We start from the raw sequence: 57,671 nt of genomic DNA on the forward strand, positions 1-57,671 counted from the left end.
CTATCTCAAAGATACGGACGGAGCGTACAAATGGTACATCTACTTCGCAGCCGACAACGGAACCAACGCCAACCACCGTATGTACGTGCTGGAGAACGCCAGTGCAGATCCGCTTAGCGGAACCTGGGAGTTCAAAGGTAAAATCACCGATTCCACCGACCGCTGGGCGATCGACGGCACGGTGCTGACGGTGGGTGACCAACACTATTTCATCTGGTCCGGCTGGGAAGATACGGACGGAAGCTTCCAGAATCTATACATCGCCCGGATGAGCGATCCGCGGACCATAAGCTCGCCGCGGGTATTGATCTCTACGCCTGAGCATGATTGGGAGACATCCCCGGGCAGAATCAATGAAGGACCGCAGATCACTATAAAGGGAGACACCATTAATCTGATCTATTCGGCCAACGGAAGCTGGACTGACAGCTACTGCCTCGGGCTGATTACCGCCAAGCTCACTGATGATCTGCTGAATCCGGACTCCTGGATCAAGCGCGATCAGCCGGTCTTCTCCAGCGCGAATGGCGTGTACGGCCCTGGACACCACAGTATCGTCACCTCTCCAGACGGTACAGAGGATTGGATTATCTACCATACCGCCCGCTGGCCGGGCTCAGGCTGGACCCGCAATGTCCGTGCGCAGAAGTTCACCTGGAAGGCAGACCATACGCCGAATCTGGGCGAACCCGCCAATCCGAATAGTCCAATTGCAGTGCCTTCGGGTGAGCCGTTGCGGACGCGTTATGAAGCGGAAGCAGCTCTACTGGTACAAGATCCGGCTGGTGAATCTTCCCCGGCTGTCCGGCGGGAAGTCTCCGCATCCGGCGGGATGAAGGTCGCGAGCATCAGCAACACCAATGATTATGCCCAGTTTGCAGTTAACGTGCCGGAGGCAGGCTTTTATATGCTGTCTGTACGTAATGCCAATGGCTCACCGGATGCGGGAGAGGCTTCCCATATCTTGTCGGTCAACGGCGGCTCCGGTGCCAATCTGAACATCGTCTATTCAGGCTTGAACCGCTGGGGGGCTTCCACGGCGAAGGTCTATCTTCAGCAAGGCAGCAACACGATCAGCTTCTACAAGGGAAAAAATGTTGCCGAAATCGACAGTATGGATGTGTTCCGGCTGAATACGTCAGAGCTGCTATTTGAAGCTCCAGGGTTCACGCTGGGCTTGGGGGAAACCCGTAGTTTGCCCCTGTATTCGGTAACAGGCGCTACTTATGCCCCTGTTAATACGGGAGCGGTCTTAAGTTCTTCAGATACGAATGTAGCCGTTATTACAGGCAATCAGATTAAGGCTCTTAAGGCAGGCAGTGCGACCATTACCTCTGTCTACAACGGGAAAACAACTACGGCCGCGATTACCGTAACTGCAGAGCCTAAATCGGTGCAGTCTGTTGTAATGAAGGGGTTGTCCCCTATCCTGACCAGCGGGCAGACCAGCTTACCCCTTCAGCTAACAGCACATTATAACAATTATGAAGTTCAGAAGGTGACAGGCAGTGCCCAGTATACCAGTAGTGATCCCGGGGTAGCCAGGTTGGAGTCCGGTTCGGTTGGCCATGCGGTGTATGCGGTGAAACCGGGCACAGCTCGTATAACAGCCGTGTATAGCGGTAAGCAGGCGGAATACGACCTGACTGTCATCGCAGCATCTGAGGCGGTTCAAGTGGTAACTGCGGTGAAGACTCCTTCCGGAATCCCTCCCAAACTGCCAGGCGTTGTAGATGTCGTCTACAACCATGAGCCGAAGCAGGCCGCTGTCGTCAGCCGGGACCTGGCAGGACTTAATTTCAGTTCGCTTGGCACGGTTCAGGTGCCTGTTACCCTGAGTCTGGATGGCCGGGAGTTCTTCTCCACCGTTGCCGTAGAAGTGGTTCCGGGTTATGGCCTGGACGAGATTGTGAAGCAGCTCCGCGATAAGCTGGCCAATTTCTCCTATCCTCTGGGTAACGGGGCGGGCAACTACAGCCAAGCCAAGTATGATGCCTTCACAACCGCGGTGGATCATGCGGAGGAGCTGGCCGGGAACGCCGAGCTGACCAAGCAGCAGTATGACGGAGAGCTGACTAAGCTTGCTGAAGCAGAAGCCGCCTTGTTAGGTTCGCTTAATACCACGCAGGGTGGCGTGTTCTATAACGCTTACCGGGATTTCTCCGGCGACACGGCAGGAAAATACCCTTACGGCATTGTCAGCGAAGCGCTCACCGGCGGCGCTGCCGCCACTGTGCAGGAAGAGAACGGGAATAGATTCCTGCGGCTGACGACTGCTGCAACAGCGGGCAAGGCCAACCTTTTCCTGCCGTATACAGGTGATGTTAAGGCTGCCGCGAATCAGCGTATCGTTATCGAATATCGCGTCAGATTGAACAGCAGCTTCCCTTACGCCAATGGAGCCATGGTGAGAAACGATAGCGGCACCGGTAATTATTCCATGGTCACGGCTTTTGATACGGGTAAAATCGTCGTGCAGAATGGAGGCTCCAATAAGGTTAAGGTAAAAGACTTCAGTCTGAACACATGGTACAAAGTCAAAATGGTCGCTAACTGGGACGCCAAGACTTATACCGTCTATATTAACGATGCTCCTGCTCCGGTAGCGACGAACTTCAGCTTCCGCCATACCGGCGGAAGCAAGCTGACCGGCCAGTTGTTCGGCATTGACGGTTACGCAAATGCCTCCATTGACTTCGACGATTTCAAGGTTAATATCACTAACACTAACAGTACTACTACTAATTACTAATACTGCCCAGCCTGAATCGAAGGATCAATCTGTTGATGCAGAGGGGGCTATGGAGGAATAGATATGTCAACTCAGACATACGAGAAATTTGAACCTTTGCACAATGCGCAGCTTGTTCTGGGGTACCTGACATCCATGGTGGATGAAAAGGAGGATAATCTGCCGTACTGGCTGGTGCTGCCTCACAAGAAGCCTGCCGAAGCTGCTCATTGCCGGGTAGACGATGCCGAACTGGTCGGCTCCTGGTACGAAGCCATTGACGCCGTCCGCAAAATGCTGAAGACGGAAGAGGGAGCGGAGGTTCAGCTCTCCTTTTACCGTCATCTCATGAAATCCTGGGGAGAGCATGGACTGCGCTTTCATGAGCCATACCCTTGGACGCATACGAATCATAGCTCCTTTCATGAAATGGGCTATATTCTTCCGGCGCTGAACCGGGTGGTGGAGAATCATCCAGAGGATCTGGAGGCGGAGAAGAGAGCTTCGGGGCTGGTCAGAGGCATGCGCTCCCTTGTCATAGAGAGGAAGGTCCGAACCTTCTGGTCGGGAGATTATGAGGAGAAAGAACCGATCTATGAGTTCCCAAATGATGTGTATTTGAGAGAAGGCGGATTCGATCTGTCCAGGCATACCGGAAGGGGCGAGCAGGCCATCCGAAATGCTATTGTGCTTCACTCCCTGGTGCGCAGATATGAGCTCGCCGGAGACGAGGTAGCGCTGGATCTGGCAGTCGGCATTGCCAACCACCTGCTCGGGCCTTCGCGTTATTTCAATTACAAGCTGGAGTTCTTCGGCCATGTTCATTCCGCAGGCTGGGTAGCCTCGGGGCTGGTCCGTCTTGGACGGATTACAGGCACCAGGCGCTATATTACCGCAGGCAAAGGAATCTATGATTATATCCGTTCCCTGTCGTCCTCCTTCGGCTGGGTGCCCGAATATGCCCAGTGGCATCCGCAGCATGAGGAGCACTGTGAAACCTGCTGCATCAAGGATATGATCGAATGTGCCAATGAATTGATTCTGGCCGGGTACGAGGAATACTGGGAGGATATGACCCTGTTTGCACGGAACCAGCTGGTGGAGAATCAGATCAAGGTATCTTCCTATGTAGTCACAGACAATACCTTGCCTGACGGGGAGGGAGTCACCTACAGGGAGATTGACCAGAGAATGATTGGCGGCTTCACCGGCGGTTCCCTTGTCAACTCCATCTCATTGTCCAAATTCCGCTCCATTGCAGGCTGCTGCGTCGGCATGGCTCCCGTGGCCCTGGAGATCGTATGGAACCGGGCGGTGGAATTCTCGGGCGGGAGAGTACTCGTCAATATCCCCGTGGACAAGGAGACGGAGGAAGCCACGGTGAGCATGAATTACCCTGACACCGGCTATATTTCCGTCACGCCTAAGCAACAAGGTGACGTAGCGGTACGGGTGTACGATTGGATGGGCCAGAACCTTAGCATGAAGATTAATGGAGTAGCCTGCACATCCTCAAAAGAGGGCAACCTGCTGGTGTTCCACAATGTAGCGGCAGGGGATATGGTGGAGCTGGAGCATCCGCTGGAGACAGCGGTGGTGAAAGAAACGGTACGGGGCGAGGAATATACGGTATCGTGGAGAGGCTGTGATGTCGTCGATATCGCTCCTCGCGGAGAGCACTTAAGACTGTACCAGCGGGATTTGCGCATCCCCAAATACTATCCGTCAGCGGACGATGTCCATTTCACCGGGGCCGCCAATTTTGGTCCTACCCAGCAGGCGCAGACGAAACAGTAACAGCAGACACAATCAGAGGCCACAACCCGGGATTAGCGGGTTGTGGCTTTTGATTATGCAAATATAAGAAGTTGAGAGAAGCGGAATTAGCAGATGGATTTTGTCCACTTGCTGATGAATGACTGGTCACTTCTATAACAGCAGATGGATAAACAGCACTTAAATTCTCCCAATTCACCCCAAGTTGCCAAAACGCATATTAGTAGATGCTGTTTATCCACTTGCTTCCCCATATTCCTCGCAAACGGGCAAATTAAGATGGATTTTTCCACTTGCTTGTTTTGCATCACAATTTAGACACATTTTCCCACAGGGATAGCTATATTGGGCTATAGTCAGCCCGCTTCCTTTTATTTACACTGAAAACGTTATTATAGAGTGGCGGTCATCTATCATCGTCAGGTTATACCAGTTTGCTCAGTTGGTAAAGATAGAATGGAGAACAGGCATACACCGAGGGGAGTGAATCATGCCACTACACCAAATCTTCCATCCGTCCGGCTTATCCAAAGCTAGTGTTGTGCTCTTAGCAGGCTTGTTAGCCACATGCTTGTTCTATTGCAGTGGAGCCAAGGCGGAGAGAAGTACAGAAGCAGCGATTCCGCTCCAGCCCATTGTTGATTCGGCCAGGACTGGAGAGAGGATTAGTCTGGAACCCCGAACCTATTCGGGCCCTGTCCGCATTGATAAGAAATTAACCATTGACGGGAACGGCGCGGCAACTCTGCTCAATACCGGCAAGGACGAACCGGCCGCGGTGCTGATCCTGGCCGATGGTGTACAGCTGGAGAATCTGAATATTCAGCAAAATAACGACGGAGAAGCTGCGGCGGTTCGGGTGGAAGCCGACAGGGTGACGTTGCAGGGACTTGTGATTCATTCAGCGGGGTATGGAATTGTACTGCGTGAAGCGGATGGCGGAGTGCTGTCGGGGAACAAGATCCGCTGGTTTATTCCCCCTGGAGAGGCGCCAGGCCTGAGAGGCAACGGGATAGATCTCTATAACTCTCATGGGGCTGAGATCAGAGACAACGACATATCCTATCTGCGGGATGGCATCTATCTGGAGAACAGCCGCAATACGGTGGTCGATCAGAATAAGCTGTCTTATCTGCGGTACGGGGTCCACTGCATGTACATCAACGGCTCTAAGGTCACTAACAACATTGGCGAATATAACATTACCGGCGCCATGGTGATGGGAGTAACCGATGTTGTGGTCTCCGGGAACTCCTTCCGCAAGCAGAGCCGGAATGTCCATTCCCAGGGAATCCTGCTCTACGATGTGCGTAATTCTACCCTTACGAACAATCTGGTAGAAGGCAACCGGGTGGGGATTTATATGCAGCAATCCTCCGATAATGTCCTGCAGCATAATCTGGTCCTCCGGAATTATACCGGCATTCAATTCGAGAATGCAGAGGGCAACCGCTTCCAGCGCAACGGTTTTGTGGCGAATGTCATTGAAGCCCAGGCCACGGGCAGCAGGGACAATGAGATGAACGGGAATTATTGGGATGCGTTCGAAGGACTGGATCTTACCGGCGATGGCATCAGCGATCTGAAGTATGCGATCAATCCCTTTTATCAGCAGCTGGTCACCCGTAATGCAGCTTATCAGCTTTTTTTCCAGTCACCGGGCATGACGTTTCTAAGTGATATGTATACCAGCGGTACAGCGCAGTGGTCAACGGATTCAGCGCCGCTCATGCAGCTTGATGCAGGGGCAGTCACCACGGATCAGGCATCAGGGGGCCAAGGCACAGTAATGGTAGCGGGCTGGCTGTTAATGTTTCTATCCGTAATTACAATAATATATTTGGGGGTACTGAGATTATGAGAAAATGGAGTCTGGTCTTGACGGTAGTCATGAGCCTGCTAATCCTCGCCGCTTGCGGGCAGAAGAAATATGAGCCGGTGGCCATCAACGAAGAAGTGGATATCTGTGTCGTCTGCAATATGCAGGTGAAGGATGATGCATTCGCCACGCAGCTGACCACCAAGGACGGCAAGAATTATAAATTTGATGATATCGGCTGTATGAATGAATGGAAGACAACCAACGGGACCGATCAGATCGGTATGGATTATGTCCGCGACTATAACGACAAGTCCTGGGTTGAATTCAGCAAAGCCAGTTATGTTTATGACGAGACTCTGCGTACGCCCATGGCCTATGGGGTTGTCAGCTTCAAGGATCAAGCGGCAGCCGAAGCCTTCGTGAAGGAGCAAGGGCTTGGAACCGTGCTGAGCGCCGAAGAGCTGGCTTCCCATGAATGGAAGCAGAATAAGGATATGATGAACATGGACATGCCTGGCGGAGAAGATCATATGAAGGAGCATAGCTCGGAGGAAGGTACTTCGTCAGAAGAGATGGATATGTAAGCATGGCAGACATTCTGCAAATCGCCCGCAGAGAGCTGAAAATGGGCTTCCGCAACCCGTGGGCGTATTCCTTCCTGGCCTTATTCTGCACCTTCAGTCTCAGTCTGCTGCTGATTAATGCCAATAATGTGGTGGAAGGTTATACTGCCGTCACGGGTTCCATGCTGAGCCTGATTCTGTATCTTTTGCCGTTGATGACGTTATTCCTGGGTTCCTTCTCGCTGACCTCGGAACAGGAGGACGGCAGCTGGCAGCTCTTATCCACGTATCCCATTGGAACATTATCGTTTGTGCTGGGCAAATATACGGGGCTGGCCGCCGTATTGTTAGTTATTGTAGCGTTTGGTTATGGACTCATGGGTCTGGTCAGCGGATTTCTTGGCACGGCGTTTGATTCCGGCACTTATTTTCTCTTCTTGGCCTTCTCGGCGGGACTGGTTTTGCTGTTCTTGACGATCGCCCTGCTCATCGGCTCCCTCTCCCAGAGCCGCTGGCAAGCCCTGACCGTCTCCGTTGCGGTATGGTTCTTCGCCGTAATCGGCTGGCCGACCTTTCTGATTGCAGGCTTGGGGCTGCTGCCCTATCTCTGGATCAAGCCGCTGCTGATTGCGCTCACGATTCTTAACCCGGCAGAGCTTGTGCGCCTGTTCGTTGTCGTTAAGCTGGGCGGGGGTTCTGTCCTGGGGCCGGAATATTATCAGTGGGTGGAGTGGATTAGCCGTCCGGGCGGCAGTCTGTTATTTATCGCGGTCTGTCTAGTCTGGATACTGCTGTCAATCCTGTCGGTGTATTGGATCTGGGAGAGGGGGCGTTCCCGTGGATAACCCGCTGGTTCAGGTACGAGAGATCTCCAAGCGGATCAAAAAACAAACGTTGGTCGAAGAGATCAGCTTCCAAATTCCCGGAGGCAGCATTCTTGCCCTCTGCGGAGGGAATGGCGCAGGCAAAAGCACCGTTCTGCGGATGGTGGCCGGAATCCTGCAGCCGACTTCAGGCGAAATATCCGTGAGCGGACTGCACTGGAACACATCACGCAAGCTCTACTCGCAGCAAATTGGCTATATGCCGGATGACTATCAATTCAGCCATGGATTGTCTGCCGAAGAGATGCTGACCTTCTGGGCAGCGCTGCGCAAAATTCCCGGGCGCAAAAACAGGGTAGAGGAAGTCCTTACCCTGGTTGGCCTTGCAGATAAACGCAACAGCCTGGTGAACACCTTCTCCAAAGGGATGCGCCAGCGGGTCCTGTTCGCTCAAGCGCTGCTCGGCAAACCGCCGCTGCTGATTATGGACGAGCCGACCAACGGGCTGGACCCGTTCTGGATGAATGAATTTGTGAAGCTGCTTCAAGGCATTAAGGAGGAGGGGCATACGGTTATTTTCTCAACCCATCAACTGGAGATTGCGGACCGGGTCGCGGATCAGATTGTATTTCTTAACCAGGGCAAACATGTGGGATCAGGCCCAACCGAAGAGATCCGTGCAGAGTTCGGTTCTCTGTATGCTGCCTTCAACCACAGTCTGGGGCTGGGATGAAGCTCCGCCGGATCGTTGCCCTGCTGGTAATTGCCATAGCGACTATAGCTGTAATATGGGTATACATGGATCATTCCAGCCGCACTCCGTCCGGAAGATTGGCGGCGGGGGCTCCGGCTCCTGATTTTGAAGCGGTCACCTGGAAGGGGGAGAAGGTGCGTCTGAGTGATTACAAGGGCAGAGTCGTGCTGCTTAACTTCTGGGCTACCTGGTGCAAGCCCTGTATGCAGGAAATGCCGCTGTTAAATGAAATTCATGAGTCCTTAGAGACTCAAACTGCGACCTTGTTCATTAATGCAGGAGAATCCAAAGGCACGGTATCCGAGTATATGGAGCAGCAGCACTTCTCATTCCCTGTAATCATTGATGTCACCGGCAAAATATCGGCTTCGTACGGGGTTGCTGCACTGCCGTCCACCTATATCATCAATACAGAAGGTGATATCCAGAAGATCGTGCTCGGTGAGATCGCAGACTTCAAGGAGCTGCAGCAATGGCTTGTAGAGGCCGGTGCAGCTAAGTAACTTATGTTATTCCCCCAACCTCCGCAGCGGCCGCCCGGGGGTTGGCTTAGCGTTTGGGTTGGGGCTGCGGCTGCGGGTGCTGCCGGGAAGAAGCCGCCACGTAGGCGGATCACACCAACGAAGCGGCTTCCGGGGCTGGCTGGTTCGGCTATGGCCGGGTTTAAGTGGATTAACTACACTTGCTCATGATCAGAAGCGTCTTCGACAGGAAACAGTTGGAAAAATAGCACTTAATAGGCGGAAAATGGAGCAGAGTAGAGGGAATGCACGGAATTAAATGACGTTTATCCAACTAATACCCTCAGACTCTCCAAAACACCCAAATTAAGATACGTTTTTCCAACTACTTCTGCTGTGTGGATGCCCTGGATGCTCCTCCTTGACCGTTACTCTTTACACCCTTCAGCCTGAGATAGTCTTGAATTTTAGGACTCCGCTAGATTCATTGCCTCGGCTATGAATAACGTAGCTATATAATGTCTATGGAGGATTCCGCCGTTCCGATCTATGATCTCATGCAGCTTGGAGCTTAGTTCATTCTTCTCTGCTTCGGGAAGCCCGATGAATCCGTTGCTGGTCCGGAGGAAATTAATGAAGCTCTCCGCATTATCCCGGCTCTCCCAGGGATAGCTGTATACCTCCGTTTTTCCGAACTCATCCCTGGCTGACAGCTCTGACTTTGTTCTATCTACTCTCCGTTTGATTTCTTCCAGCTTATTGAACCAGGAGACCTCATATTGTGCGCAGACCTCAGCAATCTGCTGCTCCATATTACTCTCCCCTTGCAAATAGAAATTCCAGAAGAGCGCCAGTCTTCCTCCGGGCTTAAGCAGCCGCCCGCATTTCGCATAGCCTTCCGGCTGCGGCACCCAATGAAAGGCCTGGGCAGAGAAGATCAGGTCGAAATCCTTCTCCGGCCCGGACCAGTGCTCAAATCTTGAGGTTACAAATCGTACGTTCTTCTCCTTATGCTTCTGTCTTCCCAATTCCGCCAATTGCGGGCCCGGTTCAATACATAGCAGCTCATACCCCCGGTTCAGGAACAGCTCCGAGGCCTTGCCGCTGCCCGCCCCAATCTCAAGGATTCTGGATTCCGCAGTCAGCGAAGCCTCTTGCACGACCTGCTCAATGAGGGTGGATGGATAACTGGGCCTATACTTGTCATAGTATTCAGCCACTTCATTGAAACGTTCGCTTTCCTTGAGCCAGTCTTTGTTCACCATTCGATTCACTCCCTATCCTTGGATAATGCTATTTACGCCCTCGCTTGTGCATGGTTTCACATTGTAGGAAGAATGATTCACTCCCCGGGTGATTTCGTCCGAAAAAAGAAAAAATATTTCTTTTTTAAATTAATTTTAGAAAAAACGATCCATTATAATCCAAAATCTGCTATACTCATGGAAAGAGGGAGCATAAGTCAGGAAACCTGACACGGGATTAAGCGCTCATCTTACACTAATACTGAGGGGGAATGTTGTGTGGGAACCAACAGAAAGGGCTTCACGGTATCATTACTGCTGACCATGTCATTATTGCTTGCGGCTTGCGGAGGGAATGGCAATACGAAGGGCACCCCTGCAGGAAGCACCGGAGAGGCTGGCACTGGAGCCGGGGCAACACCTGCTGCGGAGCCGGTTAAGCTGGAGTTCTGGACGATTGCACTTCAACCGACGTTCAACGACTATTTCAATGAACTGATCACCAAGTATGAGGGCAGCCATCCCGGGGTAACCGTGGAGTGGAAGGACTATCCTTATGATGCGATCTCGCAGCGTCTGCTCACCAGCACGGCCAGCGGCAAGAGCCCCGATGTAGTGAATCTTAACACCGAATTCGCCAGTCAATTAGGCAGTAAGGGTGCGCTGCTGAATCTGAACGAATATCTGACGGACGATCAAGCGAAGAGTTACTTTGACGGCATTTATAATTCTACTGTGTTGGACAGCAAAGCTTATGCGCTTCCCTGGTATACAGGCACTGAAGTGCTGTTCATGAATAAAAAGCTGGTGGAGAAGGCCGGACTCGATCCTGCCAGCCCGCCGCAGACCCGCGACGAGCTGGTGGAATGGGCCCGTCAGGTTCACGAGAAGACCGGTGCCGCGGGTTATGCGCAGCAGCTCGTCTCCAAGCTGTTCCCGATCGACGGCATCCCGATTCTGAATGAGGAAAAGACGGCAGCGGCCTTCAACACGCCGGAAGCCGAGGCCATGATCGCCCAGATGCGCGATCTGATGAAGGAAGGCGTGGTGCTGAAGGAGGATGCGGATTTCAGCAAGCAGATCCAGTATTTCTCCGGGGAGCAGGTAGCCTTCCAGCTGTCGGGTCCAACCTTCATCAACTTCATCAAGACCTCCGCGCCGGATGTCTACAAGAATACGATTGCCGTACCGCTGCCAACCGGCAAAGCTAACCTGCGCCTCTCCAATTCAATGAATCTGGTGGTGCCGCAGAAGTCGAAGAACCCGGAGCAGGCGGTGGAATTCGCCGCCTTCATTACGAATAGCGAGAACCAGACGGCCTTCTCCAAGGTCGCCAACACACTGCCTTCAAGCCGGGCTTCGATTGAAGATCCGTTCTTCACAGACTCCGACGGCTCACTCGAAGCCGAAGCCAAAGTCGCTTCCTCACAGAGTCTGGACAAAGCTACGGATTACATGGTTGGCGTACCGAGTGCCGGGGATATCAACTCTGCGCTGGCACGGGGGCTACAGGAAATTCTGATGAACGATGCGGATATCAAGGAAACGCTGAACAAGGTGGAGAAGGAAGTCAATAATATCATCAGTCAGGGTTCCTAGACTGTTGAGGTACAGCTTGATGATGGGGAATCCCCCCAATTTACATGTTTGTGCCCCCGCAAAGCACCTGAGTAAACCTCTAAGCTAAAGCCTTACTTTGCGGGGTTATTTGAAGGAGAAGGAGGCGTGGCGGGTGTACAAGAGGATTCGATCCGAATCTTTTACCGCGTGGGCGTTTATGGCACCAGGTCTGCTGTTCTTGGCGGTGTTTACCTTTTGGCCGATTATTTACGGGATTCCGCTATCATTAACCGATTATTCTGTCATTGCAGAGACGCGTTACGTGGGTCTGGATAACTTCACCCGGGCCTTCCAGGATCACAATTTCCTGATTTCGCTGTGGAATTCACTGGTGTATGTGCTGATTGTGCCGGTGATCCAGATTCTGGCGATTCTAATGGCGATTCTGGTCAACAGCCGGATTCCGGGCATCAAAATGTTCCGGGCCGCCTACTATATACCGGTCGTAACCTCGATGGTTGCGGTAGCGCTGATCTGGAGCTGGCTCCTGGGCAATAACGGCGTTGTCAATTATCTGCTGCTGAAGGCGGGGATTCTCAGCGAGCAGGTCTCCTGGCTCTCCACGAGCAGCACAGCGCTGTATGTTCTGATGTTCATTACGATGTGGAAGGGTCTCGGCTATTACATGATGCTCTATCTGGCAGGGCTGCAGGGTATTCCGGCGGATCTGTATGAGGCTGCGCGCGTGGACGGGGCGGGTCCGCTACGGCTGATTGTACATGTGACGCTTCCGCTGCTGCGTCCGCATATTCTTTTCTGCACCCTGATTTCGGTCATGGGGGCGATCCGCGTGTTCGACGAGGTCTACATTCTGACCAAGGGCGGGCCGGGGACCTCTACACTGACCTCAAGCGTTTATATTTTTCAAAAAGGGCTGGAGCAGTTCAATTTCGGCTATGCCTCGGCGCTCGGGCTGATCGTCAGTGTCCTGGTAGGAGCGCTTAGTGTACTGGTATTCCGGCTCAACCGGAAAGGCGGGGTGAATAGCTATTGATGCCGCGTAGCTTGCGTTATCTGATTACCTATATTCTGCTGATTCTGCTTGCTCTGTTCATGATGGGGCCCTTCCTGTGGCTGCTGAGCGTGTCGCTGATGCCGGGGCGCAATGTGTTTGCGAACCCGCCGGCCATTCTGCCCACCTTCATCGCTTTCGATAATTATGTGCAGGTGTGGAACTTCATGAATTTCCCGCGTTATATTATGAACACGGTGGTCATTACGCTGCTTGGGGTAGCCTTCAATATCCTGCTGTCCTGCCTGACAGCGTATCCGCTCGCGGCTTTCCGCTTCAAGGGGCGGAACCTGATCTTCACGCTGCTGATCTCGACCATGATTATTCCGTCGGCGACCGCAATGATCGTACATTATCTGACCATTCAGTCCTTTCATCTGGGCAATACGTTCCTTGGCGTTGTCCTTCCGGCTGCGGTGTCGGTGTTCAATATTTTTCTGATGCGGCAGACGTTCCTGGGCATCCCTGCAGACATCCGCGATTCGGGCAAAATGGACGGGGCCTCCGAGCTGCGCATCTTCATTCAGCTCGTTATGCCGCTCGTCAAACCGGGGATTGCCGTCATCGGCCTGCTTGAGGTGATGGCGTTCTGGAACAATTTCCTGTGGCCGATTGTAGTGCTGGATGATCCGCAGAAGTATCCGCTGGCGGCGGCACTTACGTATCTGAACGGGCAATTCTCTTACAACTTCGGCTGGATAGCCGCTGGTACCATGATCTCGGTGCTGCCGATTATCACCGTGTTCCTGTTCACGCAGAAGTATTATATGGAAGGTATTGCGGGTGCAATTAAAGGGTAACTAAGGAGGCATTATTCAATGGGAATTTCGTTACGGGACTGCCAGTATTTGTTCCGCGATTATTATGCCGGTGGAGAAGAGCTTGTACTGGAAGGTCCGCAGCTGCGCTGTGAGCTGGCCTCACGGTATGCCATGAATCAGGATGTACAGGGTCTGCTGGACGATGGCGGAGGAATACAGATTCTGAAGCCGGCCGGTCCGGGCGTAGCCACTGCCGACAAGGGCAATGCTGAGCTGATGCTGGAGTACGATGGCTCGCTGGCTGCGGATGGCTACCGGCTGGTGATCGGCAAGGACGCGAAGCTTGTGGTGGCTGCTTCAAGCCGCCGGGGGCTGAAATATGGGCTGGATGCGCTGAAGCAGCTGCTCACCATCGAGGGGGACTGCTGCCGGCTGCCGGTGGTTACGGTGGAGGATGAGCCCTCTTTTCCGGTGCGGGGAATTATAGAAGGGTTCTATGGAACACCGTGGAGCTTCGCGGACCGCATGGATGCGGTCAGGTATATGGGCGGGCACCGCATGAACGCCTTCATGTACGCGCCGAAGGATGATCCTTATCACCGGGAGCTGTGGCGTGAGCCTTATCCGGACGACATCTTCGCCGGGATTCATGAGCTGAAGCAAGAATGCGACAAGCATCTGGTGGATTTCTACTATTGTATCAGTCCCGGTAACGATCTGGAATTCCGCAGCAAGGAGGACTTCTCCAGGCTGGAAGAGAAGCTGGCTGCGATGATCGCGGTCGGAGTACGGCATTTCGCGCTGCTGATGGATGACATTGATTATGTGCTTACGGGCGACAACAGGCAGTTTCTGGAACGCTCCGGGGCCGCCCATGCTTATGTGACGAACCGGGTCTACGATTATCTGGCCGCATGTCTGCCACACTTCACCCTGGCGATGTGTCCCTCGGAATACTGGTCGTATTGGAACACGGAGTATAAGAAGGATATCAGGGAGCAGCTTCATTCGAATGTAAAAGTATTCTGGACCGGCTACTTCGTATTCGCCCCGGAGATCGGCCGGAAGCATGCGGAGGATAACCGCAGCTATTACGGGCATGAGCTATGGCTATGGGACAATGTTCCGGTGAATGACTGCGACAAGGACCGGCTGTTCCTCGATCCGGTGCGCGGCCGCAGCTCCCGGCTCGGGCAGTACGGGCATACGGCGGTCGTCGCCAATCCGATGAACCAATGGGAATGCTCCAAGATCACACTCACAACAATGTCCCATTATATGTGGAACAGTGAGCGGTACATGCCTGAGCTGTCCTGGGAGCTGTCCGTCCGTGAATTCGCTGGAGAGCTGGCGGACGAGATGATGTTCTTCTGCCAGCAGAATCTGAACAGCCGCCTGTATTCCGGCGGGTACCCGGAGCTGGACGATGCGCTTGCCCGCCGGGACTTCGCGTGGCTGGATAGCTATTTCAGCCGGCTGGAGCAGGCTGCTGAACGGCTTGGCGGGCTAAGTAACGCCAAGTTCGCCGAAGAAGCGGGGCCCTGGCTGCGCCGGGCAACGGCGGATGCCGCGCTGTGGCAGGCTATCCGCAGACAACTGGCGAAGCCGCGGCAGCCGAAGGCCCGGGAAGAAGTACTTCAATGCCTAGCAACCTGCCGGAGCTATGGCGTCCGTCTGGGCAGTGATCCGGCCATACGTGCGGCTGAAGCACTGGGCGTGAAGCTCCCGGAGGAGCTGAAGAAGGAGGATGCGCATGACGAAGCACAGTAAGCTGATCTTCATCCCGCTGGACGAGCGGCCCTGCAATTATGAGTTCCCTTATTTGCTGGCCAAGGAGACGGAATACATTATGGAGCGTCCCCCGGGGGAGTTGATGGGGCTGAAGAAGCGACCGGGTGATGTGGAGCAGCTGTGGTCCTGGTTCGAGGCTGCCTGCGCAGGTGCAGACGGAGCAGTGGTCGCTCTTGATACGCTGCTCTATGGAGGCATTATTCCCTCGCGGCTGCACGGGCTGGAGCCCGCAGAGCTGACCGGACGCCTGGAGCGGCTGCGGGGGATCAAGCAGCGTCACCCGCAGCTGAAGCTGTATGCGTTCCAGCTGATTATGCGCTGTCCGCAGTATTCCCTGTCGGACGAGGAGCCGGACTATTATGCGGACTGGGGCCGGGAGATCTTCCGCAAGGGCTTCATCCAGCACCGGCTGGAGCTGGGGATTGCTACCGACGAGGAGATCCGCGAGCTGGCTGAGATTGATCTTCGTCTGCCGTCCGGGGTGCTGGAGGATTATCTCGGCCGCAGAGCGGTCAATATTGAGGCGAACAAGCTGGCGCTGGAGCTGGTCCATGACGGGATCATTGACTTCATGATTGTTCCGCAGGATGATTCGGCACCGTACGGGCATACGGCCAAGGATCAGGAGAAGGTACGGGCCCGAATCACTGCGCTTGATCTGGAGCTTAAGGTCTATATGTATCCCGGCGCCGACGAGGTAGGCTGCACTCTTCTCGCCCGGATGATGAATAAAGCCGCCGGACGGATGCCGCTGGTGTATCCGCGCTTGTCATCCATCCAAGGAGCGTTTGTTACCCCGCTGTTCGAGGACCGGTTCTTCTACGAGACGCTGAAATATCAGATTCTGGCCGCAGGCGGACTGATCGCGTCGAGCGCTGCGGAAGCGGATCTGGTGCTGCTGGTCAGCACACCGGGGGAGACGATGGAGGAGGCGGTGTCGCAGAAGCACGCTTTTCACAGCTATGATGTATACCGGAACCTGATGGAGCTGGTAGAATATGGGGACTACATGCTGCGGAGCAAGAAGATCCCGGTCGCTGTTGCGGACGTCGGATATGCCAATGGCGGTGATCAGAAGCTGGTCAAAATGCTGCGGCAGACCAACCTGCTGTTCGACCTCGCCGGATACGCCGGCTGGAACACCAGCTCCAACTCGCTCGGCACCGTCATCTCACAAGCGATGATCTATCTGCTCTACGGGCGTACACAGGCGCATCTGGATTTCCTGGCTCTGCGGTATGCCGAAGATGTGTGCTATTGTTCGGTCGTGCGGGGAGAACTGAGCGAAGGCCCGGTGCAGGAGATGGGCTACGGCAAATATAAGCTGGATGGGCCGCGCGGCCGCGTGGCCGCCCGTGTGCAGGAACGGCTGGGCGAAGAGCTGGCTGTCCGGATTGACAGTCCGGCCGGAAGTGTGCAGATTACCGATTGCTATATGCCCTGGAACCGCATGTTCGAGGTGGGCTTGTCTGTGCGGTTTCTGCGCTCTTAAGGCGGGCTTGTCTATTAGAATATAAGAGAGTGGGTGGGGACCCTGAGCAAAAATATACTGGAAAGCTTGCATCTGGGGCTGATTGTCTCCTGCCAGGCGCTGCCTGACGAACCGCTGCACGGGCCTGAGATTATGGCCCGCATGGCGCTGGCGGCAGAGGAAGGCGGGGCTGTCGGCATCCGGGCGAACGGGGCGGCGGATGTCCGGGCGATCAAGCAGGCGGTCGCGCTGCCGGTTATTGGCATCGTGAAGCGCAATTACCCGGATTCTGCCGTCTATATCACCCCGACGCTGCGGGAGATTGAGGAGCTGCTGGAGGCGGGGGCGGATATGATCGCCTTTGATGCGACCCGCCTGAGCAGGCCCGGGAATTGTACGCTGGAGCAAATCATAGATTTGCTGAACGCAAGCCCGGCTGCTTCCATGGCAGATATCTCGACTCTGGAGGAGGCGCTATACGCAGAGTCGCTGGGGGTCAGCTGCGTCTCGACTACACTGTCGGGATATACGCCCTATTCCCGGCAGCAGGAAGGGCCGAACCTGGAGCTGCTGGGGCAGGCTGCACAGCGCCTGAAGATTCCAGTCATAGCTGAAGGACGGATCAGCCAGCCTGCACAGGTGGAAGCGGCGCTGAACCTGGGGGCTTATGCAGTTGTAGTAGGCTCGGCAATCACCAGGCCGCAGCTCATTACCCGGCAGTTCGCAGCAGCCGCGAGAAAAGTGAGGATGAATGACAATGGAAATGAATGACCGAATTAACACGTATTATCCTTCCATGACCAAATCGGAACAGAAGGTAGCCAGATGTGTGCTGGAGCATCCGGACAATCTGATCTATCTGTCTGTGACGGAGCTGGCCGACTTTGCCGGAACGGGCGAGACTACGGTGATGCGCTTCTGCCGCAAAATCGGCTTCAAGGGCTACCAGGATTTCAAGCTGGTGCTTGCCCAAGGCCTGCCGAAGCGGCAGGTCGCGCAGGATGGCGAGCAGGGGGCAGAAGAGGGGGATTATGCAGATCATCTGTATGCCTCGATGGTAGGAGTCCTGCACTCCAGCCTGGGGATGCTGGACCGGGAGCAATTGCAGCAGGCGGTAGACGCTCTGGATCAGGCCCGGTATGTCCAGTTCTTTGGCGTGGGTTCTTCGGGCATCACGGCACTGGACGCCAAGAACCGCTTCCTGCGCATCGGGCGGCGGGTGGAAGCCAATTCCGACAGCCATATCCAGTCGATGATGGCTGTGACGATGGGGGCGGGCGATGTCGCTTTTGGCATCAGCGTCTCCGGCAGCACGCTGGATACGAATGACATGCTGATGAAGGCCAAGCAGAACGGGGCCAAGGTAATTGCCATGACCAACTACGCCAAGTCCCCGATTGCTTCCATTGCCGACATCGTGCTGCTGACGGCCGGGAAGGAATCGCCGCTGGAGGGCGGCTCCGTAGGGGCCAAGATCTCCCAGTTATTCATTATTGACCTGCTCTGCCAGGGGCTGGAGCACCTGAATGGCGAGGAGTCCAAGAAGATGAAGGAATTGACAGCCAGAGCGGTCATTGACCGGATCTACTAAAATTAAAGACTCGTTAGGTTCCACAGGATAAAGCAAGCTTCTATTACTATACGATACTGTGGCGGAAGTGGAGGCGTTTCGAATGCGGCAAGTGATAGGCGTGGACATCGGGGGAACAGGCATCAAGGGGCTTGTAGTCGATGAAAGCGGCACGGTACTGGCCGAGGCCGTTCGCGATACGGAGGCCCGGCTGGGCCGGGAGGCCATTCTCGGCCAGCTTCAAGGACTGGTGGAGGAATTGTTAACAGGCCATCCGGCAGTAGAAGCGCTGGGCATTGCCTCAGCGGGCAGGATCAATATGAATTCCGGCGAGGTGGTCTACGCCACCGATAACCTGCCCGGCTGGCAGGGGATGCAGCTCACGCACTGGGCTATGGCCGAGTTCGGACTGCCTGCGGCGGCCGATAACGATGCCAACGCCGCACTGCTTGGCGAGGCGTGGCTGGGGGCCGGACGCGGCAAGCCAAGTCTGGTCATGCTGACTCTGGGGACCGGGGTCGGCGGGGCCAACCTGGCGGATGGACAGCTGCTGCGCGGAGCGAGCTGGAGCGGCGGGGACTGGGGGCACAGCGTGCTTGTGCCCGGCGGCCGCCCCTGCAATTGCGGGAAGCAGGGCTGCGCGGAGCAATATGTGTCCGGCAATGCGCTGCTGCGGCTGGCCTTCGAGCAGACCGGCCGGCCCTATAGGCACGGCCGGGAGATTATGGCGGCTGCGGGTATAGGCGATACAGCGGCGCTGGCTGTTCTGGAGCGCTTTACAGCCGATCTGGCGCTGGTGATTGGCAATATCGCTGCCTCGGTCGATCCCGAATGGATCATTATCGGCGGCGGCGTCATTCAGACCCGCGCCGTATGGTGGCCGATGCTGGCCGGGAAGCTGGGCAGCGGGTTAGCCGGAAGGGTTGCGGCAGCTGAACTGGGTAACCGGGCAGGCTGCTTCGGCGCGGCCCGGCTGGCACTGGAACGGCTAGGCCGGGACAGCAGCGGATCATCTTACGTCAGCGACAAGGAGGAGATAGAGTATGGCTAGCCAACAGGAGAAACGTTCGGATGTAGTAATTATCGGCGGTGGCCTTGGCGGGGTGGCGGCAGCACTGGCCGCAGCCAAGGCCGGGCAGCGGGTTATTGTGACAGAAGAGACGGATTGGCTGGGAGGGCAATTGACCTCGCAGGCAGTTCCGCCGGATGAACACCGCTGGATTGAGCAATCGGGCAGCACTGCATCTTACCGTGAATTTCGCAGCAGGGTCAGGGACTATTACAGACGGAATTACCCGCTTACGGAAGCCGCCAACAGCAATCCGATCCTGAATCCCGGCAACGGCTGGGTCAGCCGGCTCGCGCATGAACCGAAGGTGGCGCTGGCCGTCTTGCAGGAGATGCTGGCTCCGTATGTGAACACCGGGCGGATCGAGGTGCTCTACCATATGGTGCCCGTCGCTGCCGATACCGAAGGGGACCTGGTGACCGGGGTCACCGTCCAGGGTCCGGGCGGAGCGCGGATCAAGCTGCGCGGCACCTATTATCTGGATGCTACGGAATGCGGCGATCTGCTGCCGCTGGCCGGGGTAGAGCATGTCAGCGGCGCCGAGTCCCGCAGCGAGACGGGAGAGCCGCATGCGCTGGAGGAAGCAGACCCGCTCGATATGCAGTCGATTACCCATGTGGCAGCAGTAGACTATATTCCCGGAGGGGATTATACCATCCCCCGTCCAAGGGATTATGATTACTGGCGCGGGTATGTCCCTTCGTTCTCGAAGTATCCAATCTTAAGCTGGTTCGCTTCCGATGCTGACGATACGACTAAGCTGAAGCAGTTCACGATGTTCCCGAATGAGCAGGGCATTGTCTCCCTGTGGGATTACCGGAGGATCGTAGACCCGGCCATCTGGACCGAGCCGCTGAATGACGGCGAAGTTACGCTGCTGAACTGGGCGCTGAACGATTATTATGCCGGTCCGCTCATCGGCGTGCCGCCGGAGGAGCGGGAACGGCACTTGGAGGGGGCCAGACAGCTGACCCTCTCGCTCGTGTATTGGCTTCAGACAGAGGCTCCCCGCCTGGACGGCGGGCAGGGTTATCCGGGGGTACGGCTGCGCGGAGATGTGCTCGGTACAGAGGACGGCCTGGCCAAAGCCCCGTATATCCGGGAATCGCGGCGCATCAGGGGACTGTATACCGTTGCCGAGCAGGATGTGAGCAAGGAGCTGCGCGGGGCGGCGGGACCGCGCCGTTATGAGGACAGCGTAGGGGTAGGCAGCTATCATCTGGATCTTCACCCTACAACGGTGAGCCAGCGAACCTTCTATATCCCGAATCATCCTTATGAGATCCCGCTCGGCGCCTTGATCCCGGTGCGGGTCAAGAACCTGCTCCCGGCCTGCAAAAATATCTCCATGACCCAAATCGCCAACGGCTGCTACCGGCTGCATCCCACGGAATGGAATATTGGCGAAGCAGCCGGTACTCTAGCGGCTTATGCCATCAGGCAGCAAGTGGAACCGGCAGCGGTAAGAGAATCGGCGGCGCATCTTCAGGCTTATCAGGAGCAGCTGATGGCACTCGGGGTCCAGCTGCACTGGACCGAGGAGGAGCTGGAGGCTTGATCGGATCATCCCCGGCAAGCCAGCCCGGCTCAACCGGCTATAATCTCAAATCCAAGGTAGGGTGCCCCGTCAGCGGGGTGCCTTATTTGCTATTGTTATCTTGGTTGAAGGGTTCTGGCGGTAAGCAAGTGGATAAACGTATCTTGTTTTGTTGATCTAATAGGAAAAGGAGGAAGCAGGTGGATATAATACATCTAATTTGATTAGTTTCGCTACTTTTAGAGAAAATACGCAAATTAAGTGTCATTTTTCCAACTGCTATCGTACTATGGATTTTTCGTCCATCAGCAAGTGTAGAAAATCCAACTGCTTCCTTTTGACCAAAGAATAGTCTGGTACGGTTATCACTTTTTCGATAAAGGTAATGGTATACAAATGTCGAATCTAGTCATTACGACAATTCAAGGAGTGAATCTATTTTGTGTAAGCCGATCAAAATTCTATCAACCACTGTACTTGCTTTCTTGCTATGCTTCGTTTCTATTCCATCCGTATTTGCAGAAGCCGCTCTCATCTCAGACAAGAATCTGGAACAGGCGATTCGTGTCGAGCTGAAGAAGCCGGCCGCTCCCCTTACCAAAGAAGATCTGCAGACCCTAACATCACTATATCCAAGTGATTCTGCACAGAAAATCATCAGTTTAAGCGGACTAGAGTATGCTGTTAATTTAGAAAGCTTAATGCTCCCGGGGCTTGGAATTACTAATATTGAGCCACTTAAAAATCTGTACAAAGTCACCTTCCTGGCTCTAAATGACAATCAGCTCAGTGAACTGGAGCCATTGCAAGCGTTGTCCCAACTGGAGCAGCTGAATCTTGATGCAAACAACATAGAGAAGCTCGATGCACTGGCGGGATTAACCCATTTAACAGACTTGTTAATCGGCAATAACCAGCTTAAGGATCTATCGCCAATTCAATCCTTAGACAAACTGAATTGGTTAATCATAAGCGATAATCAAATCCAGTCTCTGGAACCGTTAAGAGATCACCCGGAACTAGAACATCTATACTTTGATAATAATCGGGTCCAAGATATTAGCGTCTTAACAAGCCTTCCGAAGCTTAAGGAGGTTTCACTCAGCAATAATCCTCTGAATGCGAGTGCTAAGAAAATCCTGACCGAACTCGCTGCCAAAGGCGTCAAAGTGCTTGATGAAGATAGTAAAGAACCTACACCACCTTCAGATCCTGATGAAATCATGGTGCAGCTGAATGGCGAGAGCATCAAATTCCAAGTTCCGCCCATTCGGCAAAATGGATCTGTAATGGTTCCGTTCCGCACTATTTTCGAAGCGCTGGGACTCAAGGTTGACTGGGATCCAAAAACGCAAACGATCAAGGGAAGCAAAACAGGTACGCTTATCAAGCTTAAAGTAGGATCAACTACTGCTGAGATTAACGGCAATCAGCAAAAACTGACCGTAGCCGCTTCTAACATCAAGGGCAGCACCTACGTTCCATTACGTTTTATAGGTGAAGCAGTGGATGCGAAGGTGAACTGGCTGGCGGAGATTCAAACCGCCACAATATCTACGAAGCAGCTATTTGCAACCAAAGATAAAAAAGTCCAAGTCACAGGCTACAGTGATTGGAGAGACGTAACATCTTCTATTGAGAATGCAGGAGATCATCAGCTTATCTTAATCTCATCCGAGATGAGCACGCTGCTAATTCGTCATTACAGTAAGAGCGATTTAGATATGAACCTCCAACAATATGTCAGCTTCGTCAAAAAAGATATAACGGAGAAGAATGTGGCCAAGATCACTGAGCAGTCCGTGAAGGTAGGGAATATTGATGCGAAGCAGTTGGCCTACAGCGTAAGCAATAAAAATGAACAGATCAAATTTCGAATGATTCTATTCGAGAAAAATAATGAAATCTATACCCTTGTATTAACTTCTCCATCGCAGGTCCACAGGCAAGCTAACGCCGAATTCAATGAAATGTTAAAAAGCGTTAAATTGAAATAGCAAAATTTATATATTAAATCTCATGCGTATTATATACTCTATTTAGCCATTTCAGATGAAGTGGAATAACCTACGAAACGGGTACCATCCTTATAAGGACGGCGTAGCGTTTCTGCCTGTATGCATTAGAAGATTACATCTTGAGATGAGGAGAAACGAACCTACATGCCGATTCTAAACAAATTCAAAGGAAGTTCAGCAAAGGCAGCTACACCCCAATCAGAGGGTCAGCTTATTAATTCATTAAGGCAGTATGTGGAGCGGGCTGAACGTAGAGAAGAAGGGCAATCCGATACCTATTCCAATGCAGATCCTGATGAACTGCAATCTTTGTTAACGCGACTAACGTCCGTGATACATAAGCGTGAGGATCACTACAGGGTTAGATTAAACATGATTACAGAGGCTATAGAGGTAGCGTTGTGGGAGATGGATGTGTATGAAGGGGACCCGGTGAATCCGCACAATGAGTTCAGATGGTCCAATGAGCTGCGCCGGATGATCGGCTATACCGATGAGCATGATTTCCCGGATGTGCTGGAGAGCTGGTCCAATTGTCTTCATCCTGAAGATAAGGCTGGCGTACTGCAATTATTTGCCGATCATATGCTGGATAGAACCGGCACGATTAAATACGATATCGAATATCGTCTGCTAACAAAAGCGGGTCAGTATAAATGGTTCCAGGCCACAGGGACAACCGTACGTGCTGCTGACGGATCACCCATTATGGTAGCAGGAGCCTTGTTAGATATTCATGACACCAAAACAAAGCAGGATGAGCTGAATGCCCTAGTCGTCCGCTATGATCTGGTTAATCGTGCGCTGGTTGAAGCCCCTTGGGACATGACTGTACTGGCTGGAGATCCGGTCAATCCGAATAATGAGTTCTGGTGGTCGGAGCAATTCAGAAGAACGATTGGTTTTGAAGGCGAGCATGATTTCCCTAACCTGTTAAGCAGCTGGAGCAACCAGTTACATCCCGAGGATCTTCAGCCCACGCTGGATGCCTTCGCCAATCATCTGAATGATTACACAGGGCAGACGGACTATAAAGTGACCTACCGGTTACGCTCCAAGAATGGCGAGTATCGCTGGTACCACGCAGGCGGCGAAACGATTCGTGATGAGCAGGGCGTCCCCCTGAGGGTAGCAGGAACGATCCGAGATGTTACGCATGAAATCAACAAAGAGGAAATCATCAGACGGGTGAATCTGCAGATGGAGGGCTTATTGTCTGCTATCAGCGAGATCGTCCAGGGGATCGTATCGGTAACCGAGCAGGCTCAAGATATGTTAGAAGTCCAAGAGCAATCCCACAAGGCTGCAACAGAAGTGAAGGTAAAAGCGAATGAGACCAAAGAAATCACCCAATTTATCAGCGAGGTTTCTAATCAGACCAGCTTGCTGGGACTTAATGCATCTATTGAAGCGGCACATGCCGGGGAATATGGCAGAGGGTTCTCTATTGTGGCGACTGAGGTCAGAAAGCTCGCGGACCATAGTAAGACGGCATCGAACAGTATTGAAAAAACAATGCAGGAAATGAATGAGCGGATTGACCATATCCTTACCAAAATTAACAGCATGTCGAGCTTGACCGAGGCCCAGGCCGCTTTGACGGAAGAGGTTAATGCTTCTGTGGAAGAGGTAAGCACCATGTCTGAGGAGCTTTTAAGCATTCTTCGTACGTTGTAACGGTTAACAAACAGGAAAGGCTGCCATGAATGTGGCAGTCTTTTTGTCATGAAGTTTGACAAAATTACTAAATACAGATATATTTAGTTTCTGTAAATTATATTTTGCACAATTAAATATTTTCGATAATACATAACCAAAAAGGAGCTTACAAATGTCAGAATCGAATCATGCTTTTGCTCAAGCGCTGGTGAAATCTCTGGTGGGGGAACGCGGGCATATTCCGATGGCCAGAGCCTTGCCGGATCTTACCCTGGAGCTTGCCGGACACACTGTAGAAGGAATCCCCTATACGATCTACCAACTGGTGATGCATATGGGCTACTGGCAGGATTTCATGCTGGCCCATCTGGAGGGCAACAAGCCGCACAGTCCCGCAAGCGTTCAGGAAAGCTGGCCTGCGGAGAGTGCTCCGGCAGACGAGTCGCAGCTTCAGGAGGCTATTGCGCATCTGCTGCAAGGCGTCGAGAAAGCCGTTGCTATTGCTCAGACTGCCCGGCTTGACGAAACGCTTGCACATTTTCCCGGTGAGACGAAGGGCGGGCTCTTACGCAATATTGCCTCACATAACTCCTACCATCTGGGAGAGATTGTGCTGCTCCGCCGTCTACAGGGAGCGTGGCCACCGCCCGGAGGCGGTTATCCAGCTTAAACCCCATCGGGAAAGGACATGACCTATACGGATTTAACTTGGAAAAGTCTGCAATGTACAGTTGCAGGCTTTTTACAGTGTAAACATTCATTGACAGTTCAAGAACAGGTAGATGATAATTTAGGAGATTCATAGTATAAATTATGGAAATAGGGCACATCAAATCTTCATGGAGGCGGGTATGGAAGAAACGTACGATCTGTTTACCCTCAAAACGCAGTGCATGAACTTTTTGAATTATGCTTATCTCGGCATTGACAAGACTTCCCGCAAAGCCTTTGTGGTTGATCCGTCCTGGGATGTATCGCAGATGATTCGTATTCTGGAGTCGCACGGGGCTACCTTGGAGGCTGTGCTGCTGACCCATTCTCATTTTGATCATACCAATATGGTGAAGAAGCTTGAAATGCTCTACCATCCGGCCGTCTATCTCTCCAGAACAGAGGCGGATTACTACAAATACCAATGCAAGCGGCTCAGAACCGTCGAGGACATGGACCGCATTCAAATCGGCGATTCCGAGATCACCTGCCTTGTGACTCCCGGCCATACCCAGGGAAGCGTCTGTTACTGGGGCGAAGACCATCTGTTCTCCGGGGATACGATATTTATTGAAGGCTGCGGCTTGTGCGACAGCGCCGGGGGTTCAGCCGAGGATATGTTCTACAGTATTCACCGGCTGATCCGGCTGATCCCGCCCAGCGCGCGGGTATTCCCGGGTCATTCCTTCGGCGATCCGCCGGGCAAGACGATGAGCTATCTCTATGAGAAGAATCTGTATTTTCAGATCGACGATCTCAATCATTTCGTGAACTACAGGAACCGGAAGAATAATGGCAGAGTGTTTGATTTCAAGTAAGCCGCTCCACATTCGGGAGGTACGGAAATGCATAGCGACATCGTATTTATGTTCTCCGGGCAAGGCTCGCAATACTACAAGATGGGGCTTGAGCTGTTTGATAAGCATCCGGTCTTCCGGCAATCTATGGAGCGTCTGGACCGGATTGTTCATGATCTGACCGGCACAAGCGTGATCGAGGAGCTGTATCTGAGCACGAAGCCCAAAGGAGCCAGTTTTGAAAATATTGTCTATTCTCATCCTGCAATCTTCATGGTTCAATATGCGCTGGCGGAGACGCTGGAAGCTGAGGGAATCACTCCCCGCTATACGCTGGGGGTAAGTCTGGGCGAGTATGTGGCGCTGGCGGTGGCTAAGGTGCTGACGCCTGAACAAGCGCTGGAGCTTATCGTGAAGCAAGTCGAGCTGCTCCATAAAACCTGCAGGACCGGTGCAATGATTGCCGTACTGGACAATGAACAGTTCTATCACAGGAATGCGGAGCTGAATACCCGCTCGGAGCTGATTGCAGTGAATTTCGAGAGGCACTTCACCATCGCCTGTAGAAGCGGACATATCAGCGAGATCCAGCAGTTCATCAGAGAGCAGGGCGTGGCCAGCCTGAAGCTGCCGGTGAATTACGCCTTCCATTCCGCGTTCATCGCTGAACTGGAGAAGCCTTACCGTACATATATGCAGAAGATCGAATTCAAGACTCCAGCCCCGGGAGTGACTCTGGTATCGGCTAAGGCCGGGGGAAGTGTGCAGACCGTGGATGAATCCTTCCTGTGGAATGTAGTGAGGCGGCCGATGAATTTCCGCGGGGCTTTGGTGAGCCTGACTTCCGGCGGGCAGCGGTTGCTGCTCGATCTGAGTCCATCGGGTACGCTGGAGAACTTCAGTAAATATATTCTGGGTAAACCGCTGGCTCAGCAGGTCCGGTCGGTGATTACACCGATGGGCAGCGAGCTGAAGAAGCTGAATGAGATCGTGGCGGAGATTAAATAAGCCGATACCATGAGTAAGAATAGGGGCGTAGCAGATGCAATATACAACCTTTGCAAGACAATACGGACATTTCCTCACAGACACGGTGAGAAGAGTACGGCTGGAGCTGGAAGGGCCAGAGGGAAGCTACGGGCTGGGGCTAAGCGTGGTCTCTTTGCCGCCGGAGGACGGTCCGCTGGATTACCTGAGCGCGGCGGAGAAGGAGCAGTATTTCGGCTTCCGCTATCCCAAGCGACGCAACAGCTATTTGCTTGGCAAGCTGGCTGCCAAAATGGCCGTAGCCGGGGAACAGGACGACCTGACTGCGATTCAGATACAGCACGGAATTCTGTGCCAGCCGATTGTGGCCGGTAGCACCCGGCGGATTACCATTACCCATTGCGACACGCTGGGAGCGGCGGTAGATTATGATCCCCGTCTTCTCGCAGGCGTTGATATGGAGCTGGTGGATGAGAAGGCGGTGGAGGGGATCAGAAGAATTACCAGTAAGAGGGAGGAGGCGCTGAACGGGGAGCTTGGACCTGAGCTTGCGCCGCCGGTCTTTCTGACCCTGCTCTGGACGGCCAAGGAAGCGATGTCCAAAGTGATTCAGACCGGCTTCACGGTCCCCACGGAGCTGTTTGAAATCAGGCAGTGTACCCGCGACGGGCAGAGAGTTATCAGCCTGTTCAAGAATTTCCCGCAATTCAAGGCCCTGTCCATTCTGCGCCGGGAATATGTCTACACCCTGGTGCTGCCAGCCAAAGCCATGACCGATTCCTCCGAAGCCCGGCTGCTGCAAGCTTTACAGGAACTGCTGCCGGATTGACCTGCTAACAGGCGGGCAAGAAGCCAGGTTAGCTCCCAGGATGAGTAGCGGGAGTAGTAGTAGTAGTATCAGTAGTAGTAGGGGTGCTGGAGTAGGGAAACTGAAGTAGTAGGAATAGCAAGAGCAGGGGAGTAGGAGCAGTGGGAGTAACTGGAGTAGCTCGAGTTGGAGCAGGAGGAGTAACTGGAGTAGTTAGAGTAGTTAGAGTAGTTGGATTAGTTAGAGTAGTTGGATTAGTTGGAGTAGTTAGAGTAGTTTGAGTAACTGGAGTAGCTGGAGTAACTGGAGTAGCTGGAGTAGCTCGAGTTGGAGCTGTAGCAGCAAGCAAGTGGACAAATGTATCTTAATTTATCCATTTCTGGAGATTACTCGCAAGCAAGTGGATAAACAGCATCTATTGTTATCAACTTTGAGAGTTTACATGAATTGCGATCAATTAAGTGTCGTTTATCCAACTACTGTCGCAGCAGGACCCATTTGTCCATCAGCAAGTGGAGGAAATCCATCTATTTGCCTACCCGGACTAATTCTACACCATCGGCGTCCAGCCCCGTCATTCCCGCACCATAGGAGTCTACTCCATCATTCCCGCACCATTCGATCCTACACCATCGTTCCCGCGCCATTCGTTCCTGTCACATCGTTCCCTTGCCATCGTTCCCGCGCTATTCGTTCCTGCCACATCGTTCCCTCGTCATTCCTCCCACACCTTCCCGCCCCCTCCAAAAAGCAGCGATCCTCCCATCACGGGAGAGTCGCTGCTTTGTTTGTGGTATGAGGCTCTTGTGCCACAGAGGAGATTCCGGAATTACATAGCATGTCAATCAGCTGTAATAACTCCTCCGGGGGCAAATCCTTGTGCCTGCGCTGCCATAGCCGAAGCAGTGAGAATGAGGTGGAGAGCTGAAACTCGATGAGATAGGGGCTCAGTGAATGATCATCAGGGAGACAAGGCTGTGGTCCCTCCGCGAAAAACTCGCTTTTAAGCCTTTCAGCAAAGCGCATATTGCCGTAATCCCCCAATAACGCCTGCAAGGCCGTTTCATTCTCCTCAAAAAACTGCAGCAGCTCCTGCGGCTGCGGAGAGTTATGCTCAGCACGGCTCAATTTCTCGCGGATAGCCTTGAAGATATCGTTCTCGATGAAACGAAGCAAATCGTAAACATCGGTAAAATACTGATAAAAGGTACTCCGGTTATACCCGGATCTGTTCGCAATCTCCTGTATGGTGATTTTCTCTATCGGCTTCGCGGAATAAAGCTCACAGAACACGTTGATAAAGGTTTGTCTTGTTTTCTCCGTTACTTCAGGCTGTTTGTTCATCTTTTGCCTCCTTGTAAGCTAGTAATCATCCGACAGATCAGGCGCAATTGTTGGTTGTTGAACAGGTGGTAACGCCGTATGATTCATCATACAACACATTGTCTGATAGTCAACATACAAGGGGGATAACGATGGATACCACGAACAAAGATACGCACAAACATAAGTACACACATGAGGAGAGCCCTAAGAAAATACTGGTCTACGGCGCCGGGGCCCTCGGCAGCCTGCTCGCTGCCCGCCTGCATGAGGCGGGGCATAACGTCGCACTGCTCGCCCGGGGGGAGCGTCTGATCAGCTTACGCCAGCACGGTGTGCTGCTAGCCGAAGGAAACAGCCCGGACATCCGCAGCGTGCCGGTGCCGGTGGTCGAGCATCCAGACGGCGGCTACGACCTGTTCCTGGTCTTGGTCCGCACCCATCAGGTGGACGCCGTACTGGATTCCCTGTCTGGTCTGCACGGTGATGTATTGTTCATGCTTAACTGGGCGGCCGGCCCGGAGCCGCTCAGCAGAAGGCTCGGCCGTGAGCGGGTGCTGCTCGGCTTCCCGGCGGCGGCCGGTACGTTGGACGGCGAGGTGGTCCGCTATCGTCCAGATAACTTCATAACCCGTCTCGTGCAGACCCCTATCGGCGAACCCGATGGCCGCACCACCCCGCGCGTGGAGCGGATTATACGCGTGCTTCGCAGCGTCGGGCTCAGGGCCAAGGCTGAACCGCACACGGATGCCTGGCTTAAGACGCACGCTGTGATCGAGGTGCCGCTCTTGCAGGCGGTATTCGCGGCGGGCGGTCCGAAGGCGCTGGCGGATGATCCCGGCGGAGTGCGCCGCATGATCCGCCATATGCGGCAGAACCTGGCGGACATGTCAGGGCCGCCGATCCCGCGCATGTTGGCCTCGCTGCTGAAGCTGCCGGAGGTGCTGCTATCAGCGCTAGTGCGGCGCTTCCTGCGCAGCTCGGTAGCGGCTCAGCTCAACAACCCCTCGCCTGCGGCGGTAGCCGAGCTGGCGCGGCTGGCCGAACAGATTCGCACATAGCCGGGGGCTCTGGCAGGTCCTGGGCGGCAGCATCTATTTTACCGATTCCGTTGACAGGTTGTGTATAATACAAGGACAACCCACAAGTAACGGAGGGAACGATGAAGCGGTTCATGTCTTATCCATCCCTCTTGAAGAGGCTCCGGGCGCTGCTGCCTTCTTGGTTCAGCGGCAAGCAGCCGCTCCGGCGAAAGATTCTGCTCAGCAACATCCTTATCGTATCGCTGGCGCTGGTTATTTTTATGATCAGCATTCAGCGGATTGTCTTCAACCAGACCCTGGAACGAACCACAGCCAGCTCGCAGCAGGAAGTGAAGCTCGTGAAGCAGTCGATGGAGACGGTGTTCCAGTCTGTCCAGAATTTCACCAAGTTCGTCCTGATCCATCAGGACACCCAGAAGCTGCTCAGCAGAGACACCGGGGCCAGCAATGATGCCGCTGCGCTGAAGTCGATCTATAATACACTGGCTGCGATGCTGGAGACCGAGCCGAATATTGACTCTGTTATTATTGAATCCTTAAGCGGCAACCTCTATTATTCCTCGAACCTGACCGGCGTTACCCGGCAGAGTCTGGACATCTATCCCAGAGAGGCGATGAATGCAGCCAAAGGCGGGGCGGTCTGGGCAGATTCACTTACGCCGTCTTTCCTGTCCGGGATGCAGCACAAGAATATGATCAGTGTGGGCAGAGTCATTATGAGCATGGAGAAGGGGACGCCGCTGGGTTATATTTATGTCAATATTGACGAACGGACGCTTGCCCGGCTGTACCACAATGAACAGACCCGCAAGAATTCCACCCTGGTCATTAACCGGAATGGAAGAATTGTCTCTGCGAATGAGGCTTCGAGTGTGAATCAGCCTGTTGAAGAAGCTTCCCTTGCCCGCTGGGCAGAGTCGGTCTCGCAAGGGACACGGACGCAGCAAGTCGCCGGAGAGCGCTATTTAGTCTCATTGCAGAGCCTTGCCCCCTATGACTGGAAGGTGATTCACCTGGTTACGATTTCGGAGCTGACCTACGGATATTGGAAAATCGCCCTGTTATTAGCCGGCTTCGGGCTGATCAGTATGCTCTCGGCAGCGTTACTCTCCGTTGTATTCACGCGCCGTCTGACCCGGCCCTTAAGCCGGCTCAGTGAGGTGATTGTCGAGGTGGGGAACGGGAATTTCGACCGGCGTGCTGCTGCCGATTCAGAAGACGAGGTGGGCCGGTTGGGGGCTACCTTCAACGAGATGGTAGAGCATATTCAAGGCTTGATGGCCAGAGTGGAAGCGGAAGAGAAGACCAAGCGAATCCTGGAGCTGCGGCTGCTCTATTCGCAGATCAAACCGCATTTTTTGTACAATACACTGGATACGATAAGGGCGATGGCTGTGATGTCGGGTGAGAAGGAAATCAGCCGTATCCTGAAGGCGCTGGGCGAGTTCTACCGGATCTCGCTTAGCAACGGCCAGGAGCTGATCACCGTAGCGCAGGAACAGAAGCATCTGGAGAGCTACTTATATATCCAGCAGATCCGCTTCAGCAAGCTGAATTACCGGATTTCGTTCGAGCCGGGCCTGGAAGCCTGCCAGGTGCCTACGATGCTGCTCCAGCCGCTGGTTGAGAATGCGATCCATCATGGCATTAGAGGAATGGCGGATGGGGGCTGGTGTGAAATCACCTGCCATATCGAACGGACAGGCGGGCAGAATGTGCTCTGCTTCACCGTCCGTGACAACGGCAAGGGCATGAGCCAAGAGCAGCAGCGGCTGATCTGGTCCGGCCATGACCAGGGTGAGCGGTACAGCTTCGGTCTCCGGAATATTCAGGACCGCATTCAGCTGCGGTTCGGCGAAGCTTACGGGATCTCCCTGGCGTCAGAGCCGGGAAGCGGCGTGGAAGTGAAGCTGCGCTTACCGCTGCTCTGGAGAACGAATGAACAGGAAGAGGGGACAGCCAGAATATGAATACAGCGCCGTTAGCCCGTGTCCTGATTGTGGATGACGAATATTATTTCCGGCAGCTTCTGATCCGTCTGGTGGATTGGGCTTCCGCGGGGTTCGAGGTAGCCGCAGAAGCGGAGGACGGCTCGGCCGCGCTGCGGATCATCGGAGAACAGAGCATTGATCTTATTATTACGGATATTGAAATGCCGAATATGAACGGGCTTGATTTCATTCAGGAGGTCCGTAAGCTGAACTCGGCGGTCAAGCTGATTTTTATCACAAGCTATGATAATTTCTCTTATGCACAGCAGGCCATCTCACTCGGAGCGGACCATTATCTGCTGAAGCCCGTCGATGAGGATGCGGTGGAACAGGCCCTGACCACGATCCGTGCCCAATTGACGGAGAAATGGGAAGCGGAGCGATACATCAGCCGCTTGAAGCGGCAAGCCGGTTATGTGCAGGACCCGGAGGCGTGGCGGGGCCGTGAGGAGAAGCGGCAGAGCAGCGGTACAGCATTGATCGGCAAGGCCATTGCCCATGTGACTTCGCATTATGCCGAGGATACCTTGTCACTGCAGAATACAGCCAGCGCCCTTTTCGTGAACCCGAGCTATTTAAGCCATGCGTTCAAGAAGGAGACCGGCGAGTCGTTTGTGGAATATGTGACGAATGTCCGCCTTGGCAAGGCGATGGCGCTGCTCAGTCTGGGGAATTCCGAGGGGGAAGCCTCCGCGCCCAAGATAGCGACGATAGCCCGTCAGGTGGGATATAAGGACCCGTTCTATTTCAGCAAATGCTTCAAAAAAAGATACGGGATTACACCGAATAAAGTACATAGCGGTTCCTATTCAGATCCCTATTGAGAGAACTCGATGAAGGAACCGCGCAGGTCCGGTTATTATAGCCGGGCTTTTTTAATGTGTTAAGTCACAATAAATCCTGCGTAAAGCTGCGGTTAACATGGGAACACTTCGTAAAGGGAGTGTAAAGTAAGCTGACACACCTAAAAATTTTACTGTTAGAACCAATATATCTCCATTCGTCCTCGGCGGTTCACTTGTTAAGATTGTACCTGTAACTCGAATCCGTAAATATCGAAAGGTGGTCCAGCTCAAATGTTTGGGAAAAAGCTTGGGTTAGTTGCAGCATCCGCGCTGCTCTGTGGTGTAGCGCTTAGTGCTTGCGGAGGAGCGGAAGTGAACAACGGGGGAACCCCGAAACCGGATGCCAAAGCGGAGGGTAAGGAATCTGTCTCGTTATGGATTTTCGATGCCGATCCGATGTATCAGGCAGCTGCCGAGGCTACCGCAGCCGAAGTCGGCGTGGATCTGAAGTATGAGTACATACAAGACGAGACCTACAAGACCAAAATCAGTGTTGCCCTGGCTGCGAATGAGCTTCCCGATGTATTCCAGCAGCATGCCGGGAAGTCTTACCGCACCCCTGTGCTGCAGTCGAAAACGGTGGCCCCTCTGAACGATACTCTGGACTCCACCGGACTTGGAGCGAAATTCCTGGACAACCAGCTGGTCAAGGAAGAAGACGGCAATATCTATTCGGTTCCTTCCAATATCAGCACGACACTGGTCTTTTATTATAACAAAAAGCTGATGAACGATCTCGGCGCTACGCCTCCGGCAACCTGGGATGATCTTCAGGCCGTTGTAAGCAAGGCGGAAGACAAAGGGATTATTCCTATCGCCCTGGGCGGTAAAGAGAGATGGCAAGGGGATCTGCTGTACAACTTGCTTGTAGCGCGTCAGGATGTCAATGCCTTCGACAAGGCGCTGAGCGGCCAAGCTAAATTCACTGATGCCCCTTTTGTGGAAGCAGCGAAGCAGGTAGCCTCTCTGGTGAGCGCCAATACCTTCCAGAAGGGCTTCCTCGGCTCGGCCTACCTGGATGCCCAAGAGTTATTCAAGAATGACAAAGCCTTGATCTGGATTGACGGCAGCTTCAATTTCTCCGCGCTCTCGAAGGCGATGGGCGACAATCTGGGGTACATCGTATTCCCTAAGACGGGGGCGGAAGATGTCTACAGTTCAACGATCGGGTTCCAGAATTCGGCGGCGCCTTACTCCTTGTTCGTGAACAACAGCTCCAAGCACCTGGACAAAGCCAAAGAATTCGCCATTACCCTGTCGTTGAAGCTTAACGATGAATTCGTTCGTAAAGGCCTGCCCGGTTATGCGGCAAGCGATGTGAAGTCGGAATCGCAGAATGAACAGCTCTCCACCTATGCTTCCGATATCGGCAAAACAGCCAAAACCCAGGCCATGTGGTTCGGCCTGCTGTCTGCGGACATTGGTCAGGAATACCGTGATATGACACAGCAGCTCTATGGCGGCAATCTGACGCCTGAGGAGTACACCGCCCAATTGGAAACCTTACTCCGTTCGGCAGAGTAACACCGCTTCACAAATATAATAGGGGAAAGGCGATGCAGTCTCTTGGACCGGCATCGCTTTTCTGCAATCTGATAGGTGGTTAGTAATGGAAAGAGCGCTCTCGGATAAGAAATTAATCGCTTTGTTTCTAGTGCCCGGTCTAACTGTATTTCTGGTCTTCTATTTCGTACCGATTATCATGACGACATATTACAGCTTCCAGGAGTGGGATGGAATTAACCCCATGACCTTCATTGGACTGGACAATTATACCCGGATGTTCACAGCAGATAAAAGCTTCTGGCAGGCGGTATGGAATAGTGTTGCCTTTCTGCTCGTCGGCGTATTTATCCAGCTTCCGCTCTCGTTTGGTCTGGCGCTGCTGGTCTCCCGCAAGATGAAGGGACGCAAATGGTTCCGTAATATTTACTTCTTCCCAGTGGTAATGTCAACGACCATGGTCAGTCTCCTGTGGGTCAAAATCTACGATCCGAACATCGGGATGCTGAACACGCTGCTGGAGGCGGCTCACCTGGGCAGTTGGGCCCAAGCCTGGCTTGGAGATACCAAAACCGCGTTATTGTCTGTCCTGATCGTCACGACATGGCATTATGTGGGCTATAACATGCTGATCCTGTTCGCTGGAATACAGGGCATTTCGGAGCAGTATTATGAAGCAGCGAAACTGGACGGAGCAGTCGGCTGGAAGGCAGTCCGTCATATTACCCTTCCGTTATTGTCAGATGTGCTGCGGATCTGTATCGTCCTGAACGTAATTTACGCACTCAAAACCTTTGAAAGCGTATATGTCATGACGAACGGCGGACCCCTGCATTCGACCACGATGATTGCCCTGAAAATGTTCCAGGAAGCCTTCCTGAAGCAGAATTTCGGTTACGGCAGCGCACTTGCCGTGTTCATGGTGCTGGAATGCCTCATCATTGCCTGGGTGCTGAATAAAGTGCTGACCCGTGAAAAAATTGAATATTAAGGAGGACCGGACATGCTGAAGAGTACCAAAAACACAGGCATCTATCTACTGATGATCCTCATTGCCGTCCTCCAGTTGTTCCCGCTCTACTGGCTTGTGGTAAGTGCCTTTAAGGATAATTCGGAGATTATCGGCGGAGTAGTGTGGGCGCTTCCCACCGAATGGCGGTTTAGCAATTTTTCGGAGGCCTGGGTTAGCGCCAAGGTTAACCAATACTTTTTTAACAGTGTTTCCGTCACGCTGATTACCCTCTTTTTTGTGCTGCTGTTTGCTTCTATGATGGCTTACGCGCTGACACGGATGAGATTCAAATATAATGGTCTGATTCTGTTCATCCTGCTGATGGGGGTCATGGTGCCCATCCATGCAACGCTGATCCCGCTCTTCATGATCCTGAAGAATCTGGGGATTCTCAGCTCCCGGCTCTCGATTATCCTGCCGTACATTGCTGTGAATCTGCCGATCGGCGTCTACATGCTGTCAGCGTTCCTGCGGAGTATGCCGAAAGAGCTGGAGGAGGCCGCGTTCATCGACGGCTGCGGCGTGATTAAGTCCTTCTTCAAAGTCGTACTGCCGCTGCTGAAGCCGCCGCTGGCCTCGGTAGCGATCTTTGTGTTCCTGGCGGTATGGAATGAGCTGCTGATGGCGGCAACCTTCATTCAGAAGGAGTCGCTGCGGACACTGCCGCTCGGGCTGATGAACTTCAGCGGTCAGTACAGCATAAGCTGGGGGCCGCTTGCCGCGGCGATGGTCATCTCCACACTGCCGATTCTGCTCGCTTATGTGCTGTTCAGTGACCAGATGGAGAAGAGCTTCACCGCAGGCGCAATTCTGAAATAACAAGAAATAGAGAAGGGGAACATAATGATTGAACTGGAAGCTGGCTCTAACCAACTGAGCATCGTAATTATCGCCACATCGGATGTTCACGGCAATCTGTGGGGGTACCGTTACGAAGATGGCATGGATACTGTAAATGACGGGCTGGCCAGAGTGGCCTCCTATGTCCGGGAGCTCAGAGAGAGCGGTACGGAAGTGCTTCTGATCGACAACGGTGACGTCTTCCAGGGCAATATGCTGACCGACGATGTCTACAATAAGCGGCCGGATGCTTTGCATCCGGTTGCGGCTGCGCTGAATGCGCTGGGCTATGAGGCTCTGACTCTGGGCAACCATGAATTTAACTTCGGCCTTGAGCTGGTGGAACGAATCAAGCAGGAGCTGGACTTCCCCGTGCTGGCCGCGAATGTCCGGGATAAGGCCGGGAAGCTTTTGGCAGAGCCTTATGTCATCCTGGAGCGGCAAGGCGTCCGGATTGCAGTGATCGGACTTACGAACCCCAACGTCCCGCGCTGGGACGGAGGCAAGGTCGAGGGATTAAGCTTCGGCCACATGGCTGAGACTGCCCAGATCCTTGCTGCGGCCCTTCGGGCGGAAGGGAAGGCAGACCTTATTGTGATCAGCGCCCATGCGGGAATGGTTGCAGAGTTCGATGAAGAAGGCGGTTCGGATGCTGCCGAACGCATCGCAGAGCTTGTTCCTGAGGCGGATGTGCTGCTGGTCGGCCATATGCATATTACGGTGAATCAGCGTATGGGGAATACCGTCATCGGGGGACCGCGTGACCGGGGGCGGGAAGTCGTGCGCTTCGACCTTACGGTTGAGCGGAACCGTGAACAGCTAAGGGTCGTGAACCGCGAGGTGACGATTGTAGATATGAGCGGCTGGGAGCCGGACCCGGAATTCAGGAGTCTGGTTACAGAAGCGCATGAAGAGACCCTCCGGTTCATCGCACAGGGCGGCGGGGGGCCTTCTACAGAGGGGGATGGCGGGATTCTCGGCTATGCATCCGCCGACTTCCAGCCCCCAGAGGTAACTGAAGGGTTACCGGCAGGAAGAGTACAGGATACGGCGGTTATTACCTTGATCCAGAGGGCGATGCTTCAGGCCAGCGGGGCGGATGTTGCCGCCACCAGCCTGTTCAACGACAAGGCAGATCTGAAGCAGGGGCCTCTGACTTATGCGGATGTGTACCGCATTTATCCTTTTGATAACCTGCTGTATGTCGTCACGGTCACCGGCAAGGAGCTGAAGGCTTACATGGAAGCGTCGGCTGCCCATTTCCGGCAGTGGCAGCCGGGCGACCGGGCGATTGCCGCCGATCCCGAGGTGCCGAGTTACCTCTACGATATGTTCGCGGGGGTTGATTATCAGATTGATATCTCCTGGCCTGCGGGAAGCCGTATTATCAATCTAATGTACCAGGGCAGACCGCTTGCCGATACCGATCAGCTTCAGCTTGCCGTCAATAATTACCGCTACAGCAGTCTTTTGAAGGCCTCCAGGCTGGTCAGCGCGGTGAAGCACTGGGAGTCCGAATGCACCGTCCGCGATATCCTGGTAAGCTACATCCGCGAGCGCAAGACGATCTCGCCGGAGGCCGATCATAATTGGTCGATTGTGGGGATTGATTAATATAGGAGCAGACTCTCATAGATTTGATGAGGGATCTGCTCCTATTTGTGTTCATTTAACAACAGGAATTTTAGCCAACTATTGACAAGTAAATGTATTAACCGCATAATACACTTTGTAGTGTATGAACCGCTTAGTACACACTTGCGAGCATAAGGGGTGTCACTTTTGAACAAAGTCAATGAATGGGCCGGAATCACTTTCAACAGCCGTGATCCTGTTTATGCTCAAGTCGTCCGCCTTTTCAAAGAGAAGATCGTAACCGGCGTTATTCAGTCTGGTCAGACCATACCGTCTAGAAGAGAGCTGGCAGCCCTGCTAAAGATTAACCCTAATACTGCTCAGAGAGCATACAAGGAAATGGAGGATCAGCGCTTGATTGTAACGGAAGGCAATTCCCCCAGTCGCATCACTCTGGAGCTGGATGTATTGAGACAGATTCGGGCAGAGCTGCTCGGCACAGCCGTTGAAGCGTTCGTGGCTACCATTCGCAACATAGACGTTCCACTGGACGAGCTGCTGGATGTGATTCAGCAAAAATACACAGAGGCACAGGCGGGGAAAAGACAGGAGCCCCCGGAAGCCCCCTTTGAGAGTGGAGAAGGAGGAAATAACGATGATTGAGCTCGTGCGTGTCAGCCAAAAATACACATACAAAGAGGTGTTAAAGGACGTCACGTTCACTGCCGAGAAGGGACAAATCACTTGTCTACTCGGACTTAATGGAGCGGGTAAATCAACGATACTCAAAACGATTATGGGACTGACGCCGATTCATGGGGGAAGCATTCGGATTGATGGCGAAGAGATTAATCAGAATACTTATGAACGAGTCTCCTATATTCCTGATCATTTGGCGATTCCGGCTTCGATGAAGCTGTCTGACGCGCTTCGGTTCATGGAAGACTTTTATAGCTGCTGGAACAAGGGTAGGGCGAACGAACTTATGCGTTTCTTCGACCTTGATCTCGATGAACGTGCGGGCCGCTTATCTAAGGGGACTGCTGCCAAGTTCAATCTGGTGCTTGGTTTGGCTCAAGACTCCGATTATGTGATCATGGACGAGCCCTTTGCTGGAATAGACTTATTCAACCGGGAGAGAATCGCGGAGGTGTTCTCCAGTGAACTGGTCGGCAACCGCGGCGTTCTCCTGACTACTCATGAAGTGAAAGAGGTTGAGTATCTCATCGACAAAGCAGTGCTGCTGCGTGATGGGGTTGTTGCCCGTTCCTTTGAATGCGAACAAGTCCGAAGCGAGGAAAGCAAATCTGTCGTTGACGTCATGAAGGAGGTGCTCCTCACTTGAATAGATATCTAAAGCTCGTTCATCTGGAGGTTCATCGCTTCCGGTACGCTCTCTTCAGCCTGATGTTCTTGACGGCGGCCATTCAGATCACCGGACTTGTGCATACTACGCAAGTAAGAGTTAAGGGGTGGAGAGAGGCAGCCCGCTTGGGAGAGCATTCTACACGTAACTTTTCATTTGCCGATGTCATCGGAGATTTGCAGTTCTTGTTTGCGATACCTATTTTGATCAGCATTGTAGTATTGGGTTTGTATGTCTTTCTGATATGGTACCGCGACTGGATCGGTAGAGATAAGTTTGCCTATCGGTTGTTTACCCTGCCGACGGCAAGGCGGAACGTATATATGGCCAAAGCCACTGCTATCTTTGTATTTGTTTTTGCCATGGTCTCGTTCCAATTGTTGATGCTGCTGCTGGAACGTCAGCTGTTCAACTGGATGGTTCCCTCCGAATACCGGATGTCCTCCCTATTTGCCGAAGCGGTTGCCTCAAATCTGGTGTTCGTCCGTTTCTTGCTGCCGCTGGATGGAATTCAATTTGTTGTCTATTATGGAATAGGCATTCTGGCTGTCTTTGTTCTCTTTACGGCAGTATTGCTCGAGCGAAGCTACCGCCTGCCCGGTATTGTTTATGCGATCTTGTATGTTGCCGTATGTGGGGCTGCAATCGGAGGCGCAGTTTATCTTAATCTGTATAATTACTTCTATCCTCGAGAGATAACAGCCATCCGTTTCTGCATCTACCTTATGGTGATGGGCTTTACGCTCACACTCGGCTTCAGGCTCGTCTCGAAGAAGATTACCGTGTAGGGAGTGAATGACTAATGAAACGTTATATGATCACGAGCGCACTTATTCTGTTAATATTGGCTTCGCTCGGAACTTTTTATGCTTATGGTGCAGAATTGCGCCTGCCGGAATATAAGCTGCAGACATTAGAAGGGGATCTGGCCGAAGCATCCAAATTGACTCTGCTCGGGAGTTATGTGGGCGGTAAAGGTTCTTACCCCATTGAAGTGTCCACATCGGGCAGCAAGAGATCTGAGCAGACGTTCTCGAATCAATGGATGAAAAACAAGGGGCCTTTTCATGATCAGACTTTTTCTGAGTTTAAAGCGCTGTATAAGGAGCATCCAGGGTTCATGAGGGGGAAGAAGGGTACTGATGGCTATTACTCGGATCAAGACACACTCATCTTTGCGAAAGCGAGTTATACCCATTCGAAAGATACGGATCAGGAAGGAACGATTCGCTGGAGTATCGATTCGCTGGATTTGGCAACCGGCAAGCAAGTCCGTTACACGGATGAACTGACCGATTCTGTACAATATACTAACGTGATAGATGTACAGAAGGCTGGATCAGAAATACACGTTCTTACCAACGTTAACAGAGTTAACTCAGGTAATGAACTTATCGACATGGTGTTTAATGCCGAAACAGGTTTACCTATTCACAGTGTCCAAGTGCCATTAGGCAAGCCCTCCAGGAACGATCGTGAACTGCAAATACAGATCATCGCGGAAAAGAAGCCGACGGCGGCCAACTCCCGGGTGCTGTTTTTGGTGACAGAGAGCAGCAAGAGAACTGATAATACCGTATCAGCAAGCGACACTATTCCTACGATATTCTCTGAAAGACTTTTTGAGTACCAGTACGCTTCTGGAGATGTGAAGGAACTGCCGCTTGTCGCTGGAGCAGAAGAAGAAAATAGACCGGGGTCTTGGACTCTCCATTCCCTGGAGAGAGCTACGTACACTACCATGCACCTATCGGAAGAGGCGGTGACAATCAACCGCTATGACCTATCGATCGGATTCGCTCATCCCCAAGTGACTATTAAAGCGAGTCAACTCGGCAAGGGAACAATCAGTCAAGCCCAGGTAGCAGACGGCCGGATTTATCTGCTGCTGCAAACTGGCGATTATTTTAAGAACAACAGCATGCCTATTATAGCAGTAGCCGACATAACTGACGGCCGGATTCTCTACCAAGGTACGCCTGCTCCCGTCAAGGCAAATGGAAGACCGGATGACCAATTGGATGACGCGCAATTTTTAAATATGACAATCATGCAATAATTATTAAGTGTTCATACTCCGTTCATATTGCCGTCACGAAGAGGACATCTTGGGTGACTATACTTCAGTTATGCCGCTAAGGTGGCGCTACAGACAGAAGGACAGGAGAAGATGGACATGGCAAAATCAGCAGAAACTCAGCAGACAGGGACTAAGGGCCGGAAGAAACGGCACTTATGGTTGAAAATTATAGGGGGCATCATCGGGGTGCTTGTGCTGTTCATCGGCATCACGTTTGTCGTTAATGTGATCAGCAAAGGGATCGAGAAAAACAAAATTGAATCGTATGGCCAATACGTCAATGTTGACGGCAAAAAGATGAATGTGCTGATTGAAGGCAGCGGCGAGCAGACGATCGTTCTCCTTCCAGGGCAAGGAACCGCATCGCCAGTACTTGATTTCAAGCTGCTCATTGATCAATTGACTCCGAACTACAAAGTGGTGGCGATCGAGCCGTTCGGCTATGGCCTCAGTGATGGAACGGACAAAGAAAGAACCACAGAGAATATCATCAGCGAGATTCACGAAGCGGTGCAGCAGCTTGGGATTGACCGTTACATTCTGATGGGACATTCCATTACCGGGCTCTACGCTGTATCTTATGTGAACGCTTATCCGGATGAAGTTCAAGCCTTCGTGGGGATCGACAGCAGTGTTCCCAATCAGCCGGGCATGGATGTCAAGCTGCCGCTGAAGACCATGAAGTTTGCTCAAGATTCAGGGGTGATGCGGCTGATCAAAAAATTGAGCGGAGATCCGTTTAAATCGCTTGATTATGATGAGCATACCAAAGAACAGATGAACCTGATTACCAACCGGGTCTCCAGCAATTCAACATTGATGAATGAGCTGGGTCACCTTGGTTCCAATTTCAAAAATGCCGAAAACCTGACTTATCCGCATGATTTGCCGGTCCTGCTCTTCGCTGTATCCAATAACGAGCGCAACAAGCAATGGATTCCGCTGCATGAGGAACAAGCCAAGCAATCGGCCCAAGGTAAATTGATCCCGATGGAAGGCTCACATTACCTGCACCATACGAAATACAAGGAAATTGCCGGGGAATTCAATGAGTTCATGAAGCAGCTCCAGTTGAAGCAAGCTCAATAAGAACAGGATTGTTCCTAACCGCGGTGCCCCAGGGTATCGCGGTTTTTTGCTATTCCGTTAACTGCTACATTCTTATGCTGACTTCTCCGCTTGACAGATATTCCTCGGCACCATCCTCGTATCTGACCTTCAGACGGCAATCATTATCAATATCTAGAGCGGTTGCCTTACGCTGTATATGATCCTTCATCACCAGGACCGGTCCGCCAAGCGATAGAATTCGTTGCCGGTATTCGGTAAGAAACTGCCTGTCTGTCAGATGCTCATAATAGCTCATGAAACGGTTAAGCACTTCGGCCACCAGCCGGTTGCGGAGATCACCCTGGGCACTGCTGTCCGGGTAGACAGAGGTTGCAACCCCGGTGAGCTCATCAGGGAAGCCGTCTGCCGGAAATGCGACATTGATCCCAATGCCGAGCACGGCATAATCAAGCGACCCGTTCTCCAGGGACATGGAGGCTTCTGTAAGAATGCCGCATACCTTTTTGCCTTCCATGAATACGTCATTGACCCACTTAATCTGCGTCTCTTTGCCGGATACCCGCTCGATCGCAAGGGCAACAGCGGCCGCGGCGGAAGTCGTCAGCAGTGTGGATTCTGCTGCGGACAGCTTGGGACGCAGCAGGATGCTCATATAGATCCCTGTGCCCGGGGGCGAAAAGAACTTCCGGCCTTTTCTTCCCCGTCCGGCGGTCTGTTCTTCCGACAGGATCACTTTGCCCTCCGCTTCTCCGCCGGTGGCCAGGATTTTCACAGCTTCGTTGGTTGAAGGGATCGTCTTAAAGACTTCGACGCGCAGCTTTTGCCCCTGTGCATCCAGGTACTTGGCAATGGCAGCGGCGGATAGGATATCCGTATGAGGCGACAAGGAATATCCTTTATTCGTTACAGCCAATATGGAATAACCTTCTGACTGCAGTGATTTTATGGCCTTCCAGACGGCACTGCGTGTCACGGATAAGCGTCCGGCGATGTCTTCACCGGATATATATTCACCTTTGCTGTCCTCGAGCAAGGCTAGAAGTTGTTGTTTAACTGTCATGGACCTAACCCTCCAAAAGAATAACTTGCCGATCAACACTCTTCGAATATCTTATCATGCTTATCTAACAATAGGAAAACTTAAGTGTGTTATTCCGGCCCGATTGTAAACCCTTAATTAATTATTGGTTTACAATAGATTAAACCTCGATTATAATTCAGCTTATCTTAATCAAGGAGGTTATCTATTTGAAGACCAAAGAACTTGTATATGCGGCATTATTCGCAGCTCTCATCGCGGTGCTTGGCTTGATTCCGCCCGTGCCCCTCGGCTTCATCCCCGTTCCGGTTACTGCCCAGACGCTGGGCGTGATGCTCGCCGGATCTTTTCTGGGCAGACGGATGGGCGCCCTCAGCCTGATCATATTCATCATTCTGGTAGCGATTGGCCTGCCGGTGCTGAGCGGCGGACGCGGCGGACTGGCGGTGCTGGTTGGTCCGACAGCAGGATACATATTCAGTTGGCCCGTCGCAGCCGGACTCATCGGCTGGTATGCCGAGAAAATATGGCCGAAGGCCCGCACCTGGAAGCTGATCGCCGTCAATCTGGCCTTTGGGGTCATCCTGGTGAATCTGATCGGCGCATCCATCATGGCCTGGATAACGAATACATCGGTCTGGGCCGGACTTGCGGGTGCCACGGCTTTTCTTCCGGGAGACCTGATCAAAGCCGTTATTGCAGCCGTCATCACGATGCAGCTCCGGGCCGTCAGTCCGATTGAAGAACAGGCGCAGGGGTGAGAGACCTATGAACCTGGTACAGAACATTCTGGAACGTGCACAGATGAATCCTCACCGTGTTGCCCTTTCGGACGGCCGTGAAGAGCGGACTTACGCTCAGCTCATGAGGCGGGTTCAGCAGGTATCCGCCGGACTCAGGCATGACGGGCACGTGAAGCAGAGCATCGCCATTCTGTCCGGAAACCGTATGGAATTCGCTGAATTGCTTCTCGGCGCGGTCTATGCGGGATGTCTTCCCGTATTGCTGGACCCCAAATGGCCTTCCGCTGAGATAGATAGGGTAATCCGGCAGTGTGAGCCCGTACTAATCGCCTGTGAAGAACGCTTTACGGCTGACCTAGTAGAACGTTATACAGAGATTCCGCAGTTATCTTTCGGTGAAGGGCGGGAAGCCCGAAGCTATAGCTCCTGGTTAGCTGCCTTCGAGCCGGTTGCCATAGCAGAGGAGAACCCCGAGCTGTTGTTCATCGGGTATACATCTGGCACAACCGGCCTCCCTAAGGGGTATATGCGGACCCATGTGTCATGGCTAAGAAGCCTTCAGGCGACGGAGAAGGCCTTCAAGCTGAACGGAATACAGCAAGTGCTTGCCCCCGGGCCGTTCGTACACTCTCTGTCGCTGTTCGCCATGATGCAATCCCTGTACAGTATGGCGACGTTTCATCTGCTCCCGGAATTCGAGGCTGCGAGCGTACTGAACCTTTGTACCCGCGAACCCGGCATGATCCTGTTCGTTGTGCCTGCGATGACCGATGCTTTGCTTCAACTGGCAGCTTCTCATCCCGTGCAGGTCCCCATGCAGGCTTTGATCAGCTCTGGCGGCAAGTGGTCCGGGGCCTCGAAGCAGAGATGCCGTGAACTATTCAAGGACACGAAGCTCTATGAATATTACGGATCATCGGAGGCCAGCTACATCAGCTATCTGGAGATCACCGGGGAGGAGCCGCCCGATTCGTTGGGGAAGCCGTTCGATGGCGTGCATATGACCATCCGTGACGAGCAGTTCCAAGAGGTCCCGCCGGGAACGGTTGGTGAACTGTACATCCGAAGCGAAATGATGTTCGCAGGATATCACCGGCTGCCGGAAGAGACAGCAAGCATATTCCGGGAGGGCTGGCTGCGAACAGGGGATTATATGCTCCTTGATCAGGACAGGCATCTGCACTTGGCCGGCCGCGCCGGCAACATGATCAAGAGCGGGGGACTCAAGGTATTTCCCGAAGAAGTGGAGGCTGTGCTGCTCCGCATTCCGTGTATCCGGGAGGTTATGGTATTCGGCAAACCGGAAGACCGATGGGGCGAGCAGGTAACGGCCATGATCGAGTGGAGTGGAGAAGAGCAGCTCAGTCTAGATGAAATCAGGAAGTATTCCCGTCCCTTTCTTGCAAGCTATAAAGTACCTAAGGAGCTGATTACAGTGGACAGCTTCATTCTTACCAGTTCCGGCAAAATAGCCCGTCAAATCATGAAAAACCACGTGAGAGAAGGGACGATATGAAAGAGGCCGTTCTGGTCATGGCCAAGCGTACCCCTGTCGGAAAAATAGGCGGACAGCTAAGCACGCTCGAACCGGAGCAGCTGATTGCCCCGCTGATCCGGGACCTCGTTACGGAAGCCAAGCTGCCGCCGGAATGGATCAGCGATGTCATCATAGGCAACACAGTGGGCCCGGGAGGGAATATTGCCCGTAAGTCTGTGCTTGAAGCAGGGCTGCCTGTTAGCATTCCCGGCGTCACCATCGACCGTCAATGCGGTTCAGGGCTTGAAGCCATCATTATGGCTGCCCGCTTCATTCAGTGCGGAGCCGGAGACCTGTTCCTGGCTGGCGGTGTCGAAAGCGCAAGCCGAGCGCCCTGGAAGCTGCTCAGACCCGCCGCTCTGACCGGTACACCAACGTTATATACACGCGCACCGTTCACCCCTGCCGCTTTTGGAGATCCGGACATGGGGCTTGCCGCAGAGCTTGTGGCGGACAAATATGGTGTCTCCCGGGAGGAGCAGGACCAGTATGCGCTGGAGAGCCATCTGAAGGCGGTTCACGCCCAGCGTACAGGCAGGTATGCTCCGGAGCTGGTACCGCTTCAAGTCAACGGTTACCGGATCACGGCTGACGAATGTCCGAGACCGGATACGAGCTTGGAGAAGCTGCACAGTCTGCCGCCTGTTTTTGCACCTAACGGGACGGTTACAGCCGGTAATGCTTGTCCTGTTAATGATGGCGCTGCTCTGGCGCTCATGATGTCGCGTGAGACCTGTGAACAGCTGAGCCTCACCCCCGTCCTCCGGTTTGTGGACTCGCAGGCCGCCGGAGTGGACCCCCGGTATCCGGGAATCGGACCGGTCCCGGCAGTCCGGCAACTGCTTAGCCGCCAGCGGCTGAATATAGACGATGTGGATATCGTTGAATTCAATGAAGCCTTTGCCTCCCAGGTATTGGCGTCGCTGCGTGAGCTCCAGCTTCCAAGGGAGAAGGTCAATCCTGGCGGCGGAGCCTTGGCGCTGGGCCACCCTTATGGAGCATCCGGTGCGATCCTCATGACACGCCTGTATTCGGAAATGCTGCAGCATCCATACCGCAGAGGGCTGGCAACGCTTGGCATCGGCGGCGGAATGGGGCTGGCCGTTCTGGTGGAGCGGGTCTTATGAATAGGAGCCTGTCTCAGGTGGATTATGAGAGACGGTAACAGCGGAAGGAGGGGGTATACGCAGATGCTTGTTTTTGATCAAGTTGATTATCACTACCGGCGGGGGGTTCCCGTTCTCCGTCAGCTAAGCTTCACCATCCGCCAGGGCGAATTCACCTCCATCATTGGAGGGAACGGAAGCGGAAAGTCCACACTCGCCAAGTTAATGAACGGGCTGCTGCAGCCAAGAGAGGGACAGGTGAAGCTGGGGCAGCGGAATACCCTGAATCCAGAGGATCTCAGGGCGATTCGGGAGAGGGCCGGATTGGTATTTCAGAATCCTGATGATCAGTTCATCACCACATCGGTTCATGATGAAGTCGTCTTCGGGCTGGAGAATCTGCGTGTCCCCGGGGATCAAATAGCCGATCGGGTGAATGACGCTCTAAGAGCCGTTCACATGGTAGAGTATGCGGAGGCGATGCCGCATCAATTGTCAGGCGGCCAGAAACAACGGGTCGCGCTGGCAGCCGTCATAGCGATGAGGCCTTCTATTCTGATCGTGGATGAAGCGACCTCTATGCTCGATCCGCAGGGGAGACAATCCATCCTGGATGTGCTTCATACCCTGCACCGGCAGGGCATGACGATCATTCATATCACCCACCATATGGAAGAGATCTTGTCGTCCGGCCGGGTCCTGCTTCTAAGCCGCGGCGAAATCGTCTTCGACGGAACGCCCTCGGCCTTGTTCGGCAATGTATCCCTTGCTGAACATTCGCTTGCGCTTCCTTTTGCGGTGAGATTGCATCAAGCGCTTGGGTTACGAGCCCCATTGTGCGCAGACTGGAAGGAGACGATCACCGGCTTATGGTCTATGAGTTAAAGGACGTAGGTGTAAGAATCAACGGCAAAGACATTCTGCAATCGGTAAGCTGTACTCTTCAGAAGGGGAGATGGATATCGGTCATTGGGCAGGCCGGAGCCGGAAAGTCCACCTTCGCGCAAGTGATCACAGGACTGACTCCTTTCTGTACAGGCGAATATACGCATAACGGGCAGTCTCTGCCGGGGGATAGAAGAGGCAAGAGGACAGCCGTTCCGCAAGCGGGTTATGTGTTTCAGTTTCCGGAGCAACAGATTTTTGAAACGACGGTGTATAAAGAACTGGCCTTTGCCCTCAAAGTGAAGGGAGCAGCCCCTGACAAGCTGGACGAAGCTGTCAAAAGCGTTATGGGACAGCTCGGACTCCCGGAAAGCCTTCTCCAGCAGAACCCGTTACAGCTCAGCGGGGGACTTAAGCGTCTCGTCGCTATCGCATCTGTCTTGATTGCCGAGCCTGAGCTGCTTATTCTGGATGAGCCGACGGCCGGGCTTGATCCCCTAAGCAGGATAGCTCTGCTGAAGAAGCTTCAGGCATGGCAGCGGGAGAAGCAACGGACGGTGCTATTCATCTCTCATCAGATAGAGGATGTTGCCGAATATTCGGATGAGGTTATGATCTTTACACAGGGGCGCTTATTGGCCCATTTGGAGGTGAACGAACTGTTTCTGAGACAAAGTAAGCTCTTGGAGCAGGCCGGACTGCCTTTGCCGGAGCCGGTACAGCTTTTGAGATGGATGGAGGCTGCTTCCGGGTGTAGTCTGGAGCCAGCGAGCTGCAGGGAAGAAGATATTCTGCGGCTGGTGAGACCCGTTTGGCAGTCAAGAGGGTTGCACCATGGCGGATAACGTCCTATGGGGTCAATATATAGCTTCAGATTCGGTCGTCCACCGGCTTGACCCCCGAACCAAACTGTTGAGTGTGCTTGCCTTCACATTCTGCTGTCTCTTCCTCACTACATGGGGCGGATACGCGGTGGCGACTGTCCTGGCGGGCGGACAACTGCTGCTGTCCAGAGTCCCCTTCCGTACCTTCGGCAGAGCCATCAAGCCGGTTCTGCTCATTGTGTCCTTCACCTTGCTCTATCATCTCCTGGTCACCCGGGAAGGGATAGAGAGCGGAGTCTTCGTGGTCTGGCGTATTCTTTTGCTTGTATCGCTGGCCTCACTCTTAACACTCACCACCAAGCCGCTGGAGCTTGCCAAAGGGCTGGAGCAACTGCTTAAGCCGCTGTCTGCCTGGGGAGTTCCGGTAGAAGCTATGGCATTGACGGTTATGCTGGCCATTCGTTTCATTCCAACGATTAGCGAGGAGCTGGACCGCATGATTCTGGCACAACAGGCCCGAGGCTTCGACATCAAGTCTGCTAGAGGACACAGGCAGGGTTTGGCTTATTTGTCCTTGGTTGTGCCGCTGCTCATAACGACCATTCAGCGCGCCGAGCAACTGGCGATGACGATTGATGCAAGAGCTTACGGGAACGGGAAGGGCCGTACCTCCTATCGGGTGCTGACTTTTTCGCGGACTGATTATGCGGCTGGTGGGCTGCTGCTTGCATGTATTCTACTCATTCTGTACCTATGAACCGGAGTACCAGAATAACGGAGACACTGCGTGCGACGCAGATTCATGCGCAACCTATTCCAATTATTGGCGTCTACATTTAGAACTGTTAATTCCAAAATTAGACGAAATGGATGAGATGCACCTATGAGAAGGCTCAGTTATTTGCTCCTGTTCGTAGCCCTATGCTTATTGTTGCCGGTTAGCGGACAGGCTCAGGCTGCCGCCAAGAACCGCCCGACGATCCTGCTGGACGGACAAGCTATCCCTCTGCAAAAGAAAGACAAGGTAGAAATTATCAATGGCAGTGTAATGGTTCCCTTGCGGATCATTGCGGAGAATCTGGGCATGGGCGTAATCTGGAACCAGCAGGTTGGCACCGTAACCATCCCTAAGGAGATGGGCAGTGTAGAACTCACGATCGGGCACAAAAATGCCTGGATTGACGGAACCTCCCATCCGCTGTCCGCAGCTCCCCGGAACCTCAACGGAACCACGGTCGTGCCGCTAAGATTCATTAGCGAAGCCATGGGCGTAGGGGTGAGCTGGGACAACAAAAGCAAGATTGTCGGCTTGACTTCATCAACTCTTCCGCAACCGGGTTCGGGGCCTGATACAGATCCGGCCGCCACGCCTGCTGTTACAGCAACTCCTGAACCTTCAGCTTCTCCCAAGCCTGAAGGCACGGCAGTTCCGCCCGCCCCGGCAGCCGGAGCCTCAACGGTCAACGGGCTCAGCTTCAGCGGCAACCGCCTGATGATTGCTTTTGAAGGCAAGGTTCAACCCAAGGTCTATGCCGGGAACCAACCTCTGCAGATTGTAGTCGAGCTTCCACAAACGGCCCTGTCCGCCTCCTTCTTAGAGACGGTGCTCTGGGATAATCAGACCCAATCAGGAGAGCAGGCCATTACCGGAACTCCAAAGGTTAGCAAGGTGTATTACGAGCTCACGGGAACAGATGCTTCAACCGTTCGGGTCACTTTAGCACTCTCTGCAGATACGAATTATACCAGTTATATTGAGGAAGATGTCGCTTCACGCCTACTGATCGTCGACCTGAACTCTTCCTCCCAAGAACCGCCTTCAGTACAGCCTGCCCCTCCGGGGAACGGGAAAAAAATTATTGTGATTGATGCAGGACACGGCGCTGCTGATCCTGGCACTATCGGCATAACGAACACGCTGGAGAAAGATTTCAACCTCAGCCTGGCCTTAAAAGTGGAGCGTCTGCTGCTGCAGGAGCCGGCTTTTCATATTGTAATGACCCGGCGCGATGATACCTACCCGACCAATCCCAGGCGTGCAGAGATGGCCAATGAACTCGGGGCGGATGCCTTTGTATCCATTCATGCGAACTCTGTCCAAAACAGGCCGGATGTGCGGGGGACCGAATCCTATTATTACAGGAAAGACAGTAAAGCCCTGACCGATATGATACACAAGCATCTGCAAGGGGCAACCGGCTTCACCGACCGTAAGGTCAAGTCTAAAAAATTAATCGTATTGAGCCGTTCGACCATGCCGGCCACGCTACTAGAGGTAGGCTTCCTGTCCAATGCTACAGAGGAAGCGATCCTGTTCTCGGATGAATTCCAGAACCGGGTGGCGGCTGCTATTGTAGCAGGGATTAAGGAATATTTCGGTGTGTCCTGATCCTATTCATCACGGAATTAACGCATCATTCCTGCTAATCCAGGGTTGACCCTGACGTATACTGGAGGGTTTACAATGGAAGCAGGAGGGATCACAAATGGACAAAACAACATTGCCATCATCGAACATCTTAAGACGTACACCTGACCGCAGCTGGCTGGCAATTACAGCGCTTGGTTGGCTCGCAATGACCATAGGACTATTCACTGCTACTGTTGCCGGGAACGCCGTCCGGGCTTCCGATGCAACGGATAACGAAATTGCCGTTGTCCAAGCTTTGACTGCGGCGCTGCTTATTGTGCCCGCGGTCTGTCTCATCCAGCGCCGGTTCCGCCTGACCGCCAGGCTGCTACCGTTGACACCAGCCGCATTCCTGCATATGCTGGGCGGTGCAGCGTCCGCCTTGCTGATGGGGGGACTGGGCTTCATAATTACGGGTATGCTGGGCTGGACCACCATTACAGCCTGGCATTTCTCTGCGGAGCTGCTGCTGGCTGTAGCCTTCAACACATGTATTGCCTTCCTGTACGAGGCGCTGCCGGAGGAATTGTCAATGAGAGGAATAGTATACAGCGGCCTGCGGCTGCGCCTGCCTGCCTTCGCAGCTTACGGCGCTCAGGTGCTGTTGTTTGTGCTGGTGCCGGTGACGGTGAACCAGCTGCAAGCCTGGAGCGGGCTCGACCGCGGAAGCAGTATTAATGCAGAGTATGTGATTATGCTGTTATGTTATGGCACGATGCTTCAGCTATGGCGCAGCTTGACCGGATCACTGTGGGCTTCCATCGGATTTCATGTGGCCTATCTGGAAATTGCGCGGTTCGTTATCCTGCAGCAGGACCGGCGCTTGCTGACATACAGCGAGCTGGAGGCGGGGACCGGTCCCGTTGTGATCCAGTTTGGTGTAATCATTATCGGCAGCGCAGGGCTGCTGGCGCTGCTTAATCTGTGGCGCCGCCGGCGCCTGCGGACAGCATACTAGTAATAAACCATCATCCGGCCATGCCAGTGCCGGATGATTTACTGTGCCCAACCTTCTATATAAGAAGCACTAAAGGAATAAACTAAAAGCAAAAGAAGCGGAGGGGAAATTTGGAACTGTAGGAGCGGTAGCGACCGCCTTTGTCACCGGATTTCACCCGCTTACAGCGGTTCAAAATCAAGAAATCTGGGGACAACAGCGGCCGGAAGTCCAAATGTTCACCGCAGTGACGATGGAGCTTCAAGTTCAACTCTTAATTGCTTATTATATAGCAAATATTCCTATTTGGAGGAAAGCCCATGTATACCGTAGGCCAGCTGTCCAAGCTAACCGGTGTGTCTGTCCGCACCCTGCATTATTATGAGAAGCTGGGCCTGCTGGAGCCGGACAGGGATACCGGGAACCAGTACCGCTCTTATAGCGAGAATGAGATTCTACGGCTGCAGAAGATTGCTGTGCTGAAGCAAATGCATTTCAAGCTGAGTGAAATTAAAGTGATTCTCGACAACGGTGAGGTTGCACACCAGGATACTGCTGTCTGGAGCCGTGCACTTACGCAGCAGATGGTCTTCGTGAAGCAGGAGCAGGAGAAGCTGCGGGCGGTAGAGCATCTGCTGTTCTCCACCTTGTACGCGATGCGGGCAACCGAACAAGTGAATATTGAGGAGATGCTCGGATTTATCCGTGAGCTTGAACAGCCTTCCCAGGGTCCGCAGCTGCGGCAGCAGGCCTTCACTCCGGAAGAGCTGGAGGTGCTGCCGATTAACGATGTAAGCAATCCGCTCGCTATGGAGTGGTCCGATATTCTCAGGCGTGTCTCCGGACTGCTGGCAGAACCGCCCGATTCCGAAGCGTCGCAGCAGCTCGCGGCCTCTATTATAGAATATGCCGACAAGATGTTCGGCGGTGATGAGCAGCTCATTCAGAAATATTGGGAGTACATTACACCGCAAGAGGGACAAGCTGCACGGGTGTACGGGATGACCACCGAGGTCATGCAATATATGGATACAATCATCCGTATTTATTTGGGTGAGGATCATAAATAAGCTGAGAAGAGAGTGGATAGATGCTAAGAATTTTCTGGAGATCGGCTATCGTGCTTAGTATTATCGCATTACCCGGATGTTCAGGCGCCCGGAACATGCCGTTATCCGTTCAAGCTCCGCCGGAAGCTAAGCCGCAATACACGTATAGCACAGCTCCGGCCCCGAAGGCCAGTACAGCGCCGCAGCCGGATAAGGCCAACACTTACTATGTGGCTGTCGATGGAGCTGACAGTAATCAAGGGACCATAGATTCGCCCTGGAAGACGCTTCAGCATGCTGCGGACCTCGCAGAGCCGGGAACCCGTGTCTATATTCGCGGAGGCGTGTACCATCAGAAGCTGCACATCTCCAAGGGCGGCTCGAAGGATGCCGGTCCTGTCGTATTCGCCGGTTATCCGAATGAGGTGGCGGTGCTTGACGGCGAAGGCCTGCCGGTTGACGGCTTGGAGGGTATGGTCGAGATCCATCAGGCCAGCTATGTAACGATTCAGCAACTGGAAATCCGCAATTATAAGACAGCATCCCTTGGCGACATTCCCGCAGGTATCTATATTCACGGTTCAGGGAAGGACCTCTCTGTGCTCAATAACCGCATTCATTCCATAGCCAATACGGCCACGCCTGAAGGGGACGGGCTTACCGGAAGGGATGCCCATGGAATTGCCGTGTACGGAACCGAAGCGAAGGAAGCGCTGCAAGGAATGATTATTGATGGCAATGAAGTGTACGATTTGGTGCTTGGCTCAAGTGAGGCGCTGGTTGTGAACGGCAATGTGGATACTTTTGAGATTACGAACAATATCGTTCATGACAGCGATAATATCGGGATCGACCTGATCGGATATGAGGGAACAGCGGGAGACGAGCGGGTGGATCAAGCGCGTAACGGAACGGTCACAGGAAATGTAGTCTACGGGATTTCGTCCAATCTTAATCCGTCTTACGGGAACCCTGTACCCAATGACAGCCATGCGGCAGGTGGAATCTACATCGACGGAGGAAGGTCCATCCGGGTGGAGCAGAACCGCTTATATGATAATGACATCGGCCTTGAGCTTGCTTCCGAACATAAGGGAAGGCTAACCAGGGATATTACGGTCAAAAACAATCTGATCTACCGCAACCGGCTGACCGGTATTGCCATGGGCGGTTATGACGAGGAGCGTGGAGGCACCAGCGATAGTATCATCGAGTCTAATACGCTCTACAAGAACGACCTGCTGGGCGATGGCAACGGCCAATTGTATCTGCAAGCTAACTTAAGCGGTAATGTCATTACCCGCAATATTATCGTAGCAGGTGATTCCGGCGTTATGATCAGCAACGAATATACAAGCAACAGCAATAATACGCTGGGCAGCAACCTTTATTATACAGAAGCAGGGGCAGATCAGGCCTTTTGGGTATGGAAAAAGAAGGAATACCCCGGCTTCGCCTTCTACCAGCGCAGCACGGGGAACGATTCCAGCTCGCAGTTTGCCGATCCGCAGTTCAGGGACGCCGCCCGTGACGATTTCCGGCTGAAGCCGGGGTTCCCGGTAGTTGCAGGGAAACCCGCCGGGGCCAATCCGTAAGAGGGTTTTACATTGCGAAAAAAAAGATTGATTTGAATATAAGAAGAAAGGAGTCACTCTGCAGGGAGTGGCTCTTTTTTTGAGAAACTAGGTAAGAAGCAATTTTTCGATTTTTTGGCGATTGAATACAAAACCGAAAAATATCTGATTATCGATAAAAATAGTAGGAACTAAATTTTTCCCTGACCGATTTCGAAGTGTATCGGCATAATCAGGGTGATCGGCAATATCATACTCCGTAAACGAAATTTCATGTTCCCCTAAGAACTTTTTGAAATTTTTACAATCCTCACACGTTGGCGTTGTGTATACTTCTACATTGCTCATTACTTGCCTCCTCGCTCATATTTGATACGAACGATGAAATTATATCATATAGTCCCCTACCCTATGCAACCCATAATAAGCAACACCTTCTGCAAAGAGGAATATCAATACATCCATTATCGGAGTCGCGCTTCCGGCCATTAAGGAAGCCCTGGGTTATTCCCAGGATAACTTGCAGTGGGTGTTCAATGCTTACGTTATTTTCTTAGGAGGGTTAATGCTGCATTCATTGGCGCGGCGATTGCTGCTATCGCAGGTGCGGCTCTCTCGCTGCTCTTTTTACGGATGCCTAAACAATAAAGCATAGATTTCCTATACTTAAGCGATCCAGGCCATAATAAGGCTGGATCGCCTTTTTGTTCCAGCCTGGTCTCCACTATTTATGATTTTGTATAGGGTAGGGGGACTATGGTACAATATAAGCAAAGAGAAAGGAGTGAGGGCATGGAAGATATCATTCAAGAGGCCAATACACACACGCACGAATCCTGCGGTACCAATGAGCGGAAAAGCCATCATTCTGAAAAAAGCAAAAACGCACTTATCAGTCGGCTTAACCGGATTGAGGGACAGGTTAGGGGCCTTAAGGGTATGATTGAGAAGGATACCTATTGTGATGACGTTCTGAATCAGATCTCTTCGGTTCAATCGGCTTTGAACGGCGTCGGTAAACTGCTTTTGGAGCACCATATGAAGAGCTGTGTCATTGAACGCATTCAAGAGGGCGAGAATGAAGTAATTGATGAGTTATTGGTTACGATAAATAAATTAATGAAATAAGTGACTGCCGGGGATTCGCAAGAATCCTTTTCTTTTTGCATAAAATATAGGGTAGAGAGGTAAGGTAGTAAAATTCGTTTGACTTTATATAGTATAGGGGGGTATACTACATTCAAGGAGGTGATGAACATTGGATGAGCTTCAAACGAAGATCGAACAAGAGTGCTGCGGGATGAGCAACGGCCGAAAAAGTCATCATTCGAGTGTGGTGAAGGATGACTTAGTCGTCAGGTTAAACCGGATTGAAGGGCAAATTCGCGGTGTGAGGGGACTCATCGAAAAGGATACGTATTGTGATCAGGTATTGAATCAAATCGCTGCCGTTCAAGCCGCACTTAACGGAGTGCGAAAAGTTCTTCTGACGGGACATCTTAAAGATTGTGTGGTGGATCGCATTCAAAAAGGCGATTCAGAAGTCGTTGAAGAGCTGCTGCAAACCATACAGAAGCTAATGAAATAAACAAATAGATCATAAAAGGAGAAATGAATGATGAAAAATGTAAATCTAGATGTTGAAGGTATGTCTTGCGGACACTGTGTGAACTCAATCGAAGGTGCTCTGAGAACACTCGGAGCAAGCGGGAAGGTTGATCTTTCCGGCGGTACGGTCGCAGTTGCATATGATGAGAGTAAATTAACGCTGGATGCCATTAAAGAAGCCATTAAAGAACAAGGATACGACGTAGTTTAATCAATCGATGAAAGGAGCGAGGCGCTCGTGATGGAAGCAACCAGGTTGGAAACGGAGCAAACCTCCCTGCAATTAACCGGAATGACATGTGCCGCATGTGCAAACCGGATTGAAAAGGGATTAAATAAACTCGAAGGCGTAACGGAAGCAACCGTGAACTTTGCACTGGAACGGGCTACGGTTACGTATGATCCGAATAAAGTCAGTGTTTCACAAATGGAACAAAGTATTCAGAAACTCGGTTACGGTACGGCCAAAGAAGTTGTCGATTTCAATCTTGTCGGCATGTTCTGTGCAGCATGCGCCGTCAAAGTCGAAAAAACGCTGAATAAAACACCTGGCGTCACGAGCGCTGTCGTTAATTTCGCCATAGAGACGGCCCGGGTTGAATATAACGCAGCAGAAGTCACGATAGCCGAAATCCAAAAGCGGGTGGAGAAGCTCGGATACAAAGCGATTCCAAAGCAGGAGGAAGCGGGTCCTTCCCAGCACCGGGAGAAAGCCATTGCGCAGCAAAAGCGCAAGCTGCTCATCTCCTCTATTCTTTCACTGCCCTTGCTTTGGTCCATGGTTGGTCACTTTACCTTCTTATCATGGATCTGGATGCCGGATTTATTCATGAATCCGTGGTTTCAGCTAGCGTTGGCGACACCGGTCCAATTCTACATCGGCAAGCAGTTTTATGTGGGTGCTTTCAAAGCCCTCCGCAATAAAAGTGGAAATATGGACGTGCTCGTCTCACTGGGAACGTCAGCTGCTTACTTCTACAGTCTTTACTTAACCCTTGAGTGGGCTTCAATGGGCAGCATGGCTCACCATGGTCCGGCCATGTATTACGAAACAAGCGCGGTCTTGATCACACTTGTTATTCTTGGGAAGCTGTTCGAGTCGCTTGCCAAAGGCCGCACATCCGAAGCTATCAAAACGCTGATGGGACTGCAGGCGAAAACAGCTTTGGTCATTCGTGACAACCAAGAAATGACGATTCCTTTGGAAGAGGTACTTACCGGCGACATCGTCGTGATTAAACCAGGTGAGAAAGTTCCGGTGGATGGGGAAGTACTCGAAGGAAGTTCCGCAGTCGATGAATCGATGCTGACAGGCGAGAGTCTT

At 52.9% G+C, this 57,671-nt stretch carries 52 protein-coding genes (2 of these 52 only partly in view); 48 read left to right on the forward strand and 4 right to left on the reverse strand.

What is annotated here, in order from left to right:
- The 7 genes from KDC22_RS16505 to KDC22_RS16535 all read left to right on the forward strand — a co-directional run.
- Window positions 1–2,752: the 3' portion of a family 43 glycosylhydrolase gene (locus KDC22_RS16505; protein WP_211719675.1), read on the forward strand. Its footprint begins 356 nt before the window's first position; 2,752 of the gene's 3,108 nt are visible here — the last part of the coding sequence; its start codon lies beyond the left edge, outside the window; its stop codon occupies window positions 2,750–2,752.
- Between the two features lie 63 nt (window positions 2,753–2,815).
- The gene (locus KDC22_RS16510) at window positions 2,816–4,528 is read left to right on the forward strand and encodes a glycoside hydrolase family protein (protein WP_211719676.1); all 1,713 of its coding nucleotides are present in this window, start codon (window positions 2,816–2,818) and stop codon (window positions 4,526–4,528) included.
- 469 nt (window positions 4,529–4,997) lie between these two features.
- Window positions 4,998–6,368, forward strand: a complete 1,371-nt coding sequence (locus KDC22_RS16515; RefSeq protein ID WP_211719677.1) for a right-handed parallel beta-helix repeat-containing protein — start codon at window positions 4,998–5,000, stop codon at window positions 6,366–6,368.
- Window positions 6,365–6,913 carry a nitrous oxide reductase accessory protein NosL gene (locus KDC22_RS16520; protein ID WP_211719678.1) on the forward strand — a complete coding sequence of 183 codons (549 nt, stop codon included), beginning with the start codon at window positions 6,365–6,367 and terminating at the stop codon, window positions 6,911–6,913. The genes KDC22_RS16515 and KDC22_RS16520 overlap by 4 nt, the downstream gene beginning before the upstream one ends.
- Window positions 6,914–6,915: 2 nt before the next feature.
- Window positions 6,916–7,737, forward strand: coding sequence for an ABC transporter permease (locus KDC22_RS16525; protein WP_211719679.1), 822 nt, complete (start codon window positions 6,916–6,918; stop codon window positions 7,735–7,737).
- Window positions 7,730–8,449, forward strand: a complete 720-nt coding sequence (locus tag KDC22_RS16530) for an ABC transporter ATP-binding protein (RefSeq protein ID WP_211719680.1) — start codon at window positions 7,730–7,732, stop codon at window positions 8,447–8,449. Before KDC22_RS16525 ends, KDC22_RS16530 begins: the two co-directional genes overlap by 8 nt.
- Before the next feature lie 65 nt (window positions 8,450–8,514).
- Window positions 8,515–8,973, forward strand: coding sequence for a peroxiredoxin family protein (locus tag KDC22_RS16535; protein WP_246552665.1), 459 nt, complete (start codon window positions 8,515–8,517; stop codon window positions 8,971–8,973).
- Window positions 8,974–9,398: 425 nt separating this feature from the next.
- Here the strand turns inward: KDC22_RS16535 and KDC22_RS16540 are convergent, their stop codons facing one another.
- Window positions 9,399–10,196 (reverse strand): class I SAM-dependent methyltransferase, encoded by a 798-nt coding sequence (locus KDC22_RS16540; RefSeq protein WP_211719682.1) that lies wholly within the window; start codon window positions 10,194–10,196, stop codon window positions 9,399–9,401.
- Window positions 10,197–10,454: 258 nt separating this feature from the next.
- On the opposite strand from KDC22_RS16540, the gene KDC22_RS16545 reads away from it, so the two are divergent.
- From KDC22_RS16545 to KDC22_RS16615, 15 genes are all read left to right on the forward strand, one after another.
- Window positions 10,455–11,774, forward strand: coding sequence for an ABC transporter substrate-binding protein (locus KDC22_RS16545; protein WP_246552667.1), 1,320 nt, complete (start codon window positions 10,455–10,457; stop codon window positions 11,772–11,774).
- A gap of 133 nt (window positions 11,775–11,907) precedes the next feature.
- Complete coding sequence (locus KDC22_RS16550; RefSeq protein ID WP_173137424.1) at window positions 11,908–12,789, forward strand: carbohydrate ABC transporter permease; 882 nt, start codon at window positions 11,908–11,910, stop codon at window positions 12,787–12,789.
- Window positions 12,789–13,607, forward strand: coding sequence for a carbohydrate ABC transporter permease (locus tag KDC22_RS16555; protein WP_173137422.1), 819 nt, complete (start codon window positions 12,789–12,791; stop codon window positions 13,605–13,607). The genes KDC22_RS16550 and KDC22_RS16555 overlap by 1 nt, the downstream gene beginning before the upstream one ends.
- Window positions 13,608–13,625: 18 nt before the next feature.
- Window positions 13,626–15,338 carry a glycoside hydrolase family 84 protein gene (locus KDC22_RS16560; RefSeq protein WP_211719683.1) on the forward strand — a complete coding sequence of 571 codons (1,713 nt, stop codon included), beginning with the start codon at window positions 13,626–13,628 and terminating at the stop codon, window positions 15,336–15,338.
- The gene (locus KDC22_RS16565; RefSeq protein ID WP_211719684.1) at window positions 15,322–16,851 is read left to right on the forward strand and encodes a DUF4127 family protein; all 1,530 of its coding nucleotides are present in this window, start codon (window positions 15,322–15,324) and stop codon (window positions 16,849–16,851) included. Before KDC22_RS16560 ends, KDC22_RS16565 begins: the two co-directional genes overlap by 17 nt.
- Window positions 16,852–16,893: 42 nt before the next feature.
- Window positions 16,894–17,601, forward strand: a complete 708-nt coding sequence (locus KDC22_RS16570) for an N-acetylmannosamine-6-phosphate 2-epimerase (protein ID WP_211724075.1) — start codon at window positions 16,894–16,896, stop codon at window positions 17,599–17,601.
- On the forward strand, window positions 17,588–18,421 hold the full coding sequence (locus KDC22_RS16575) for a MurR/RpiR family transcriptional regulator (protein ID WP_173137416.1): 834 nt from the start codon (window positions 17,588–17,590) through the stop codon (window positions 18,419–18,421). The genes KDC22_RS16570 and KDC22_RS16575 overlap by 14 nt, the downstream gene beginning before the upstream one ends.
- 82 nt (window positions 18,422–18,503) lie before the next feature.
- Window positions 18,504–19,451 (forward strand): ROK family protein, encoded by a 948-nt coding sequence (locus KDC22_RS16580; RefSeq protein ID WP_211719685.1) that lies wholly within the window; start codon window positions 18,504–18,506, stop codon window positions 19,449–19,451.
- Complete coding sequence (locus tag KDC22_RS16585; RefSeq protein WP_211719686.1) at window positions 19,444–21,027, forward strand: FAD-dependent oxidoreductase; 1,584 nt, start codon at window positions 19,444–19,446, stop codon at window positions 21,025–21,027. The genes KDC22_RS16580 and KDC22_RS16585 overlap by 8 nt, the downstream gene beginning before the upstream one ends.
- Window positions 21,028–21,446: 419 nt before the next feature.
- Complete coding sequence (locus tag KDC22_RS16590) at window positions 21,447–23,003, forward strand: stalk domain-containing protein (RefSeq protein ID WP_211719687.1); 1,557 nt, start codon at window positions 21,447–21,449, stop codon at window positions 23,001–23,003.
- A gap of 165 nt (window positions 23,004–23,168) precedes the next feature.
- Window positions 23,169–24,701: a PAS domain-containing protein gene (locus tag KDC22_RS16595; RefSeq protein WP_211719688.1), complete on the forward strand. Its 1,533-nt coding sequence runs from the start codon at window positions 23,169–23,171 to the stop codon at window positions 24,699–24,701.
- Window positions 24,702–24,855: 154 nt separating this feature from the next.
- The gene (locus KDC22_RS16600; protein ID WP_211719689.1) at window positions 24,856–25,353 is read left to right on the forward strand and encodes a DinB family protein; all 498 of its coding nucleotides are present in this window, start codon (window positions 24,856–24,858) and stop codon (window positions 25,351–25,353) included.
- Window positions 25,354–25,534: 181 nt separating this feature from the next.
- Window positions 25,535–26,212 carry an MBL fold metallo-hydrolase gene (locus KDC22_RS16605; RefSeq protein WP_173137404.1) on the forward strand — a complete coding sequence of 226 codons (678 nt, stop codon included), beginning with the start codon at window positions 25,535–25,537 and terminating at the stop codon, window positions 26,210–26,212.
- A 27-nt stretch (window positions 26,213–26,239) separates the two neighbouring features.
- Window positions 26,240–27,199, forward strand: a complete 960-nt coding sequence (locus KDC22_RS16610) for an acyltransferase domain-containing protein (protein ID WP_211719690.1) — start codon at window positions 26,240–26,242, stop codon at window positions 27,197–27,199.
- Between the two features lie 34 nt (window positions 27,200–27,233).
- Complete coding sequence (locus KDC22_RS16615) at window positions 27,234–28,007, forward strand: 4'-phosphopantetheinyl transferase family protein (protein ID WP_211719691.1); 774 nt, start codon at window positions 27,234–27,236, stop codon at window positions 28,005–28,007.
- 744 nt (window positions 28,008–28,751) lie between these two features.
- On the opposite strand, the gene KDC22_RS16620 is transcribed toward KDC22_RS16615, so the two are convergent.
- The gene (locus tag KDC22_RS16620; protein WP_211719692.1) at window positions 28,752–29,330 is read right to left on the reverse strand and encodes a TetR/AcrR family transcriptional regulator; all 579 of its coding nucleotides are present in this window, start codon (window positions 29,328–29,330) and stop codon (window positions 28,752–28,754) included.
- Window positions 29,331–29,461: 131 nt separating this feature from the next.
- Between KDC22_RS16620 and KDC22_RS16625 the strand changes: the two genes are divergently transcribed.
- From KDC22_RS16625 to KDC22_RS16680, 12 genes are all read left to right on the forward strand, one after another.
- A complete protein-coding gene (locus KDC22_RS16625; protein WP_211719693.1) occupies window positions 29,462–30,370 on the forward strand; it encodes a ketopantoate reductase family protein in 909 nt (302 codons plus the stop codon).
- A 131-nt stretch (window positions 30,371–30,501) separates the two neighbouring features.
- Entirely contained in the window at window positions 30,502–32,322 is a 1,821-nt protein-coding gene (locus KDC22_RS16630) for a cache domain-containing sensor histidine kinase (RefSeq protein WP_211719694.1), read from the forward strand.
- On the forward strand, window positions 32,319–33,167 hold the full coding sequence (locus KDC22_RS16635; protein ID WP_211719695.1) for a response regulator transcription factor: 849 nt from the start codon (window positions 32,319–32,321) through the stop codon (window positions 33,165–33,167). The genes KDC22_RS16630 and KDC22_RS16635 overlap by 4 nt, the downstream gene beginning before the upstream one ends.
- A 252-nt stretch (window positions 33,168–33,419) precedes the next feature.
- Complete coding sequence (locus tag KDC22_RS16640) at window positions 33,420–34,712, forward strand: ABC transporter substrate-binding protein (RefSeq protein WP_211719696.1); 1,293 nt, start codon at window positions 33,420–33,422, stop codon at window positions 34,710–34,712.
- 85 nt (window positions 34,713–34,797) lie between these two features.
- Complete coding sequence (locus KDC22_RS16645; protein ID WP_211719697.1) at window positions 34,798–35,682, forward strand: carbohydrate ABC transporter permease; 885 nt, start codon at window positions 34,798–34,800, stop codon at window positions 35,680–35,682.
- Window positions 35,683–35,694: 12 nt separating this feature from the next.
- Window positions 35,695–36,522, forward strand: a complete 828-nt coding sequence (locus tag KDC22_RS16650; RefSeq protein ID WP_211719698.1) for a carbohydrate ABC transporter permease — start codon at window positions 35,695–35,697, stop codon at window positions 36,520–36,522.
- A gap of 24 nt (window positions 36,523–36,546) precedes the next feature.
- Window positions 36,547–38,157 (forward strand): bifunctional metallophosphatase/5'-nucleotidase, encoded by a 1,611-nt coding sequence (locus KDC22_RS16655; RefSeq protein WP_211719699.1) that lies wholly within the window; start codon window positions 36,547–36,549, stop codon window positions 38,155–38,157.
- Between the two features lie 168 nt (window positions 38,158–38,325).
- Window positions 38,326–38,781: a GntR family transcriptional regulator gene (locus KDC22_RS16660; RefSeq protein ID WP_216857389.1), complete on the forward strand. Its 456-nt coding sequence runs from the start codon at window positions 38,326–38,328 to the stop codon at window positions 38,779–38,781.
- The gene (locus KDC22_RS16665) at window positions 38,774–39,463 is read left to right on the forward strand and encodes an ATP-binding cassette domain-containing protein (protein ID WP_211724076.1); all 690 of its coding nucleotides are present in this window, start codon (window positions 38,774–38,776) and stop codon (window positions 39,461–39,463) included. Before KDC22_RS16660 ends, KDC22_RS16665 begins: the two co-directional genes overlap by 8 nt.
- A complete protein-coding gene (locus tag KDC22_RS16670; RefSeq protein ID WP_211719700.1) occupies window positions 39,460–40,272 on the forward strand; it encodes a hypothetical protein in 813 nt (270 codons plus the stop codon). The genes KDC22_RS16665 and KDC22_RS16670 overlap by 4 nt, the downstream gene beginning before the upstream one ends.
- A gap of 14 nt (window positions 40,273–40,286) precedes the next feature.
- On the forward strand, window positions 40,287–41,543 hold the full coding sequence (locus KDC22_RS16675; RefSeq protein WP_211719701.1) for a hypothetical protein: 1,257 nt from the start codon (window positions 40,287–40,289) through the stop codon (window positions 41,541–41,543).
- Window positions 41,544–41,660: 117 nt separating this feature from the next.
- Window positions 41,661–42,653 carry an alpha/beta hydrolase gene (locus KDC22_RS16680; RefSeq protein ID WP_211719702.1) on the forward strand — a complete coding sequence of 331 codons (993 nt, stop codon included), beginning with the start codon at window positions 41,661–41,663 and terminating at the stop codon, window positions 42,651–42,653.
- A 64-nt stretch (window positions 42,654–42,717) separates the two neighbouring features.
- Here KDC22_RS16680 and KDC22_RS16685 read toward each other — a convergent pair whose 3' ends face one another.
- Window positions 42,718–43,695 carry a biotin--[acetyl-CoA-carboxylase] ligase gene (locus KDC22_RS16685; RefSeq protein ID WP_211719703.1) on the reverse strand — a complete coding sequence of 326 codons (978 nt, stop codon included), beginning with the start codon at window positions 43,693–43,695 and terminating at the stop codon, window positions 42,718–42,720.
- 188 nt (window positions 43,696–43,883) lie between these two features.
- Here KDC22_RS16685 and KDC22_RS16690 point away from each other — a divergent pair, with 188 nt between their 5' ends.
- The 10 genes from KDC22_RS16690 (at window position 43,884) to KDC22_RS16735 (ending at window position 54,760) form a co-directional block, all read left to right on the forward strand.
- Window positions 43,884–44,435: a biotin transporter BioY gene (locus KDC22_RS16690; protein WP_211719704.1), complete on the forward strand. Its 552-nt coding sequence runs from the start codon at window positions 43,884–43,886 to the stop codon at window positions 44,433–44,435.
- Window positions 44,436–44,442: 7 nt separating this feature from the next.
- Window positions 44,443–45,933, forward strand: coding sequence for a class I adenylate-forming enzyme family protein (locus KDC22_RS16695; protein WP_211719705.1), 1,491 nt, complete (start codon window positions 44,443–44,445; stop codon window positions 45,931–45,933).
- The gene (locus tag KDC22_RS16700) at window positions 45,930–47,081 is read left to right on the forward strand and encodes a thiolase family protein (RefSeq protein WP_211719706.1); all 1,152 of its coding nucleotides are present in this window, start codon (window positions 45,930–45,932) and stop codon (window positions 47,079–47,081) included. The genes KDC22_RS16695 and KDC22_RS16700 overlap by 4 nt, the downstream gene beginning before the upstream one ends.
- 24 nt (window positions 47,082–47,105) lie before the next feature.
- Window positions 47,106–47,945, forward strand: a complete 840-nt coding sequence (locus tag KDC22_RS16705; protein ID WP_246552671.1) for an energy-coupling factor transporter ATPase — start codon at window positions 47,106–47,108, stop codon at window positions 47,943–47,945.
- Window positions 47,897–48,790: an ATP-binding cassette domain-containing protein gene (locus KDC22_RS16710; RefSeq protein WP_246552680.1), complete on the forward strand. Its 894-nt coding sequence runs from the start codon at window positions 47,897–47,899 to the stop codon at window positions 48,788–48,790. The genes KDC22_RS16705 and KDC22_RS16710 overlap by 49 nt, the downstream gene beginning before the upstream one ends.
- On the forward strand, window positions 48,780–49,526 hold the full coding sequence (locus KDC22_RS16715; protein ID WP_211719707.1) for an energy-coupling factor transporter transmembrane component T family protein: 747 nt from the start codon (window positions 48,780–48,782) through the stop codon (window positions 49,524–49,526). Before KDC22_RS16710 ends, KDC22_RS16715 begins: the two co-directional genes overlap by 11 nt.
- A gap of 126 nt (window positions 49,527–49,652) precedes the next feature.
- Window positions 49,653–51,158: an N-acetylmuramoyl-L-alanine amidase gene (locus KDC22_RS16720; protein WP_211719708.1), complete on the forward strand. Its 1,506-nt coding sequence runs from the start codon at window positions 49,653–49,655 to the stop codon at window positions 51,156–51,158.
- A 97-nt stretch (window positions 51,159–51,255) separates the two neighbouring features.
- Window positions 51,256–52,137, forward strand: a complete 882-nt coding sequence (locus KDC22_RS16725; protein WP_211719709.1) for a CPBP family glutamic-type intramembrane protease — start codon at window positions 51,256–51,258, stop codon at window positions 52,135–52,137.
- 299 nt (window positions 52,138–52,436) lie between these two features.
- Window positions 52,437–53,186, forward strand: a complete 750-nt coding sequence (locus KDC22_RS16730) for a MerR family transcriptional regulator (protein WP_211719710.1) — start codon at window positions 52,437–52,439, stop codon at window positions 53,184–53,186.
- Window positions 53,187–53,281: 95 nt separating this feature from the next.
- Entirely contained in the window at window positions 53,282–54,760 is a 1,479-nt protein-coding gene (locus tag KDC22_RS16735; RefSeq protein WP_211719711.1) for a right-handed parallel beta-helix repeat-containing protein, read from the forward strand.
- 87 nt (window positions 54,761–54,847) lie between these two features.
- Here the strand turns inward: KDC22_RS16735 and KDC22_RS16740 are convergent, their stop codons facing one another.
- Window positions 54,848–55,087: a glutaredoxin family protein gene (locus KDC22_RS16740; protein WP_211719712.1), complete on the reverse strand. Its 240-nt coding sequence runs from the start codon at window positions 55,085–55,087 to the stop codon at window positions 54,848–54,850.
- 444 nt (window positions 55,088–55,531) lie between these two features.
- Here KDC22_RS16740 and KDC22_RS16745 point away from each other — a divergent pair, with 444 nt between their 5' ends.
- The 4 genes from KDC22_RS16745 to KDC22_RS16760 form a co-directional block, all read left to right on the forward strand.
- On the forward strand, window positions 55,532–55,867 hold the full coding sequence (locus tag KDC22_RS16745) for a metal-sensitive transcriptional regulator (protein WP_173137353.1): 336 nt from the start codon (window positions 55,532–55,534) through the stop codon (window positions 55,865–55,867).
- Window positions 55,868–56,039: 172 nt separating this feature from the next.
- Complete coding sequence (locus tag KDC22_RS16750) at window positions 56,040–56,327, forward strand: metal-sensitive transcriptional regulator (protein WP_211724079.1); 288 nt, start codon at window positions 56,040–56,042, stop codon at window positions 56,325–56,327.
- Window positions 56,328–56,357: 30 nt separating this feature from the next.
- Window positions 56,358–56,558, forward strand: coding sequence for a cation transporter (locus tag KDC22_RS16755; protein WP_211724080.1), 201 nt, complete (start codon window positions 56,358–56,360; stop codon window positions 56,556–56,558).
- A gap of 30 nt (window positions 56,559–56,588) precedes the next feature.
- Window positions 56,589–57,671 carry the start of a heavy metal translocating P-type ATPase gene (locus tag KDC22_RS16760; protein ID WP_211724081.1) on the forward strand. It continues 1,347 nt past the right edge of the window, so only the first 1,083 of its 2,430 coding nucleotides appear in the window; the start codon lies at window positions 56,589–56,591; the stop codon falls past the right edge of the window.

The sequence above is a fragment of the Paenibacillus tritici genome, from assembly GCF_018207515.1.
Classification (GTDB): domain Bacteria; phylum Bacillota; class Bacilli; order Paenibacillales; family Paenibacillaceae; genus Paenibacillus_AQ; species Paenibacillus_AQ tritici.

Bases quoted from the DNA above. Each gene is read 5' to 3' on its own strand.
- KDC22_RS16510 (WP_211719676.1), top strand. From the start codon at position 2,816: ATGTCAACTCAGACATACGAGAAATTTGAACCTTTGCACAATGCGCAG.
- KDC22_RS16515 (WP_211719677.1), top strand. From the start codon at position 4,998: ATGCCACTACACCAAATCTTCCATCCGTCCGGCTTATCCAAAGCTAGT.
- KDC22_RS16520 (WP_211719678.1), top strand. From the start codon at position 6,365: ATGAGAAAATGGAGTCTGGTCTTGACGGTAGTCATGAGCCTGCTAATC.
- KDC22_RS16525 (WP_211719679.1), top strand. From the start codon at position 6,916: ATGGCAGACATTCTGCAAATCGCCCGCAGAGAGCTGAAAATGGGCTTC.
- KDC22_RS16535 (WP_246552665.1), top strand. From the start codon at position 8,515: ATGGATCATTCCAGCCGCACTCCGTCCGGAAGATTGGCGGCGGGGGCT.
- KDC22_RS16540 (WP_211719682.1), bottom strand. From the start codon at position 10,196: ATGGTGAACAAAGACTGGCTCAAGGAAAGCGAACGTTTCAATGAAGTG.
- KDC22_RS16555 (WP_173137422.1), top strand. From the start codon at position 12,789: ATGCCGCGTAGCTTGCGTTATCTGATTACCTATATTCTGCTGATTCTG.
- KDC22_RS16560 (WP_211719683.1), top strand. From the start codon at position 13,626: ATGGGAATTTCGTTACGGGACTGCCAGTATTTGTTCCGCGATTATTAT.
- KDC22_RS16565 (WP_211719684.1), top strand. From the start codon at position 15,322: ATGACGAAGCACAGTAAGCTGATCTTCATCCCGCTGGACGAGCGGCCC.
- KDC22_RS16575 (WP_173137416.1), top strand. From the start codon at position 17,588: ATGGAAATGAATGACCGAATTAACACGTATTATCCTTCCATGACCAAA.
- KDC22_RS16580 (WP_211719685.1), top strand. From the start codon at position 18,504: ATGCGGCAAGTGATAGGCGTGGACATCGGGGGAACAGGCATCAAGGGG.
- KDC22_RS16585 (WP_211719686.1), top strand. From the start codon at position 19,444: ATGGCTAGCCAACAGGAGAAACGTTCGGATGTAGTAATTATCGGCGGT.
- KDC22_RS16595 (WP_211719688.1), top strand. From the start codon at position 23,169: ATGCCGATTCTAAACAAATTCAAAGGAAGTTCAGCAAAGGCAGCTACA.
- KDC22_RS16600 (WP_211719689.1), top strand. From the start codon at position 24,856: ATGTCAGAATCGAATCATGCTTTTGCTCAAGCGCTGGTGAAATCTCTG.
- KDC22_RS16605 (WP_173137404.1), top strand. From the start codon at position 25,535: ATGGAAGAAACGTACGATCTGTTTACCCTCAAAACGCAGTGCATGAAC.
- KDC22_RS16610 (WP_211719690.1), top strand. From the start codon at position 26,240: ATGCATAGCGACATCGTATTTATGTTCTCCGGGCAAGGCTCGCAATAC.
- KDC22_RS16615 (WP_211719691.1), top strand. From the start codon at position 27,234: ATGCAATATACAACCTTTGCAAGACAATACGGACATTTCCTCACAGAC.
- KDC22_RS16620 (WP_211719692.1), bottom strand. From the start codon at position 29,330: ATGAACAAACAGCCTGAAGTAACGGAGAAAACAAGACAAACCTTTATC.
- KDC22_RS16625 (WP_211719693.1), top strand. From the start codon at position 29,462: ATGGATACCACGAACAAAGATACGCACAAACATAAGTACACACATGAG.
- KDC22_RS16635 (WP_211719695.1), top strand. From the start codon at position 32,319: ATGAATACAGCGCCGTTAGCCCGTGTCCTGATTGTGGATGACGAATAT.
- KDC22_RS16640 (WP_211719696.1), top strand. From the start codon at position 33,420: ATGTTTGGGAAAAAGCTTGGGTTAGTTGCAGCATCCGCGCTGCTCTGT.
- KDC22_RS16645 (WP_211719697.1), top strand. From the start codon at position 34,798: ATGGAAAGAGCGCTCTCGGATAAGAAATTAATCGCTTTGTTTCTAGTG.
- KDC22_RS16650 (WP_211719698.1), top strand. From the start codon at position 35,695: ATGCTGAAGAGTACCAAAAACACAGGCATCTATCTACTGATGATCCTC.
- KDC22_RS16655 (WP_211719699.1), top strand. From the start codon at position 36,547: ATGATTGAACTGGAAGCTGGCTCTAACCAACTGAGCATCGTAATTATC.
- KDC22_RS16665 (WP_211724076.1), top strand. From the start codon at position 38,774: ATGATTGAGCTCGTGCGTGTCAGCCAAAAATACACATACAAAGAGGTG.
- KDC22_RS16675 (WP_211719701.1), top strand. From the start codon at position 40,287: ATGAAACGTTATATGATCACGAGCGCACTTATTCTGTTAATATTGGCT.
- KDC22_RS16680 (WP_211719702.1), top strand. From the start codon at position 41,661: ATGGCAAAATCAGCAGAAACTCAGCAGACAGGGACTAAGGGCCGGAAG.
- KDC22_RS16685 (WP_211719703.1), bottom strand. From the start codon at position 43,695: ATGACAGTTAAACAACAACTTCTAGCCTTGCTCGAGGACAGCAAAGGT.
- KDC22_RS16695 (WP_211719705.1), top strand. From the start codon at position 44,443: ATGAACCTGGTACAGAACATTCTGGAACGTGCACAGATGAATCCTCAC.
- KDC22_RS16700 (WP_211719706.1), top strand. From the start codon at position 45,930: ATGAAAGAGGCCGTTCTGGTCATGGCCAAGCGTACCCCTGTCGGAAAA.
- KDC22_RS16705 (WP_246552671.1), top strand. From the start codon at position 47,106: ATGAGAGACGGTAACAGCGGAAGGAGGGGGTATACGCAGATGCTTGTT.
- KDC22_RS16715 (WP_211719707.1), top strand. From the start codon at position 48,780: ATGGCGGATAACGTCCTATGGGGTCAATATATAGCTTCAGATTCGGTC.
- KDC22_RS16720 (WP_211719708.1), top strand. From the start codon at position 49,653: ATGAGAAGGCTCAGTTATTTGCTCCTGTTCGTAGCCCTATGCTTATTG.
- KDC22_RS16725 (WP_211719709.1), top strand. From the start codon at position 51,256: ATGGACAAAACAACATTGCCATCATCGAACATCTTAAGACGTACACCT.
- KDC22_RS16730 (WP_211719710.1), top strand. From the start codon at position 52,437: ATGTATACCGTAGGCCAGCTGTCCAAGCTAACCGGTGTGTCTGTCCGC.
- KDC22_RS16735 (WP_211719711.1), top strand. From the start codon at position 53,282: ATGCCGTTATCCGTTCAAGCTCCGCCGGAAGCTAAGCCGCAATACACG.
- KDC22_RS16740 (WP_211719712.1), bottom strand. From the start codon at position 55,087: ATGAGCAATGTAGAAGTATACACAACGCCAACGTGTGAGGATTGTAAA.
- KDC22_RS16745 (WP_173137353.1), top strand. From the start codon at position 55,532: ATGGAAGATATCATTCAAGAGGCCAATACACACACGCACGAATCCTGC.
- KDC22_RS16750 (WP_211724079.1), top strand. From the start codon at position 56,040: ATGAGCAACGGCCGAAAAAGTCATCATTCGAGTGTGGTGAAGGATGAC.
- KDC22_RS16755 (WP_211724080.1), top strand. From the start codon at position 56,358: ATGAAAAATGTAAATCTAGATGTTGAAGGTATGTCTTGCGGACACTGT.